Origin of the sequence: Curtobacterium sp. LFS079 (genome assembly GCF_047977865.1) — a bacterium.
Lineage (GTDB): Bacteria > Actinomycetota > Actinomycetes > Actinomycetales > Micrococcaceae > Arthrobacter.
On the sequence record NZ_JBFPFO010000007.1, the window covers coordinates 1 to 55,477 of the forward strand.

Genomic DNA, 55,477 nt, shown 5'->3' on the forward strand with positions numbered 1-55,477 from the left:
GCCACCGCCATGCGCAAAAAAGGCCGCGACATCCCCGAACACCTGGCCCACATCGCCGAAGGCATCCAGGACTCCGGCACCACCCGCCAGGAAGCCAGAACCCTCCTCGCCGCGGGTGCAACCAAGGCAACTGGAGCGTAGGGGGAATGGAGATGTTTCCCACCAGATTCGAAATCATCCCGTCCACCGGCATCGCGGAGAAGCTCGTGGCCGCTGTGCCGACGTCCACCACCCTGACCATCACCTGCCTGCCGCACCACGGCATCGCCCGCACCATGCGGTCGGCGCTCGAACTCCGGGACCTGGGTTACGACGTCGTTCCCCATCTCGCCGCGCGGGCACTGGAAAGCCGCGGGCAGCTGGCCGGGATCGTCCGCGACTGCGAAGCCGCGGGGATCACGGAAGTCTTCACGATCGGCGGCGATGCCCAGCAGCCGGCAGGACCCTACGCTTCGTCCCTCCCGCTGCTCGAAGACATCGCGGAACAATCCGGCGGAAGGATCGCGGCCGGCGTCGCGGGCTACCCGGAGGGGCACCCCGCCGTCGGGGGCGTGGACCTGCTCGACGACCTGCTGGCGAAGCAGCACCTCGCCGCCCGGATCGTCACCCAGATGTGCTTCTCGGCACCGGAGATCCACAACTACACGGCACTGCTGCGGCGCGAAGGCGTCCACCTGCCGGTGTGGGCCGGGGTGGCCGGAGCCGTGCCGCGGACCAAGCTGCTCTCCCTGGCAACGCAGATCGGCGTGGGCTCGTCCATGAAGTTCCTCGGCAAGCAGAAGACGCTGGCCCGCAAGCTGTTCCTCGGGGACCGCTACTCCCCCGAAAACCTCGTGGCGGACCTGGCCGGACCGGCCGGAAACATCGCCGGCATCCACCTCTACAGCTTCAACAACGTCCGGCTGCCGGGCTGGATGGCCGGGGCGGCGTAGGGCGCTAGCACTCGCGCGGAAACTCCTACGGCACCGAAACCGCAGCCACCGTCTTCCTGGCTTCGTCGCGCAGCTCCACCCCGGAGATACCGGCCAGCTGCACCGGTGTGGCGCCCGTGACCTTGATCCGCCCGGTGGGGGTCGCGGTCCAGCCGCAGGCGAGTTCCTCGCCGCCGTCGCGGTCCTTGACCCACAGGTACAAGGTGCCCTCGAGCGGCATGCTGCGGCCTTCGAGTTCGAGCTCGGTGCCCCAGGTCTTCTTCACCAGGCCCACCGTCAGCTGCATTCCGTTTTCGGCCTGCAGGGAGTAGCTGGCATCCGGTTTTGGCGGCGGGTTGAGCAGGCCGCCCACCGCCGGTCCTGCCAGGATGCCGCCGGCGAGGCAGGCCGCGGCGACCCCCGCCACGAGTGCGGTGCGCCACCGCCGGGACTTCCGACGTCGAGCGGCAAGTTCCAGCAGAACCGGCGCCCCGGCTTGCGGTTCGGCAGCCGGCCCCCTTCCGGCGGCGAGCGCGACGGCGTCAGCCACGGGAACGGCGTCGAGCAGCGCCGGCAGGCTCTCCAGTTCGGCGATTTCGCGGCGGCAGGCGGCGCAGCCGGCAAGATGCTCCTCAAAGGCGAGCAACTCGGCCGGCTCCAGTCCGCCCAGCAGGTAGGCACCCAGGAGCGCGTGATCGTTCATCGCTGCACCCCCATTTCATCCAGGATGGTGCGCAAGGCGCGCACGGCATAAAAGGCCCGGGATTTCACCGTTCCGCTGGGAATGTTGAGCCGCAGTGCGGCCTCGTTGACCGTGAAGCGCTGGTAATGCAGTGCCACCAGGACCTCGCGGTGTTCCTGGCTGAGCCGCAGCAATGCCTCCTCCATGAGGACCCGGTTGAGCAGTTCGTCCACCCGTTCGCTGCTCTCGGCCAGTTCGAGGGCCGCCGGGCCGGCTTCCGCCGGGCGGCGGCGGGCCTTGCGGTAGTTGTCGATGATGACGTTGCGGGCGGTGCGGAACAGGTAGCTGCGCAGGCTTCCGGTGATCTGCGGTGCGTGCTGCCAGACCCGCAGCACCGTTTCCTGCACGACGTCGTCCGCCAGGTTTTCGTCGCTGGTGCAGCTGAGCACGAAGCGGCGCAGCGCGGTGCCGTGGTCGCGGTAGATCGCGGCCACCACGTCCTCGTCGCTCATGTTGCCGTCCAACGGCACCGCTGCCTCCTGGTTTTGTGTTCCCTTTTCGGCTGATACGACGCCGGCTGCCCCGAAAAGGTTCAGTCCCTGTGAACCATTCTTCACCTGCGGGCGTCGTACCGGGTGAATGTCCGGCCGATCCAGGCCGGACCCGGCGAAGGAGCGAACCCATGAAACGCCTGCACCCGATCAGCGGATTTGGCGCACTGGCCCCCGCGGCCGCACTGATCCTCGCGGTTACACTGGCTGGCTGCGGCGGCAGCCCCGGCACCTCGCCAACTTCGGCCGGCCCGTCGTCGAGCGCGCCGGCGTCGAATGCGCCGTCCTCGAGCGCGCCGTCCTCGAGCGCGCCGGTTGCCGGACCGGAACTGAAAACAGCCAGCTCCAGCGCGGGCAAGATCGTAGTGGGCGCCAACGGCATGAGCGTCTACTTCTTCACCAAGGACGTGAAGGACTCGGGCAAGAGCGCCTGTGAAGGAGCCTGCGCAGCCCTCTGGCCGGCCGTGACCACTACTTCCGACAAGCCTGCTGTGGAGGGCGTGACCGGGACCATCGGCACCATCCCGGCGGCGGACGGCAAGAAGCAGGTGACCATCAACGGCCTGCCGGTCTACTTCTTCTCGCGGGACACGGCTGCCGGTGACGTGAAGGGCCAGGGCTACGGCAACGTCTGGTACCTGGCGAGTCCGTCCGGCGACATGATCAAGCAGGACTCGGGGATGGGGTACTGACCGGGCCTTGGCTACGAATTCCTGGCTACGATCGGAGCATACCCTCGAGACCCGATCTGAAGAACGCCGGAACCTGGCAGCTCATGGTGGACAGCAACCAGGAACTGCTGCTGCGCACGTCCGGGCACGACGTCCACTGGTGGGCTGAGCGGGCCCGGGCGGCCGGGTTGAAGAACGACGCCGAGCTCCGCAACTGGATGCGCGAGGAACACGGCATCACCGGCTATGCCCGGTACGCGGTGTCCTGGGAGATGTTCGGCTACCCGGAGTTCATGCTGCCCGGCGCCGACGAACTGATCGACGGCCAGTACGCCAAGCACCCGGAGCTGCGGCCCATCGCCGATGCCCTGCTCGCCTGGGCCGCAGCCACCGACGGCGTCGGGATCCAGCTGCGCAAGGGTTACGTCTCGCTGCGCAGCCCGAAGCGGAAGTTCGCCCAGGTGACGCGGGCGAACAACACGACCGTCGACGTTTTGTTGAGGGCCTCCCTTGAGCCGGGCGGCCGGGTGGAGGCGGTCAACCACCATGGTGCGCACCGCTCCGGCAAGCGCGGGCGCCAGTCAGCAGCCGGCTCGCGGTGCCGGCTATGTGACGTTCCCTCCCGGTTGCAAGACCCAGGTCAGGCAAGGAGTAGCCCCGTGCCCCGGATTTCCGGGGCTTGTCGACGGCCTGTTCAAAAGCAACTGGGAAGGAACGCCGCTTGGTCGGCTCAAGAAGCCGTCCAGCCGGGAAGCTACGCTTCCGCGCCCTCGAGCTCGTCGTCCTCTTCGAACTCCACGGCCGCGATGATCTCCTTGGTCTCCGGGTGGAGCATGAAGGCTTCGTCGTCCTCTTCGACCATGAGGTAGTCACCGTGGTCGGTGCTGAAATGCCAGGCGAGGGTCTTCTCGCCGTCGTGGACGTAGTTCGGATCGCCCATGGTGATCTTTTCCAGGGCGAACCCGGCCACGTCGCACAGTTCGCGGATGATGAGCTCGAACTCCGGCGCGTCCAGGAGCTCGGCCTCGGCGGCCTCGGCCCGGCGCTCGTCGAGGTCCGGAACCAGGGCGACGCGGGCCGCGATGTGGGATTCCAGCTGCTCTTCGTCCAGGTAGAGCACGCCGTCCTGCCCGCGCAGCCAGGCCGCGTTGAGCTCGATGATGTCCTCGGTTTCCAGCAGCGCTTCGAACTCGCCGTCCAGTTCCTCCAGTGCCGCGACCGCCTCGGACGGGTCCTCGGATTCGTCCAGCTCGCCGTCCATGTACGTTTCGGCTTCCTCTTCGGAGAGGGCGTCGAAGGCCGCGGCCGTGCGGTTGAACAGGTCCAGGTGGGCCGTTGCACCCATGCCTTCGAGGCCTTCGCGGACCAGGACGTCAACGTCCTCGCGCTCCGGAATCGTGAACACGTACTGGGCGAAACCACCGGACAGAGCCTGGGTCAGGTAGTAGTCCACGTAGTAGCTGCGCAGCGCGTTGGCGGCGATTTCGTCATGGTTGAGCAGTGCTTCGTACATCTCGTTGACCACGGTGACGTTCGCGTCCACGACGTCCGCGCTGCTCGCGTCGATGCTGTCCTTCGTCAGGACGACGGGGTATTCGTTGCTGGCCATGGGATTCCTCACTGCTTGAAGAAGGTGGTGCTCCGGACGCCTTTCACGCTACGCGCGGGCGGCACCCCACCGGCCGAGGGCAAGGTGAACGTCCGGCGAAGTTTCAGCGTCGGCCCGGGGAATCTCCTCGAAGTAGGATTCATAGATAGCCCCGAGCCGAAAGTAGTTTCCCCGAATGCCTTCCCACTCAGACGATTCCTGGGATCTGGCGATTCAAACTCCCGCCATCAACGACCGCTCCCTGGCGGCCGGCCTGGCGTACGCGATGGGCAGCCGGGTCAGCAACATCACCTTCGACGCCGGCACCGGCCTCATGCTCGGCAAGGTCCGGGGCAGCGGCGCCGCACCGTATTCGACCTCCGCCAAGCTGGTCCGCAAGCCGGCCGGCTGGAGCTGCACCGTGGGCGTATGCAGCTGCCCGGTCCGCAAGGACTGCAAGCACGTGGCCGCCCTGCTGTTCGCGGCCGAAGACCACCCCACCGTGCGCGCGCAGCTGCTGAGCGTGCCCGCCCCCGGCCAGACCTCCCGGAGCACGGTTCCGCTGCAGCGCCCGGCCTGGGAACGCGCCCTGGACCGGCTCATTTCCGGCGGCGGAAGCACCCCGCAGCCAGGCCGCGGGCTGCCGCTGGCCCTGCAGTTCGAGGTGGAGGAGCCCGCCCCGCACTTCGCCTACACCGGCCGCCGCGACCCGCACCGCAGCATCCGCCAGCTCAAGGCGCGGCCCGTGATGATGGGCGCCAAAGGCAAGTGGATCAAGGGCGACGCCTCCTGGTCCAACCTGAACTACCTGGGCTACAAGCGCGAATTCAACGAGGCCCACCTCCACTGGCTGCAGGAACTCCTGGCCGGCCACTCCAGCAGCGAGCACCGGAACTTCGGCTCCAACATGTGGCTGCTGCTCAACGACTACGCCGGCAAGAAGCTCTGGGACCTCTTCACCGAGGCGGAAAACATCGGCCTCGCACTGCTGCACTCCGGCGGCAGCGAGCCGGTCCGCATCGCCGCGGAGCCCGCCGTCGTCGGGCTGGACCTCAGCCGCCCGGCTCCCGGAACGGATAAGAACGACGGCGGACTGGAGCTCGCGCCGTCCGTCACCATCGGCGGGGACGCCGTTGATCCGGCGTCGCTGGGGCTGATCGGGCGCCCGGCGCACGGGCTGTTCTTCACCGGCGCGACTTCCATCGCAGCGCACGGGGAACTGCCCGGTGTGCCCTCGCCGCAGAACCTCATCACCCTGGCTCCCCTGGCCGGCGGCGAATCGCAGGAGCTCCTGGACTTCGTCTCCGAGGCGACCCGGCTGCAGATCCCGGCGCAGGACGAGGAACGCTTCCTCACGGCCTTCTACCCCAAGCTGCGGCAAAGCGCCCGGCTCACCGCGCAGGACGAGTCGGTCGAGCTGCCGGTGCTCGCGGTGCCCACGCTGTCCCTGCTGGCCAACTACGGCGCGGACCACCGGGTGCGGCTGCACTGGGAATGGCATTACACGGCCGGCAAGCTCGTCACCGCCCAGCCGCTGTGGCGGCACCCGGACGACCACGGCTACCGGGACGACGCCACCGAGGCACGCATCCTGGAAAGCCTCGGCCGGCCGTGGGAAGTGGTTGCGGCGCTCGGCGAATCGTCCAGCGGCGGCTGGGGCGCGCCCCGGCTGGCCGCCGCCGTCGAGCTGGACGGCCTGGACACCCTGGCCTTCACCGAAGAGGTGCTCCCGCGGCTGCGCGAACTGCCCGACATCGTGGTGGACACCAGCGGCGAGATCGCCGATTACCGCGAGGCCTCCGAAGCCCCGGTGGTGTCCATCTCCACCAAGGCCACGGACAGCCGCGACTGGTTCGACCTGGGCATCGTCATCACCCTCGAAGGCGAGCCGGTGTCCTTCGCCGCCGTGTTCTCCGCCCTGGCCGCCGGGCAGAGCCGCATGCTGCTGCCCAGCGGCGCCTACTTCTCCCTGGACCTGCCCGAGCTGCACCAGCTGCGCGCCCTGATCGACGAAGCCCGCGCCCTGCAGGAACACCCGCACAAGGACGGCACCCTGCAGATCAGCCGCTTCCAGGCGGGGCTGTGGGACGAGTTCGCGCAGCTGGGGATCGTGGACGAGCAGGCGGCCGCGTGGCGCGAGTCCGTGGGCGGATTGCTCGACGACGGCGTGACCGGGCTGCCGCTTCCGGCCTCGCTTAACGCTGAGCTGCGTCCGTACCAGCTGGAGGGCTTCAACTGGCTCAGTTTCCTGTACAAGCACAGCCTGGGCGGCGTGCTGGCCGACGACATGGGCCTGGGGAAGACGGTGCAGGCGATCGCACTGATGTGTGCTGCCAAAGAAGCCGCTGCCGGGCAGGCTGCCCCGTTCCTTGTCGTCGCCCCCACCTCGGTGGTGGGCAACTGGGCCGCTGAGGCACAGCGCTTCGCCCCCGGGCTGAGCGTGCGCACCATCACCGAAACCTTCGCGAAAACCGGGGCGGCGCCGTCGGACGCGATGGCGGGGGCCGACGTCGTGATCACCTCCTACGCGCTGTTCCGGATCGACCAGGAGGCGTATGCCTCCCGGGAGTGGGCCGGGCTGATGCTGGACGAGGCGCAGTTCGTGAAGAACCACCAGTCCAAGGCGTACCAGTGCGCGCGGAAGCTGCCGGCGGCGTTCAAGCTGGCCATCACCGGCACGCCGCTGGAGAACAACCTCATGGAGTTCTGGGCGCTGACTTCGATCGTGGCGCCCGGGCTCTTTTCGAGTCCCAAGCGTTTCGCGGAGAACTACCAGAAGCCGGTGGAGAAGAACGGTGACTCGGCGCAGCTGGACAAGCTGCGGCGCCGGGTGCGTCCGCTCATGATGCGCCGCACCAAGGAGCAGGTCATCAAGGACCTTCCGCCCAAGCAGGAACAGGTCCTGGAGGTGGTGCTGAATCCGCGGCACCACAAGGTGTACCAGACCCACCTGCAGCGGGAGCGGCAGAAGATCCTGGGCCTGATCGACGACGTCAACAAGAACCGCTTCACCATCTTCCAGTCGCTCACGCTGCTGCGGCAGCTTAGCCTGGACGTGTCGCTGGTGGACGAGTCCCTGTCCGCCGTGCGCTCCTCCAAGCTGGACGTCCTCTTCGAGCAGCTTGAGGACATCATCGCCGAAGGCCACCGGGCGCTCATCTTCAGCCAGTTCACCGGCTTCCTGGGCAAGGTCCGCGAACGGCTGGACGCCGAGGACGTGGAGTACTGCTACCTGGACGGCAGCACCCGCAACCGGGCCGACGTCGTGAGCGAGTTCAAGAACGGCGCCGCACCGGTGTTCCTGATTTCCCTGAAGGCGGGCGGCTTCGGGCTGAACCTCACCGAGGCGGACTACGTGTTCCTGCTGGACCCGTGGTGGAACCCTGCCTCCGAGGCGCAGGCCGTGGACCGCACGCACCGGATCGGCCAGAACCGCAACGTGATGGTGTACCGCCTCGTGGCCAAGGACACCATCGAGGAGAAGGTCATGGCGCTGAAGGCGAAGAAATCGCAGCTGTTCGCCGACGTCATGGAAGGCGACGCCCTGGCCGGCGGTGCACTCACGGCCGAGGACCTGGCGGGGCTTTTCGTCGAATAGGCCGGGCCGGCGGCTCCACCCCTGGCAGGAGTGAAGCCGCCGCCGGCTTCCCTTCGACGGTCAGACCAGCACTTCGCCGTCGCGGGCAACGACGCGGCCTCCCGAGAGCACGAGGCGCCGCTGCGGGCAGCGCACCAGCACGTCCGGCACGTTCTCGGCGTCGAGGAGCACGACGTCGGCGCGCGCACCGGCGACGAGGTCGTGCCGGTCCCGTCCGACGAACGGCGCGCCGTGCTTCGTCGCGTACTCGACCGCGGTGGTGAGCTTGTCGTCGTGGCGGAACCCGTGCAGGCGGGCGAAGGCGAATGCCACGCGCAGCAGGTCCCCGTCGCCGAACGGCGACCACAGGTCGCGGATGCCGTCGGTGCCGAGGCCCAGCGGAACACCGCGTTCCCGCATCCGCTGCCAGGGCAGCGGCGCGGTGCCGCTCATCGCGACGGTGGTCCACGAGATGCCCGCCTCGGCCAGGCCCTCGATGATCTCCTCCTGCACGCCCTGTTGCAGCGCGCCCATGGCAAAGCCGTGCGAGATGTTCACCTTGCCCTGCAGGCCGGCGTCGATCGTGCGGCGGATCACCTGGCGGTACTCGTACGCGCCGAGCGAGCCGAAGTCGTGCAGGTGCAGGTCGAGGCCGACGCCCCGGTCGACGGCAATCTGGAACAGCCCGTCGAGCTGGCCCTCGACGTCGCCGTCGATGGTTCCCGGGTCGAGTCCGCCGATGCTGCCGGCCCCGGCCTGGGCTGCCTCGTCGAGCAGCCGCATGACGCCCGGCCGACGCAGCACCCCGTCCTGCGGGAACGCCACCGTCTCGACCTGGATCGCGCCGTCGAGCTCGGCGACGGCGGCCTGCACCGACTCGAGGCCCTTCAGGCCGATGCCGAGGTCGACGTCGATGTGGGTGCGGGTCGCGGTGGTGCCGTGGCGGAGGAACTCGCGCAGCACCGCGGCGGCGGAGTTCACGTTCGGGATGTCGTAATTCCCGCGCTGGGCGCGCTCGTTCGCGATCCAGCCCTCGACGGTCGGATGGTCCGAATAGGTGTACGACACCCACGGCTTGCCCCACCAGCTCTTATCGACGTGGGCGTGTGTGTTGATGAACCCGGGAACGGCCAGCAGTCCGCCGCCGTCGAGGTCGCCCGGTTCGGACACGCCCGAGGCCGGTGCCACCTCGGCGATGACGCCACCGCTGATCGTGATGTCCGCGGCCTCCGCGCCCCACGGGCGCACATTCCTCAGGGTGAACTTCTTGTCAGTCATTTTTGTTCTTTCTCTTTTCCGGACTCAGTGCACGTGTGGACTCAGTGCACCCGGCGCAGGAATGCCGCCGTGCGCTCGTGCTGTGGGTTGTCGAGCACCTCGCGCGCCGGACCGTCCTCCAGCACACGGCCCTGGTCCATGAAGACCACCCGGTCAGCGACCTCGCGGGCGAAGCCGATCTCGTGCGTGACGACGATCATCGTCATGCCCTCCTCGGCGACCTGCCGCATGGTCTGCAGCACCTCGCCTACCAGCTCGGGGTCGAGGGCGCTCGTCGGCTCGTCGAACATCATGAGCCGCGGCTCCATTGCGAGCGCCCTGGCGATCGCCACGCGCTGCTGCTGGCCGCCCGAGAGCTGGCTCGGGTACGAGGCGTCTTTGTCGGCCAGGCCGACCTTGGCCAGGAGCTGCCGTGCGTGCGCGGCGGCCTCCTTGCGCGGGCGGCCCTTGACCCTGGTGGGTCCGTAGGTGACGTTGTCGAGCGCGGTCATGTGGCCGAACAGGTTGAAGTGTTGGAACACCATGCCGATGTGCTGGCGGGCCTGCGCCACGCGGCGCTCGCTCTGCTCGTAGAGCTGCCCGCCCTGCAGTTCGAGTCCGATACGCTCTCCGTTCACCTCGATCACGCCGCCGTCAACGGGGTCGAGGTGGTTGATGCAGCGGAGCAGGGTGCTCTTGCCCGAGCCCGACGGGCCGAGGATGCACACAATCTCGCCGGTGCGGACCTCGATGTCGACGCCCCGGAGCACATGGTTGTGCCCGAGCCACTTGTGCACGCCGTCGATGCGCAGCATCGTGTCGGTCGCAGGTCCTGCGGGGGCTACTTGCGCCACGGCGCACCTCCGGTCATGGTCGTGGTGGTCGCCGCCGGGCCGCCCGGCGTGCGCTTGCGGGGTTTGCGGGACCCGGGCTGCGAGGCGTTGAAGCGACGCTCGAGGAAGTGCTGGCCGATGCCCGCGACGGTCACGAGGACCAGGTACCAGAGCACCGCCACGATGAGGAGCGGCAGGATCTTGAAGTTCTGTCCGTAGATCAGCTGCACCCGCGTCAGCAGGTCGCTGCCGCCGATGACCGAGACGAGCGAGGTCGCCTTCAGCATGCCGATGAACTGGTTGCCGGTGGGCGGGATGATGACCCGGATCGACTGCGGCAGCACGATGCGCGCCAGCGCCTGGTTCCGGGTGAGGCCGATGCTGACGCCCGCGTCGGTCTGGCCGGCGGGCACCGAAATGATGCCGCCGCGGATGATCTCAGCCATGTAGCCCGACTCGGCGAGCGAGAGGGCAATGAGACCGGCGGTGAAGCCCGAGATGAGGGTGTTCGTGTCCTGCCCGAGGATGGTCGGGAAGAGCACCGCGAGGTTGAACCAGAGCAGCACCTGCACGAGCATCGGCACGCCGCGGAAGAACCAGACGTAGCCGCGGCCGATGGCGCTTGCGACCCTGTTGTTGCTCTGGATCATCAGGGCGATGACGAAGGCGAGCACGATCGAGATCAGCATGGCGAAGATCGCCAGCTGGATCGTGACGCCGACGCCCTGCAGGACCACCGGGTTGAACATGTAATCCCAGGTGACGCCCCATTCCATGTTGGGATTCTGCGCCTGGGACTGGATGAAGAGCGCGAGCAGGGCGATCGCGACGAGCCCCGCGACGATCTGGCCGTACTGGGGGCGCCGCTTCGCGTGGATCGGCGCCTCCTGCACGGGCGGCTCATCGCCGGGCCGGCGCACATAGTGCGCCGGCCCGGTAACAGCCGGGGAGGACGGCGGGTTCAGCTCCGACATGATCACTTCTGCGCCAGGTTGATGCCGGGGGTATCAAGGTTGATGACCTCGACGTCCCACTTCTTCAGGACCTCCTTGTACGTGCCGTCCTTGTGGATCGCGTTGAGGGCACTGAGGAAGGCGTCACGGAGCTTGGTCTGACCCTTGTTGAAGGTCATGCCGAGGTAAACCTTCTCCTCGAAGTCGACGGGGAGCGACGCGAGCTTGTCGCCGGTCTCGCGCTGGATCACCGAGACCGCCATGTCGGGCCAGAAGATGGCGTCGATGCGGCCCGAGGTGAGCGCGAGGTTCTTGTCGCTCGAGTTCGGGAAGGAGATGAGCTGGGTGGCGGGTTTGCCCTTGGCGACGCACGCCGCAGCCATCTGGTCAACGAGGCGGTTGGCGTCGGAGCCCTTCACATCGCCGATCTTGATGCCGCAGCCGCCGTCGACGGCACTCGTGACCCCCTTGGGGTTGCCCTTCTGCACCATGAAGACGGTGCCGGCCCACTGGTAGTCGATGAAGTCGACCTGTTCCTGCCTCTTCTTGCGGTCGGTCATGCCGGCGATCGCGGCGTCGAACTTGCCGCTCTGCATGCCGATCAGGATCTGGTCAAAGGGCACCTTCTCCCACTTGACCGGGATTCCGAGCTCCTTGGCCATCGCCTCCATGAGGTCGACGTTGTAGCCCTTGATGCCGGTCTCACCGGCGGGGGTGAAGTTGGCTGGCTCGAAGTCGGGCTGCGTGGCAACGGTGAGCACGCCCTTGTCCTTGACCTCCTGCGGCAGGAGGTTGAAGAGGGGCGCCTTCTCGTCCAGGACGGCGGGTTTCGCCGATCCCCCGGCGGCCGTGGCTGAGGAACCGGAAACGCCGCAGCCGGTGAAGGCGAGCACGGCAAGGCTTCCGGCCGCGAGGGTGGCCGCGGCGCGGCGTGCGAGGGTGGTGCGGTAGAACGACATTGTTCTTGCCTTTCGGGCGAGGTTCCGCGGGATGCGGAACCGGGTGGGGGAAGAAGCGAGCGGGGTACCGCTCGCCGGGGCCAGGGTCAACTTGCGCGCACGGGGCTCCCGTGGCGCGCGACGACCCTGCCACGTTTCAGCACGAGCCGCCGCGGCGGCCGGGCTGCGACCGCCTCGCCGATGCTCGCGGCATCGATGAGGAAGAGATCGGCGGGTGCACCGGGTTCGATCCGGGCGGGTTCGCGCCCGAGGGCAATCGCCCCGCCGCTGACGGCCACATCGAATGCCGCGGCGATCTGCTCGTCGGTGCGGAAGCCGTTGCGGTATGCGAGGTGGAAGGTGCGGTCGAGCATGTCGCCGTTTCCATACGGGCCCCAGAGGTCCCGCACGCCGTCGTTGCCTGCGCCGATGTTGACACCCCGCCCCCGCAGCTCCGCGATCGGCAGCACAGGGGTGTTGTAGACCGTCGCCGTCAGCAGGGAGATCCGCGCCTCGGCGAGGCCCTGCGAGATCCGCTCGGTCTGCGCACTGTCGACCTCGACGATGGCCACGCCGTGCGAGATCGCGACCCGGCCCTCGAGCCCGTGCCGCAGCACCCGCTCGATGATGAGTTCCATCGTGTGCGCACCGAGGGTGCCTCGCTCGTGCAGGTGGATGTCAAGCCTGGTGCCGTAGCTCTCGGCGAGCCCGAAAATCAGATCGAGGTGACGCACCGAGTCGCGCTCAAGCGCAGCGGGGTCGATGCCGCCGAGGCATCCCACCAGCCCCTGCTGGAGGGCCGACTCGAGCAGCTCGGCAGTGCCGGGCCGGGTCAGCAGGCCACCCTGCGGGAAGGCAACCTGTTCGACGTCGATCACATCGGCCAGCTCTTCGGCGACGCTCGCGACGAGCTCGAGACCGCGCAGCCCGATTTCGGGATCGACGTCGGTATGGGTACGGGCGAGGGTGGTCCCGGCGGCGGCCATCTGCCCGAGCAGCGCGTGCACGCCGTCGCGTGTCGGCAGGCCGAGCTCCGCGCGGCGCCGCTCGCCGTTCGCGATGCGGTCCTCGAGCACTGGCCCCGCAGAATGGGGCACCCAGCCGCGGCCCCAGAGCGTCTTGTCGACGTGGCAATGGGCATCGACCATTCCCGGCAGCGCGAGCGCGCCGGCGCCGTCCTCGCGCACCGCCGCGGCGGCGTCGATGACGCCGGCTGGCTGGATCTGTGCGATGCGCCCGTCCTGCACGAGCAGGTCGACCTGCGGCGCTTCATGTGCCAGCCGCACGCGCTCGATAAGTGTGTCCCGCATCCAAAGCTCCCGCTTCTGTGACGACCGTCAATCTTTCGATACACAGTAGGTGGCTTTGGTATCCCAGCGCAATACCCAAATCACCAAAATCGGAATAATGTCGCCGAAGTGAGGCAGGTTCAGCGCATCGGAAGTCGCCAAAGCATATTGCATGGCATACCAAATGCGGATTGTGACTTGGCGAAGGACTCGACGCAGCCGCGTTCGGCAAGGTGTCCCCGGCGGCTGAAAGGCTGGCAAAACCCCGACCCCGCTGTCGGGTTCAGCGCAAAGTTGGGCCCACCGCCGTCGGGCTCAATGGATCGCCCCGGACCGGGTCCGGGACCAGGCGCGCAGCCGCACCGGGATGCCTTCCGCTACTACATCCCCATGCGGACCCTGTGGCGCCGCTTCCCGCACCGTGATCCGGGATCCGAACCTTCCCCTGGAGTACCTGCCGGACGGTTGGCACGATCCCACCGTCCGGCAGGTACTCAAGGCGGTCCACCGGCTTGCCGCGGCGCACGCCCACGAAGTCATCAGCGGCAGCCTCGACACCGCAGGCAGTACTACCTCGGCCGGCGGAGAACCGTAGACTGTGTCTGTTTCAACGGGATGGACGGACATGAAGCCCAATCTTGCTGTAGCCGTGGGAGCCGGAGCAGCGTTGACCATCATGGGAGCGATTCTGGTCGGCTGCTCTCCCGCACAACAGACGCCTGCGGAAAGCGCGACCACGATTCCCGCGAATCCTCCCGGAACCCTGCCCGCTCAAGGACCACCGAGGGCCCCGAACGGTTCAGCAACCGTCGGCTGCGACCATGCCCGTGCATTGCCCCAAGGGTACAAACCAGGCCCAGAGGACCTGAGTCTTGGTGTGCTGGTCTATCCAGGCTTTGCACACGGGATTGCACAGCAGGCTCCCGAGATTGACGGGCTTCGCTTCTTCAAAGAGGGTGTCCACCTGCCCCGCGGGGCGGCAGCGACCGTGACCGTCGACGCTCCGGCGTCCGCACACATCGGCATCGCGACGGAAGCCGGTCCGAGACAGGGGTACCAGTCAGTCCGGTACCTCGCCTGTGCAAAACCACCCGCGGGTTGGCTTTGGTGGGTTGGAGGTTTCGTCGTCGCTGGCCATGAAAGCGCGTGCGTGCCTGTATCTGTTCGGGTGGACGGAGCCCATGAGGTCCGCCCGCCGTCATACCTCTTGGAACCACCAACTGCTAGATACCTAGTGGGCGTCTTCGAGAGCCACGCTTCTCCCGGCGCCTCCACCGTCGGTTTCTTCGACTATGCCGCCGGCAGGTTCCGGGGTCCGCCGTCGTCCCTTGTTCAGGGCGAAGTAGAGGGCCACGATGCCCAGCGCGAACGGAATCCCGAAAACGAGGGTCATCCGGAAGGCGTCGATGAACAGGGTGGTGACCATGACCGCGACCATCAGCCCGGCACCGGCCCAAGACGCCGCTGGGTACAGGCGCAGCCGGTAGGACAGAGCCTCGCCCCTGCGCTTCGTCACCCCACGGAAGGCCAGGTGCGTCACGAAGATCAGCAGCCATGTGGCCATGGCGCCGAACATCGACAACGCCATCATGAACGTGAAGCCGGATTCCGGATTCAGGGCGTACACGCATGCGGCGACCGCGATGCCTCCGGTGCACAGGATCAGCGCGTTGACCGGGGCGCCGTTCCTGGTGAGCCTGCCGAACGCCGCCGGGGCCTGCCCGGCCCGCGACAGGCTGAACATCATGCGGGTGGAAATGTACAGCTGCGAGTTCATGGCCGAAAGCGCGGCGATGATCACCACCACATTGATCAGGGAGTCGGCGAACGGGATCCCGATCACCTGCATGACGGTGACGAAGGGGCTGTCCCCGGCGAGGATCTGCTGCACGGGGGCGATCGCCAGGATCAGCGCCAGGGTGAGGATGTAGAACAGGAACAGCCGGAACACCGTCACCTTGAAGGCCTTCTTGACGGCGGTTGCCGGGTCCTTGGCCTCGCCCGCGGCAACGGCGATCATCTCCACCGAAAGGTAGCTGAAGATCGCGACGATGACGGCGAACCACATGCCGGAGATTCCGTTGGGGAAGAAGCCGCCGCCGGCGGTATAGTTCTGGATTCCGTAGCTGGGATTGCGGCTGCCGAACACCAGGTAGGCGGCCAGCAGGATGAAGGCCAGGATGGCGAAGACCTTGATGCTGGAGAAGGTGTACTCCAGGGCGCCGAAGGCCTTGACGTTGAACATGTTGACGCCGATCAGTACGGCGGAGAACAGCAGGACCCACAGCAGCGGCGGGACCCCGGGGAACCACAGTTTCATGTAGTCCCCGATGGCCAGCACCTCGGTTCCCACCGCCAGCACGATGCAGGACCAGTAGAGGTACTTCACGAGGAAGCCCGCCAGCGGGGAGATGTAGTGTTCTGCGAACGCTCCGAAGGAGCCGGTGGTGGAATGCGCCACGGTCATCTCGGCGAGCGCGCCCATCAGCATGACGGCGATCAGCCCGCCGATCGCATAGCTCAGCAGCACGCTGGGCCCGGCGAAGGAGATGGCGAACTTGCTTCCGAGGAAAAGCCCGGTTCCGATTGCACCGCCCAAGGCGATCATGGTCAGCTGCGGACTGCTGAGTTCACGCTTGAGTCCGCTTTCACGGATCTTGATCTGGTCGAAGCTGTTTGACACCGTTGTCTCCTTTGTTTGGCTTCGGAAGTTCCTGGACGTCCCCCGCGTCTATCACCCGGCAGGACAGCGATGCCTGGATTTCGGAACCCGCCAGTTACGTTGAGCATATGTGACGATCGTAAAATGATCGACATATGACATGGATCACCGCTACCCGGGACGGAAGCCAACGCGCCCGCCAAGCAGGCGCTTTTCACCCCTTAACGGACAATTCCCCGCCGCACGCGTGCGACGGGGAATTCTCTGTGGGCCGGCGGTTACCGGCTAATAGGCGGCAGGCGCTCAGGCGCCGCTGCAGAGCTGGCTGAACTTCGCGCCGGCCTTCTGGTACTCCTCGGTGAGACCACCGAGTTTCGCCTCGTCCGGGTTCTGCTTGGCGGATTCGTCGGCGTATTCCAGCAGCGCTTTCAGCGACGGCCGGAGTTCATCGGACGCCACGGCCTCGAGAGGGCGCAGGGCGTTGGCGATACGGTTCAGCGCCGCTTTACCCGTTCCGCCGGGGCTCGACACAACAAGGTTGAGGCGCTCGCAGGTTTCCTTCGTGGACAGCTTCGGCGCGGTGCAGGCGGAGGCCGAGACGAGAAGCCCGGCGGCGAGCAGAACAGTGGTGAGTTTTTTCATGGTCCCTCAGTTGTCGGTTTCACTCGATTGTACGCAGACCGGGCACGGGGACCCGAAGCGGAGACCCCGGGTCCGGGCCTCTGGTTCGGCTGCCATTTGCCAAATTCGGCCGGAAAAACCGGCCCAAACCGGCCGGAAGTGGCAGATGGCCGAACCATTCGCGGCGCGGGTCCGGGCCAACGCGCTCTGGCCTAGGCTGGTGCCCATGGCGATCCTGCACAAAGCGACACTGGTTCCTTCCAAGCTCGAACTCATCGCGCAGTACCTGCCGCAGCAGCCATGGTTCGTGCCCGGCGACTCTGCGCAGCCGGCTCTTCTAGGCGCTTACCGATTCGATGACCCAGACGGTGAAGTCGGGATGGAGACCCACCTCGTGTCCCACGGCGGAACCGTCTACCAGGTCCCGCTGAGCTACCGCGGTGCGGAATTGCCCGGGGCCGAAACCTGGCTGGTGGGCACCATGGAACACTCGGTCCTTGGCAAGCGCTGGGTTTACGATGCCTGCGCCGATCCCGTTTACGTCGCTGCCTTGGCAAGCGCAATACTCAGGGGCCAGCGCGAGGCCGAACAGTTCGTTGTGGCCGACGGAAAGCGGGAGCCACGCCCCAGCACGGCCCAGGTCCAAGGCAGCGGAACGCCCGGAACGGCCCTCCCGGCTTTGGAACCGCATGCTCCCGTCACGACGGACCGGGTCACGGTCATCGACGCCGGCGCCCTCCGCCTGGAGATTTTCCGGATGGTGGACCCAGCGCCGCAACCGGGCGAACTCACGCTCAACGGCACATGGACGGGCCAGGAAGTCCCGGTCCAGCTGGCTTCGGCGGAGTGGCGGCACTGATCGTGTCCGTCCTCGAAACTGCCCGGCTCCGCCTGCGGCCCATGACGGACGATGATCTGGATGCAATGTCGGCGATGCTCGGCGACCCCGAGGTGATGCGCTACTACCCCGCCCCGAAAACACGTGCCGAGGCACAGCGCTGGATCGATTGGAACAAGCGCAACTACGCAGGGTACGGTTTTGGGCTCTGGATCATGGAAGACCACGAAGGAAACTTCATCGGCGATTGCGGCCTGACCAAGCAGATCGTGGACGGCACCGAGGAGGTCGAAGTGGGCTACCACGTCATCACCGCCTGCCAGGGCAATGGCTACGCCACTGAAGCCGCCGGGGCGTCCCTCCGCTTCGCGGCCGCCCGGGGCATCAACCGGGTCATAGCCATCATCGATCCCGCGAACATTCCGTCACAGCGGGTGGCGCAAAAGGCCGGACTGCGCCTGGAAAAGGAAGCCATCAAGAATGACAGGGTCCAGCTGATCTTCGCGATCGCCCTGTGACGAACGTCAGTCGCGCGGACGCCAGACCACCACGGCCTGGGACCGCGGACGGGGACGCTGGCCGCGGGCCAGGCTGACGACGTCGCCGGCCGCTCCGGCAGCGAAAATCCGCGCATCCAGGGGATCCCGGCGTCGGGACAGTTCTTCGCTCAGTTCCACCACACGCTGCTGGAGCGCGGCCACCTGGTTCTCCAGCTGCATGATGCGCTTGATCCCCTCCAGCGAGACGCCTTCATGGGAGAGGCGCTGCACTTCGCGCAGGCGGTCGACGTCGCGCTGGGAGTAGCGGCGCGACTTGCCGGGGGCACGGCTGGGCGAGACGATGCCCAGCCGGTCGTACTGGCGCAGCGTTTGCGGGTGCATGTCAGCCAGCTCCGCCGCCACGGAAATGACGAAGATCGGCTGGTTGACGTCGATACCCATGGCGGGCTCCTACAGCCTGGCCTTGGCGGCCAGGTCCTGGCGCGGGTTGGCGTGCGCTGTCGCCTCGGCGAAGGCCTTCACGGCTTCTTCCGCCTCCTTAGGCAGCTTCTGCGGAACGACGACGTCGACCGTCACCAGGAGGTCGCCCTCACCCTTGGAGGTGTGGACGCCGCGGCCCTTGACCCGGAGGGTCCGGCCGGAATTGGTGCCGGCGGGGACGCGGAGCTTCACGTGGCTGCCGTCGAGCGTGGGGACCTCGATCTCGCCGCCGAGCGCGGCTTCGGGGAAGGTGACCGGGACGTGGACGCGGATGTTGTCGCCGTCGCGGATGAAGAAATCATGCGGTGTGACGTTGACCGTGATGATGAGGTCGCCGTTGCCGGCCGCGCCGGGGTTGCCCTTGCCGCGCTGGCGCACCTTCTGGCCGTCCTTGATGCCGGCGGGGATCTTGACGTCGATCACGTTGCCGTTGTTTTCGCGCAGGCTCACCGTGGTGCCCTGGATGGAGCCCTTGAAGGAAATACTGGTGGTGGCGGTGCGGTCCGAGCCCTTCTGCGGGGTGCGCTGGAAGCCTGTCGGGCCGCCGAAACCTCCGCCGAAAAGGTCAGCGAACTCCGGCGGGATGCCGCCGGCGCCGGCGGGCTGGCGGGCTCCGCCGCCGAACAGGCCGCCGAAGAGGTCCTCGAAGCCGCCGTTCGCGGGGCCACCGCGTCCGCCCGCGCCGGGAGCGAAGCGCGCGCCGCCCATGGCCCGGATGGCGTCGTACTGCTGCCGGTCCTCAGGGTTGGAGAGTACCGAGTAGGCCTCGGAAATGTCCTTGAACCGCTTCTCCGCAGCGGCATCCCCGGAGTTGGTGTCGGGGTGGTACTGGCGCGCAAGCTTGCGGTACGCCTTCTTGATATCGGCGTCGGACGCGTCCTTGGCGACACCAAGGATCGCGTAGAAATCCTTCTCAACCCAGTCCTGGCTTGCCAAGTGTGTGTCCTTTCTTAGTGTGGTCGCGGTTGCGCTACGCAGAGCATAGGCCCCCGCCCCTTCGCGTGGGCGGCTTGGTCCTGCGGACCCAAGCCACCCACGCTCCGGAAGGCCCGATGCCACTCCCGGGGCCTATGCTCTGCTTCGCGTTTGCGGTCAGCTCACCTTAGGCGGATCGCGGTTGGCGAGCCAAACGCTTGAGCCGCAGCGGATGAGGAGTCGAGTCGAACTATGCAGGCACCGACACGATGACCTGGGCCGCGCGGAGGACCCGCTCTTTGGAGCGGTATCCCGAGCGCAGCACCTGGCTGACCGTGTCCACCTCGATGTCCTGGCCTGGCTGCTGGATGAGGGCCTCGTGGATGGTGGGGTCGAACTCCACGCCGGTGGCGTCGATCCGTTCCAGTCCGTAGGTCTTCAGCGCGTTTTCCAGCTTGGCTGCGATGGCGGCGAAGGGGCCGTCCTCGAGGTCGCCGTGCTGGCGGGCGGCGTCGATGTCGTCCAGTACCGGAAGCAGGGAGTTCAGGACGCCGATGACGGCCATCTCCCCCGCGACCGCACGGTCGCGCTCGACGCGCTTGCGGTAGTTGACGTACTCGGCCTGGAGGCGGAGGAGGTCGTTGCGCAGTTCCGCGGCTTCGGCCTGGGCCGAGGCACCGGAGGCCACCGACTCTTCAGCCGGAACCTCGACGCCGTTGAGGATCTCCTCGGCCTGGGACAGCGCATCGCCCTCGGCAGCCGCGTCTTCCGCACCCGCGGGGGTGCCGGCGTCGGGGGCTGCCTCCTGGTGCGGGTGCCGGGTGGCCCCGGTCTCCGGGTCAACCTTGCGGTTGTCCCGGATGACCGGCTTGCCCTGCTCCTGCTCCGAACCCGAGTGCTCTGATTCGTTGCCGTGGTGGGGCATGGTTACTTCTTCTCGTCTTCGTCGATGATCTCAGCGTCGACGATGTCCTCGTCGGCGGCAGAACCGGCCTTGTCACCGGCGGGAGCTGCACCCTCGGCGCCTTCGGCACCGGCGGCTGAGGCCTGCGAGTAGATGGCTTCGCCCAGCTTGGACTGGGACTGCTGCAGCTTCTCGAACGCCGTCTTGACGGCGGCGTCGTCGGTGCCTTCGAGCGCCTTCTTGAGGGCGTCGACGTCGGCCTTGACCTCGGTCTTGACCTCTTCCGGCAGCTTGTCGTCGTTTTCCGACAGCAGCTTCTCGATCGAGTAGGCGAGCTGCTCGGCGGAGTTGCGGGTGTCCGTGGCTTCCCGGCGGGCCTTGTCCTCGGCAGCGTGTGCCTCGGCGTCGGCCACCATGCGGTCGATGTCTTCCTTGGACAGTGCGGTGCCACCGGTGATGGTCATCGACTGTTCCTTGCCGGTGCCCTTGTCCTTGGCGGAGACGTGCACAATGCCGTTGGCGTCGATGTCGAAGGTGACTTCGATCTGGGGAACGCCGCGCGGAGCAGGGGCGATGCCGGTCAGTTCGAAGGTGCCCAGCGGCTTGTTGTCGCGGGTGAACTCGCGCTCGCCCTGGAAGACCTGGATGGCCACGGACGGCTGGTTGTCATCTGCCGTGGTGAAGGTTTCCGAACGCTTGGTGGGGATGGCCGTGTTGCGCTCGATCAGGTGCGTCATGACGCCGCCCTTGGTTTCGATGCCGAGGGAAAGCGGGGTGACATCGATCAGCAGCACGTCCTTGCGCTCGCCCTTGAGGACACCTGCCTGGAGAGCTGCACCGACGGCGACGACCTCATCCGGGTTGACGCCCTTGTTGGGCTCCTTGCCACCGGCCAGTTCCTTGACGAGCTCGGAGACGGCGGGCATGCGGGTGGAGCCACCGACGAGCACGATGTGGTCGATGTCCGAAACCTTGATGCCGGCTTCGGCGATGACGTCGTGGAACGGCTTCTTGGTGCGGTCCAGCAGGTCCTTGGTGAGGTCCTGGAACTTGGCACGGGTCAGCTGCTCGTCCAGGTGGACCGGGCCGTCGGGGGTGACGGAGAGGTACTGGAGCGAGATGTTGGTGCTGGTGGAGGAAGAGAGTTCCTTCTTGGCCTGCTCTGCGGCTTCGCGGAGACGCTGCAGGGCGATCTTGTCCTTGGAGAGGTCGATGCCCTTGATCTTGAGCTGGCTGAGGAGCCACTCGACCACGCGGTTGTCCCAGTCGTCGCCGCCGAGGCGGTTGTCACCGGCAGTGGCGCGGACCTGGATGGTGGAGAAGCCGTCTTCGTCCTTGCCGACTTCCAGCAGGGAAACGTCGAAGGTGCCGCCGCCGAGGTCGAAGACGAGGATGAGTTCGTCTTCCTTGCCCTTGTCCAGGCCGTAGGCCAGCGCAGCCGCGGTGGGCTCGTTGACGATGCGCAGCACGTTCATGCCCGCGATCTCGCCGGCTTCCTTGGTGGCCTGGCGCTCGGCGTCGTTGAAGTAGGCCGGAACGGTGATCACGGCGTCGGTGACCTTTTCGCCGAGGTAGCTTTCGGCGTCGTTCTTCAGCTTCATGAGGATACGCGCGGAAATTTCCTGCGGCGTGTACTTCTTGTCATCGATGCTGATGGACCAGTCGGTGCCCATGTGGCGCTTCACCGAGGCGATGGTGCGGTCGATGTTGTTGACGGCCTGGCGCTTGGCGATTTCGCCGACCAGGACTTCGCCGGACTTGGAGAATGCAACGACGGACGGCGTGGTACGGCCGCCTTCGGCGTTGGCGATAACGGTGGGCTCGCCACCTTCGAGAACAGAGACGACGGAGTTAGTGGTTCCGAGGTCAATACCTACTGCACGTGACATATGTGTTGCTTCCTTTCACTGCTTTTCAATGCCGATGTTCGAGACTGCACCCGGGCAGGCGTCTTTGCGGACGAAAGCCAAGGACCACTCAACATTCGGCTAGTTGAGCGTTCTTCACTCAACTGTACTCAGGCGTGAATTTAAGTCAAGCCAAAGTTGAGTCGAGTTCGCTCAACTCTGGGTTTTGGATGGCCGGAGGCCTTGCAGTTGCGTGCCACTTGGGGGCGTTCGCCGTGGGAGAACTTTGCGATTCAGGCTCGAATTCGCGGGAACGCTGCCCGCTCGCCGGAGCGTTCCGGCGAGCCCGCACGGTTCCCGCGAACCCGGCTCGAGGGCGGCGTCCCGAATTCGGAGGGCTGATGCGGAGCGATAAACGGTGACACACTGTCGCCATGGAAATCACGGGGTTCATGCCGCCGGACGAATTCTGGGCAATGCAGCAGCAGCTGGAGGAGCGGATCCGGGCGGCCGCGGCCAGCCTGCCCCTCTTCCAACTTGCCGCTTGGGACGGCCCTGTGGCACTCGGGACCTGGCAGATGGACGCCAGCGAAGGCAGCGTGGTGCATCTGGCGGGTTTCGCCTCCGAACGGCCACGAATCGAGGTCACCACCACCACCCGCGACGCCGAGGATGTCTGTAGAAATCGGTTCATAGCGGCCAACGGCCCGGCCCTGAGCCGCGAAGACCTGCAGCGCTTGGAGGGAGCGTTCGATCAATTGCCCCGGCGCGCCGTCTCCATAGCCATCGACTCAACGGATGCCGATTTCACAGTGAGGCAAAGTAACGGCGCATGGTGGGCCGCCGGCAGCCACGGCGGCTTCGGGGTTGCCATCGAAGGCCTGGAAGCGGACGGCTCCGCAGAAGCCATTGCACTAGTGGCTGTCGCAGACATAGAGCCGTTGCTGGAGTCCCACCGCGCGATGCTGAGGCGGATGCGCGGCGAAGGCTAAACCCTGGCCCACTCCGGTGACTGAAGTGGACCACTTTTCAGCAAGCCGGGTGGGCGTTTTCGCAGCGGGCAGCCGCCTTTCAACCGGAGAACTGGGCCGGTTCAGGCCCAGCACGCTTTGCGGAGGCTGCCAAAGATGCGTCCGGCGCCACGGGCTTGTAGACCCAGGCCACCAGCACCACGGAGATGATCATCAGCAGGAACCAGGAGAGCAGCTTGTCCGGGGAGACAAGGTGCCAGCCGTTCACCTGGCTCGGATAGAGCCAGGCGTGGGACCAAGTGGCGATGTTCTCGGCAATCCAGATGAACAGTGCCACCAGCAGGAAAGACACCAGCAACGGCATCCGGAAGCTGCGCCGGAACACCCGGAAGTGCATCACGCAGCGGCCGAACACCAGCACGACGACGGCCAGCAGGACCCAGCGGAAATCGAACACAAAGTGGTGCGAGAAGAAGTTCACGTAGATGCCAAGAGCGACGATCGCCGTGATCCAGCGCCGGGGGTAGCGGGCGAAACGGAGGTCGAAGAGCCGGTAGACCCGCACCATGTAGGAACCCACCGAGGCATACATGAACCCGCTGAACAACGGCACCGCGCCGACCCGCAGGAAGCCCTCGGCCTCGTAACTCCAGGACCCGACGTCGGTCTTGAACAGTTCCATGACCGTGCCCACGAGGTGGAACAGCACGATCACCCTGAGCTCGCGCAGCGTCTCCAGTTTGGTGGCGACCATGACGATCTGGATCACGACGGCGGCAATGGTCAGGAAGTCGTTCCTGGCGAGGGCCGCGTCGGCCGGGTACCAGAGCCTCGCCCCGAAGATCACGGCCAGCAGCGAGGCACCGAAGATACAGGCCCACGCCTGCTTCATGCCGAACACCAGGAACTCGGCCAGCTTCCAGCGGAGTCCGCCGGCGGGTGCGCTCTCCAGCAAGCGGTGCGCGCGTTCGTCCAGGGACTGTTCGACGGCGGTCAGGCTACGCATCGATCCTGCTCCGGACGCCGGACACATCGATCCGGCCAAGGTAGTAGTCCCGTGGCCGGTGCCGGATGCCCCGGGGAAGCCTCGGATACACCGCGGCCAACATCCGCATCAAAGCTTCGAAGCGCCGTTGCCGCCGGAGACCCCAGGGCAGTCCGTACGCGGCACGGAGGGACTCCGTCAGCAGCCCGGCCGTGAGCAGCCGCGCCACGGGCATCACCATGCGCAGCCACACCGGCCCGACGGCGGGATGCAGCAGGTCCCGGGCCACCCGCACCGCGTCGGGGGCGGGAGCCAGCCGCGTCAGCCGTTCGTTCCAGTAGTCGGCAAAGGCCGCGCGGTCCGCGGGCCAGAGCTCCTCCGGAAGCTGCAGGGCCGTCCCGATCCGTGCATACTCGCGGTAGACACGGTCGGCCGCCCCGCCGTCGAGCGTTCCGTAAACCCGCTCGTAAACGGTCACGGCGGTGTTGTACAAGGTGGCCACCACCCACAGCTGGGATTCCGGATCGAAGGCGTTGTAGCCGTCCGAGGCGGCGTCGGCCTGCCGGCGGACGGGCGCGTGGGCCCGGTTGACGGCGCGCCGTACGGAGGCCAGCTGCTCCTCGGAGCCATAGACCACGGCGTAGACGTAGCCCATGGTGGCCGCGAGCCGCTCGAGCGGACTTTCGGCGAAATCGCTGTGTTCGGCCACGCCGCGTCCTACCGCCGGATCGGCGATCTGCAGCAGGACAGCGCGGCCGGCTCCGGCGAGCAGCACGGCTTCCGCCCCGATGTCTGCCAGCCCGCGAACCATGCAGCCACCCTACTCCTCAGACAAGGCCGATGATCCCGGCGAGCAGTCCGAGCTGGTGCGCGAACAGTTCCTCCCGGGCCGCGAAGGTGTCCGCGCCGTACTGCCCGAACACCTCAAAGCTGACGGCCCCGAACAGGGATGTCCAGATCAGCACGCCGCGCGTCACCAGATCCTCCGGCACTTCGAGGCCGAGTTCGGAGCGGATGGCGGCGAGGTCGCGGGAAAGCGTTTCGGGAACGACGACGGCGGGTCCCGCCGGGGCGGCCAGGGCACCTGCCCGGTGGGCGGCGTCGAAATTGCGGACCAGGCGGTACACCACCCGGGTGCCGGGCACGATGGTCCGCTCCCCCGGCGCTTGGTATCCGGGGACCGGGCTGCCGAAAAGCAGGGCGTAGCAGGCGGGTTCGCGCAGCGCCCAGTTTCTGACGGCGTGCCCCAGGGCATGGAAGCGGCCGGCGAAATCGCCCTCCGGGAGGCCGTCGACGGCGGCATCCACGGCGTCGCCGAGCTCGTTGTAGGCATCCACCAGCAGAAGGGTGAGGAGTTCGTCGCGGTTCTCGACGTAGCGGTACACCGCCGAAGACACCACTCCGAGATCCCGCGCCACCGCGCGCAGGGACAGGGCCGCGGCGCCGTGGTGGGCAAGGTGCTCCCGGCCGATCCGGACGATGTCGGCGATGGTCTGCGCACGGGCACGCTCCCGCGGCGTGGGGGCTTTGGCCTGCGGCTTCGTGGTGGACGACATGCCTCCAGCTTGCCACAAAGGAGAGCGCCGTCAACAAAAGAGAGCAGTGCTCTTGACTCTGGCGGGAAACGGGTCCATTCTGGTTCAGAGAGCACCGCTCACAGAATCCACCGAGACCAGGAGCCAGCCATGACCACCACCTACGCAGTCACCGGAGCCGGCCCCGTCGGCTCCACCGTTGCCAGCCTGCTCGCAGACCAGGGCCACCAGGTCCGGCTCCTCACCCGCTCCGGTTCGGGCCCGGAGCATCCCCTGATCGAGCGGCGGAAGGCGGACGTCTCGGACCCGGCCCAGCTGGCGGACGCGTTCGACGGCGTCTCGGCCGTGTTCCATTGCATTCACGGCTCCGCCTACTCCGCGAAGGCCTGGCAGGCCGAACTCCCCCGCGCCGAGCGGACGGTGCTGGACGCCGCCGCGGAGGCGGGCGCCGTCGTCGTCTTCCCGGAGAGCCTGTATTCCTACAGCGAGCCGGACAGGACGATAAGCGAATCAAGCCCGCGCGAAGCAAGCGGCGGAAAGCGTGGGGTGCGCACCGCGCTGCTCAAGGCCCGGCAGGCGCACAAGGCGAACACCGTGAGCGTGGTGGCCGGGGACTTCTTCGGCCCGCGGGTCCGCGGTGCCCATGCCGGCGAGCGCATGGTGCCGGTGCTGCTGAAGGGGAAGTCGCTGCAGGTGATCGGGCGCGCGGACCAGCCGCATTCCTTCACCTACGTGCCGGACCTGGCCGCCGCGATGGTCAAGGCGGCACAAACTCCGGAACTGTGGAACTCGGTGCTGCACGCCCCCACCGTGCCGGCGCTCAGCCAGCAGGAACTCGCGACGGCGTTCACCACCGCCGCGGGGCTGCCCGCGGTGAAGCTGGGGACTATTCCGGGCTGGCTGCTGAAGGTCCTGGGCCTGGCGTCCACCGACATGCGTGAACTCGGCGAGACCCTCTACCAGTTCGAGCGGCCGTTCGTGATGGACTCCGCGGCAAGCCAGGCGCGGCTGGGCCTGGCGCCGACCCCGCTGCCCGAAGCCGCCGCGGCGACCGTGGCGTGGTGGCGCAGGGAAGGCGCGTCCGCCCGGGGCTAGGCCCCGCGGCTGGACTCCGCGGCTGGACTCCGCGGCTAGACTCCGCGGCTAGACTCGGGCGCATGACCGTCCCCGACCGGAAGGCCCGCAAGGCCCTCGCCAGGAAGCACCTCGACCGGAAAATCCGCTTCCGGCTGCGCCTGTATGCGTTGATCTTCGTGGTGCTGCTCGTGGTTGTCGCGGTGGAGCTGGTGCTTGAAGGCGCCTGGGCCGTCCTGCCGGCGCTGGCCTGCCTGGCCGCCGGCGTGATTGCCGGACGTATCGCCAGCCGGATGTTCCGCCTGGAATGGGATTCCGCGGCGAAGAACGTGGTGGGCAAGGTGGACGTGGTGGGCGGCGTGATCCTGCTTGCCTACATCGCGTTCACGATATTCCGGGGCCGGCTCGTGGGCATGTGGGTGCCGGCAAGCATCGCCGGCACCTGCAGCCTGGCCATGCTGGCGGGCGCGATGTTCGGCCAGGTGATCGGCACGGTAGGCGGCATCAAGGATCTGGGCGAGCGGCTGCGCGCCAGCGCGGACTGAGGCCGCAGGACGGCCGATCGGCGGCAATCTTCAAACGAATGGAATTACTCCGCAAACCCCGTGACTGACGGGCAGTCACGGGAGTAACCTATGCACAACCGCTGTACTGGACCACCTTGTCGACTGGGGTGCCACCGTGGGTGTTGTGCAAGCTTCGTTGACCGAACTGCTCGGGCTGCTCTCGGACGCCGTCTCGCCTGTGGAGGTCCACTTCGAGGACGACGGCGAGCCCTCCTCTCCGGACGCTCCTGAGGCAGCTCCCGAAGCAACGGTGACAGTCCGCGCCATCGCCCTAAACCGGGTGGGCCGCTCCCGCAGGAACGGTCCGCTGCTGGACCTGGAACTCAAAGTCGCCGTCGAGGCCCGCGGCCCGGAACGGCTGGCCACCATGGAGAAACTGCTCCTCGCGGTGGAGCGCCACAGCCAGTACTCCGTGGTTTCGGCCGACGAGTTCGAACCCGGCGAATACCGTGCCAGCATCCGCGAAGGCCTGGGCTTCCTGGTCCGGGTACCGGTGTCCCTGGACTTCGAAGAACCCTCCGGCCCCCTGGTCCTGGAACCGCTCATCGCCGAAACCAAGCTCGCGCGCCGGATCCAAGGCCGGCTCGTGGACATCCACAACAAAGGCATCCCCAACGCCTACATCCGCGCGCATTCGTCCGCCTCCGCCGTCGTCAGCGATGCCACCGGCCACTTCGAGGTCCTGGCCTCGGCAGACGAACTCCAGCACTTTGCCGTGGCCGTCCGCGGCACGGAACGTGAAATGTCAGCCAGCACAAGCAGCCTGCCGGTAACCATCCGGTGGGAGTAAAGGGAGCGCACCATGGCGAACTATCAGGCGCCTGGAGTGTACGTGCAGGAAGTGCCCAGCGGTGCCCGCTCCATCGGGCAGGTGAGCACCAGCATCGCCGGATTCGTGGGGGTCGCCCCGGATCCCTTGGCGCACCTGGATGAGGCACGCGTCCTGGACAACTGGACCCAGTTCGTGGACCAGTATGTTGGGAAGGCTACGCAGGGAACGCCGCTGTCCAACGCGGTGTTCGGCTTCTTCGCCAACGGCGGTGGCCGCTGTTATGTGGTCAACGTCGGCACCGGCGGCAGCCTCACCGGCACAGCCAGGAAGCCCACGGGCCTCACCCTCTTCGAAGCGATCGACGACATCTCCATGGTGGCCGCCCCAGGCTACGCCGACGCCGATGCCTACGCGGCCCTGCAGGCGCACGTGGAGCACCCGCTGCGGCAGGACCGGATGGCGATCCTGGACACCGTGGAGAAAGTGGACGACGTCGGAGCGCTCACCCGGGCGGCGACCTCCGGCCTGCCGGGCGACCCTGGGCCGGACAAGCCTGAGCCGGACAAGCCCGACAAGCCGGAGAAACCCGAGCCGGGGGCGGGCAGCGCGGACACCCCCGCCAGCCGCGCCACCGGAGAGGACGCGCTGGGCGCGCCCCAGTCCCCCGGCGGCTACACCGCCTTGTATTTCCCGTGGATCGTGATGACGGACCCGGTGTCCGGCAAGAAGGTGACCCAGCCGCCGTCGGGCCACATGGCAGGGATCTGGGCGCGGGTGGACGGCAGCCGCGGCGTCCACAAGGCGCCGGCCAACGAGCCCATCCAGGGCGCGCTGGACCTGGTGCGGCGGGTGAGCCGCGGCGAGCAGGAAGTCCTCAACCCGGCCGGAGTGAACTGCATCCGCTACTTCCCGGGCGAGGGCATCCGTGTGTGGGGCGCGCGGACCAAGGCACCCGAGGCCAGCGAGTACCGCTACATCAACGTGCGCCGGCTGACGAACATGATCAAGGAATCGGTGGCGGACGGAACACGCTGGGTGGTGTTCGAACCCAACGACCACACCCTGTGGAAATCGATCCGGCGCGACATCGGCGCGTTCCTGACCAACGTCTGGCGGGACGGCGCCCTGCTGGGCACTACGCCGCAACAGGCCTTCTTCGTGAAGTGCGACGAGGAAACCAATCCGCCGGAGGTCCGCGACGCCGGCCAGGTGGTCACCCTGATCGGGATCGCGCCGGTGAAACCAGCGGAGTTTGTGATTTTCAAGCTCATGCAGTCGGCCGAAGCCACCAGCGAGTCAGAAAGCGCAGGAGCCTGAGATGAGCATGCAGCCAAGCACCCCGGCCCCGGCCGCGCAGCCCGGCAACGTGGTGGATCCGTACCGCGCGTACAACTTCAAGCTGGTCATCCAGGGCGTGGTGCAGGGCCACTTCACCAAGGTGGAAGGCCTGGGCATGAAGATCGACCGCATCCTGTACCGCTCCGGCGGGGAGAACAGCACGGTGCGGGTCATTCCGGGGCAGGTGGAGTACACACCCGTGACCCTCAAATACGGGCTCACCGATTCCACGGAGATGCTGCAGTGGCTCTTCAAGGCGGCCAACGGCCAGGTGGAGCGGCGGAACGTGTCCATCGCCATGCTCAACGACGCGGGCTCGGCAGAAGTCCGCCGCTGGAACCTGCTGGGCGCGTGGCTGTGCGAATGGTTCGGCGCACCCCTGGATGCCTTGGGCAAGGACCTGGCCATCGAATCCGTGACCATCGCCTACGACCGCCTGGAACTGGACGATGCCCGCGCGCCCGTGGCCTGACGGTCCGGCTGGCTGGCGGCGGGGGCTGGCGGGGAGGCTGCGCGCGCTCGCCGGACGGATCGGCCCGGCTGGGCAGGGGCCTCCGGACGGCATTGGCGGCCCGGCGACCCCGTCGGGACCAGTCAGTCCGACGCCGGCCCGCGGCTTTGATCTCTCCGGCGCACCCGAGCATTGGGTGCGCCTGTTGCGCGACGCCGGTTTGGCGCCTGCGGAGGGTGGTCCTGCTGCGGCGGGTGGTCCGGTGCCGGCCGTCGATGGGGCGACCGTCCCGGGGCACTTTGGACTGTCCCGGCTGCGGAAAATCAGGCTGTGGCCAACAACGGCGCGGATGCGGTCCGCGGTCATTGAGCCAAAGAGCCCCACGACGGCGCCCGGGCAGGACACGCCAAGCGAAGGCACACTGGAGCAGGACGTGGGGAGCCGGGACTCAGGAATCCAGGACATGGGAACCCTTGCCGCAAACTTCGACGCCCCCGATGCCGTGGCGCCCACACTTGCGGGGCCCGCTCTACGTCCTTTGGCACCGTCAAAGGACGTAGAGAAGGCCCCACAACGCATCGCCGATCGTGTGCCGGTGCTGCGCCTCCGCCCGGACCGCACGGTGCTTTCCAGACCAATGCAGCCCACCCCGGCGCCTTCTTATACCGCGCAGCCCACTCCAACGGTGTCAACCCCGGCACAACGCGTCCCTGCACGGCCCGCCCCGGCGCTGCCCACTCCAGTACCCTCCACCGCCACCGGCCCAACGACAGACCCAAGGGAAGCCCGCCGACTTGTGAGGCCTGCTCTACGTCTTTTGCCGCGCCCAAAGGACGTAGAGCAGGCCTCACAACGGGCAAGCCAAGCCCCCGCCAAGACGAGCCCCGCCGCGGAGCACCCAACCCGGCCCGCCGCCGTCGTGCTCCCCAAATCCCCGGAACCGCCGCCCCGGAAACCACAGCCCACGGAACCGAACGCTCCGGAATCCCAACTCGCGGACCCAAAGCCCGCAGAAGAACCCAAAGCACCGCACCCCAGCTCCGCAGCCGAGCACACCCCGAAATCCCCGCTCACCGGCACCTGGCCCGAACTCGCCCCGAAACCAAACCCGCAAACAACAACCAGCCAAAGCAGCGAACACCTCGAACACGCGCTGGCCCGGGCGGCGCGGCTGAGTGTCGAGCGGTCGGCGGTGTGAGATGGAGAGGGTCGCGTTCCTGATCGAAGACACCGGCGAGCACCTGGGCTGCCTGCTCAACCCGGAGACGGTGGTGATGCAGCGCAGCGCGGGAGTGGAGCCGCGGAGGAGTGCGGGCGGGAAGCTCACCGGCAGCGGGCTGGCGGACGATCCCCTGCTCTTCACCGGCGGCGGGCACACCGAGCTCCGCCTGGATTTGCTGTTCGACGTCGATCTCGCACCGGCGTCGCTTAATGTCCAGGACGTCCGGCAGATGACCCGGCCCATCTGGGCGCTCGCGGAGAACTCGGCTGAGGTGGAGCGGCAGCGCCGGCCGCCGTCGGTCCGCTTCGTCTGGGGCCGGGCGTGGAACGTGCCGGGGATCGTCACCGAGGTCGCGGAGCGCTTCGACCGCTTCGCCCCGGACGGTTCGCCGCTGCGGTCCTGGATGCGCCTGGTGTTCGTGCGGGTCGGCCAGAGCGCTGACGAGGAAGGCGGCGAGAATTACGAGCTCGCCCAGCGCCTGCCTCCCGTGGACCTGACGGCCCCGCCCGTGGACACCCTGACAGTGACCGGCGACGGCGGCACAGACCGGGACGCTTTGGCCCCCGACGGCGGGGAGCCGCTTCCGGAGGTGCCGCCGGGCGAACTGGGGCGCCTGAGCCTGCAGGCCTTCGGCACCCCGCTGCTGTGGAAGCTGCTGCTGGAGTACAACAACGTGGACGACCCTGCCCACTTCACGGGCCCGCTGGCCGTGCCGCCGATGGGCGAAACACCATGAACCGGGAATCGCCATGAGGCAACTGCAGGGATTGCCCGAGCTGATCGTCACCCTCGGGCGGCGCCGGCTCTCCGCGGCTGACACCGCTGCGATCGTCTCCGTGCAGGTCCTCAGCTCGCTGGCCCGCCCGGCCCAGTGCCTCATCACCTGGCGGCCTGCACCCGGCCAACGGAGCCTCGGCCAGGGCACCCGGGGCGTGGACCCTGCGCCCGGGGACGCGCTGAGGGTGGAACTGGGCGGACGGCGCACTGCCCTGTTTGTCGGCGAGGTGACCGTGGTGGAGCACAGCTACGGCGCCGACCTCTCCCAGGAAATCCGGGTGCGCGCGTACGACGCCCTGCACCGCCTCCGCAAGCGCCAGTTCACCCGGCTGCACCAGGACGTGGACCTGGCCGGCCTCGCCCGGACGCTCTGTGAGGGCACGGGCCTGCAGGTGACCGGCGGGGGGATGCGGCTGGGGCAGGTGTACCAGTGCGCGCGTTCGGACCTGGGCCTGCTGGTGGAGCAAAGCGCCCGGGTGGGCGTCTACCCGGTGGTCGACGGCGACGCCCTGCGCCTCACCACCCTGGCCGGCGAGGGCGAACCCGTCGAGCTGGAACTGGGCAGCAGCCTGCACTCGGCCGAGGTGGAGCTCAGCCAGGAACCGGCTTACCTGGGTGCCCGGACGGCGGGCTGGCACTCGGGCGACGCCGAGGCATTGGAGGGATCGGCGTCGGGCAGTGACGCGAAGGCCGGGGTGTCGGCGGACCCGGCGCTGGCCAGCGTCGGCGCGGGCGGCGATCTGCTGCGCGGCAACGAGGCCTTCGCCTCGGATGCCGCGGCGCACGAACTGGCGCAGGCGGAACTGGATGTGCGGATGGCCGGGCAGGTCAGCGCGGTGTTCGTGGCCGACGGCGATCCGCTCCTGCGGGCCGGCGGCCGGGTCCGGGTACGCGGCCTGGCTTCGTCGCTGGAGGGCACGTACACGGTCGCCTCGGCCGCGCACCGGCTGGACAGCAACGGCTACGAAACCACCATCACCACGCGGCCGCCCGAAACCCCGCCGCCCCGGCAGCCGGATGTGTTCACCCTGGGCGTGGTGGCCGACGTCGACGATCCCGAAGAGCGCGGCCGCGTCCGGGTGCGGCTGCCCGCATATCCGCCACTGGAGAGCGGTTGGGCACCGGTGCTGTCCGGTGCCGCCGGGCCTGGCAAGGGGCTGGTGCTGCCGCCCGCGCCCGGGGACACGGTGCTGGTGCTGCTGCCGGCCACGGACCCGGCGCAGGCAATCGTTCTCGGCGGGCTCTACGGCCGCGAGCGCACCCCGGACGCCGGGGTGAACACCGCCCGGGAGAGCCGTTACACGTTCCGTTCCTCGGATGGCCAGCAGCTGGTGCTCGACGGCGGTGCCCGCACCCTCAGCTTCACGGACGGCCACGGCTCCACGGTGGAACTCGGGCCGGAAAAGCTGCGCATCACGGCGGCCACGGACCTGCTGCTCGAGGCCCCGGGCAAGGCTATGCGGATCCGCGCCAAGACCGTCGATTTCGAGGAGGCCTGATGCTGGGGAGTTCGCGATGAAAATCCTGGTTAAGGAGGCCATCCTGCGCTGCGGGCACGACGGCAAAGTGGAGAACGTCCCTTCGCAGGAATGGGTGCGGGTGGCCGGCTCGCCCGTGCTGGTGGAGCCGGATCCCGTGGGCCGGGACATCTCCATGTGCCCCAACATCGGCCTGAACATCAAGCCGTGCAACAAGACCCTCCCGGTCATCAAGGGGTATTCGCTGTTCATCCGGATCGACGGGAAGCGGATGTGCCTGGATACCGTGGAGGGCTTCACGGACGGTACCCCGCCCGGCGCCGTGAAGTACACCGTGCGGCGGCCCGGCCAGGAATTCGTGGCGGCGGGATCATGAAGGGCGCAGGTATGAAAAGCACAGGCATGAAGGGCGGCCGGCCATGAGCGCCCCAAGGTACAAGTCGGTGGCCTTCGTCCACCCTGACTTCGATGCCGCCGTCGGGATTTCCGGCCTGAACCTGACGCCGGACGGCAGGCTGGCCACCGTCACGGACGCCGCCTCCGTCCGCCAGGCCCTGCTGCTGCTTCTGAGCACCCGGCCCGGCGAGCGCATCAACCGCCCCAGCTACGGCTGCCACCTCTTCCGGCTCGCCTTCGCACCTGCGGACGACACCACGGCAGGTCTGGCCATCCACTACGTGGCCCGGGCCGTGGAACAGTGGGAGCCGCGGATCACGGTGCTGTCCCTGGATGCCTCGCGCTCGCAGGAGAGCCCGGAACTGCTGGAGGTGCGGCTGCGCTACCGGGTCCGCGCCACCCAACACCAGGACGAACTGGCCATCACCCTGCCCGTTGACTCCGGAGGTGCAGCATGAGCATTCCCGTCCCGAACCTGGATGACCGCAGCTTCGCGGAGCTGGTGGCCGGCGCCCGCGAGCGCATCCGGCAGGTCGCCCCGGACTGGACGGACCTGTCCGTGCACGACCCCGGAATCACCATCATGGAGGCCTTCGCTTACCTCACGGACACCCTCATGTACCGGCTCAACCGGGTCCCGGACAAGCTGTACGCCGTGTACCTGAACCTGCTGGGCACCAGCCTCTACCCGCCCGGCAGCGCCGAAACCATGCTGGAATTCACCCGCCTGGCAAGCGGCGGTGACGCGCCCGAGATCAGGATCCCGCGCGGCACGCAGGTCAGCTGCCCGCCCGGAGTGCCCGGGGCACCGCAGCCGGTCTTTACGACGACGGCGGCCGCGGTGCTGCCCGCCGGCCAGGCCAGCGTGCTGGTCCCGGCAGCCGATGTCACCTTGTACGACGCCGTCCCGATCGGCACCGGGACGGGGCGGCCCGGGCAGAGCTTCGTGGTTCCGAACGCGCCGATCGTGTCCGGGGCCGGGCTGTCGGTCGCGATCGAGGTGCCCGCCGGGACCCGGCTCAGCAGTGGCGAGGCCGTGCTGGTGGATGGCAAGCCGTTCCGGTACTGCCGCGAAGTGGAGGCGTTCGCGGACGCCAGGCCCGGGGAGGTGCCGGTGCGGATCGACCGGAGCGCCGGCGTCGTGATGTTCGCCTGGTGGGATGAAGCCTTCGGCGGGCAGGCTTCCGCGGGGGAACAAGACCACCCGCCCGTCCCGGGTCCGGGCGCCGAGGTGCGCGCCTGGTACCGCGGCGGCGGGGGGCAGCCCGGGAATGTCGGGGCCGGGCAGCTCACGGTGCTGCGCACGCCCGTGCCCGGGGTGCGGGTCAGCAACCCGGAACCCGCCACGGGCGGGCGCGACGGCGAGGCCCTGGAGAACGCGCTCCGCCGGGCCCCGCAGGATTTCCAGGCCCGGGACCGGGCCGTCACCGTGCGCGACTACGAGGTGCTGGCCATGCGGCACGGCGGCGTGGACCGGGCACGGGCGTTCACCCGGAAGGAGCTGTGGGCCTTCGCCCGGCCGGGCGAAGTGGAGGTGGTGCTGGTGCCGTTCGTGCCGCGCGCCGGCGGTGAAGGCACAGGCGAAACACCCGTCACGGCCGCCGAACTGGCCGCACAGGCCCGCCCCGAAGTGCGGGACGAGGTCGAACAGTACCTGCGCCGCCGCTCCACGGTGGGTGCCGAACCCGTGGTCCGCTGGGGCCTGTACAAGCAGGTGCTGGTGGACGCGCGGATCGTGGTGCGCCCGGATGAGGACGCCGACGCCGTCAGGTCACGAATCACCGCCCGGCTCGCCGAAGGCATCAGCCCGCTGCGCCCGGATACTGGCCGCCAGGATTCCGGTGGCTACGGTTCCGGCTTCGGCAAACCGCTTCGCGTCTCCAACCTCTACCGGGCCATGGAGGAAGCCGAGCCCGGGGTGCAGTACGTGGACCGGGTGCGGCTGGAGGTGGACAAGGTCCCGGACAGCGGCGCGATGGGGCTGGTGCAGGCCGAGGGGCAGGACAACACGTGGTTCGTGGCCCAGGACGGGCTGCTGTTCCGCACCACCAACGCCGGGGACGGCTGGGAGGCCTGCGCCGAGTTCGGCGGCACCGATGCAAACGGCGCCGGTTCAAGCGGCACGGATTCAAACGGCACCCCGGCCACGGAGACGGTGCGGTCCATCGCGCCGTTCCGTTCCCCCGCTCCGGGACGGTCCGCCGTTGGGCAGCACCCCGGAATGGTGGCGGTCAGCACGGTGACCGGCACGTCCTCGCGCATCTACATCAGCGAGGACCTCGGCGAATCCTGGCGTCGCGCCGCCGAACTGGGCTTTGTGGTTGCGGACCTGTGCTGGGTGGACCGGCAGGGCGCGCCGGTGCTGCTGCTCGCCGGCGAACGCGGCCTCTACGAACTTCCCGTGGGGGAAGGGGCCATCCCCGTCCAGAACGTGGTGGACGCCGGCCAGCCGGACCGCGGTTTCTACGCGGTGGACGCGCTCGTGGACGTGCGCGGCCGAACCGGGGTGGCCGTGGCCGCGGAGGCCTCGGCCGGAGTGTGGCTTTCCCCCGACGCCGGCATGGCCGGCAGCTTCAAGCTGGTCAAGGCGGCCGGGGAGGACATCCGCTGCATGACCGTGCAGTATGACGGCGGCGCGAGTTACCTGTGGCTCGGGCGTTCCGTCCCGGAGGGCAGCGGGACAGGCTGCCTGCGGCTGAAGATCGACGAGCTCGCCCGCACCGACCTCGACACCCTGCAGTCCGCCTGGGAACAGTTCGGCGCAGGCTGGACCGGCGGCAGCTGCTGGGCCGTGCACGTCATGGGCAACGCCGCGTTCGCCGCCACCCAGAGCGGCGGGGTGCTGCGCCTGCAGCTCGGCCAGGCCTCCCCGCAATGGAGCACCCCGGATGTGAATTGCGGGCTGCCGTTGCGGGACCGCACCCGATTCGAACCCGTCCGGGGGGTTTCCGGTTCCGTGCGCGACGACGGCACGCAGCTGCTGCTCGCCGCCGGGCCCAAGGGGATCTACCGCAGCACGGACAACACCACCTCCTGGGCGAGCTGCACGCGGCGGGTGGTGGACGACGTCGTGACCCTCCCGGAAACCTGGCTGTTCTGCTCTGGCGAGCACCGCATCGAGGTGGTCCACGGCCATGGCTGACGACTTCCGGCTCGGCGACTCCCGGCTGCTGCGCGTGCTGCCGGAGGTGTACCAGGTGGCGGCCGAAAGCAGCCTGCCGCTGCAGGCCCTGCTCGCCGTGGCCGAGGACCTGCACCGGCCCGTCCGGGACGTCCTGGACCGCATCCACACCGTCCCGGATCCCGGGCGCTCGCCGTCCTCGCTCATTCCCTTCCTGTCCCGCTGGGTGGACCTGGACTGGCTCACCCTGCCCGGCCCCGAAGCCACCGGAACCGCATCCGCAGGGATCCCTGTGGCCCGCCAGCGGGACCTGATCGCCTGCGCCGCCGGGTTGTCCGCGCGCCGCGGCACGGTGGACGGGCTCACCCGCTTCCTGCACCTGGCCACGGGCGTTCCGGGCTTCCAAGTGATGTCGGAGCCCGGGGCCTTCCACATCACCGTGCGGGTGCCGGCCGCGGCCGCGGGGCAGGCCGAGCTCATCCGGCGGATCGTCAAGGGCCTCAAACCGGCGCACGTCACGGACCAGATCGAGGTGATGGAGGCGTGAACGGCGGGAACCGGAAGCCGATCATCGTCGTGATCCTTTGTGCGGTCGTCGCTGTGCTGGTACTGGTCCTCGGAGTCAGCTGCAGCGGCAGCAACAACGCCGGGGCGCCGGGCTGGCAGTCCGGTTTCGCCGGGGTCGCCGGGGGCGGGAAGCTCACGACGGCGGACCTGGCTCCGGCGGGCGGTGCCTGTTCGGCGTCGGGCGGCCAGCTCGCGGTCGCCGGGAGCTGCACGTTCGAGGTGCGCAAGTTCGGCGGGCTGTTCGACTTCGGTCCGCCCACCAAGCGGGCCCGGCTGCTGCCCCAGCAGGCCGTCGTCGTGACACTCTCCGTCGAGGGCACCCGTACCGAGCAATCGGCCGATCCGGGGGATACCGTGGAGCTGACATTCGGGACATCGGGCGGGAGCCTCGGCATCCGCTGCCTGGTGCCGGGAAACTGTGTGCTTCAACTAGTGGAGGCGGGCTGACATGACCGGAATCACCCTGACACTCAGTTCCCCCACCGTGGAGCTCAAGGACGGCAAGGGCTCGCTGACGGCCTCGGTGACCAACAGTTCCGCAGCGGCGGAACGGGTGGTGCTCGGAGCCTTCCCGGGCCAGGCCGGCGCACCGACGTACACCACCGTGGCCGAGCCGCTGCGCACGCTTGGCGCGGGTGCGACCGAGCAATACCTCGTGGCCTTCGACACCACCGGCGCGGCGCCCGGCAGCTACCCGGTGAAGCTCATCGCCTACTCCGCGGACGACGCCCCGGAAGACTACGCGGACCAGGCCCACGTCGTGACCCTGACGGTGAGCCAGGCGCCCCCGCCCGCCAAGCCGCCGTCGAAGTTTCCCTGGCTCTGGGTGATCATCGGCGCCGTCGTGCTGCTTCTGGCGGTCGGCGGGGTGCTGTGGTTCCTGCTGCGCGGCGGGGGCAACGTCCCTGACGTGCGCGGCAAGCAGCAGAGCGAAGCCGCCCAGATCCTCATCGGCGCCGGTTTCTCGATGGGCTCCACCCAGGTGGTCAGCACGGAAACGCCCGGAACTGTCATCGGCCAGGATCCGGCGGCCGGCAGCCGGGCCAGCGCCGGGACCACGGTGAGCGTGCAGATTGCCCGGCCGGCCGACAAATGCCAGCCCGGCTACGTCTACCGGCTGGTCACTCCTGACGACAAGATCTGCGTTTTGCCTTCATCGGCCGCCCAGGTGCTCGAGGACAACGCCCCAAGCACGCAGGCGGCGCGCAAACCCAATCCTCCCGGCGGCCCCTACGGCGTCAACACCTGCCTCCAAGGCTTCGTGTGGAGGGATGCGTACGACGGCGACCAGATCTGCGTGACCGGCGAGACCTGGACGAGGACGAAACAAGAAAACAGCGAAGCGGCGCTGCACAGCGCTCCGTGACAGCCGGAGGATGAAATGGGCACCATCACCATGACCCTGAGTTCCCCCACTGTGATGCTGAAGGACGGCAAGGGCTCGTTGACCGCGTCCGTCACCAACGGCACCGGTGCCTCCGCGCGGGTGGTGCTCGGCGCGTTTGCCGGGGGCACTGCCTCGGAAACCTACACGGTCATCCCGGATCCCCTGCGGACCCTCGCGGCCGGCGCCACGGAGCAGTACCTGGTCACGTTCGACACAAGCGGCGCCAAGCCCGGCAGCTACCCGGTGAAGCTCATCGCCTATTCGGCGGACGACGCCCCGGAGGACTACGCGGACCAGGCCCACGTGGTGACGCTTCAGGTGCCGGCACCCCCGACGCCGCCCCCTCCTCCCCCGTTCCCGTGGCTCTGGGTGATCATCGGCGCGGTGGCGCTGCTCGCCGTCGTCGGGGGTGTGCTGTGGTTCCTGTTCAAGGACGCCAGCGTGCCGCCCGTCGTGGGCAAGCCGCAGGCGGAGGCGGTGCAGATCCTGAAGGACGCGGGCTTCGGCACCTCGGTCGTGGAGAAGGAGAGCGCGGAGGCGGCCGGCACGGTGGTGGGCCAGGAACCGGAGGGCGGAAGGACCGTGGGACGCGGCTCAATGGTGGTCCTGGACGTGGCAGTGCCGTTGAGGACCGCCGTGCCCGCGGTGCTGGGCACCACGGTCGAATCGGCCAAGGCCCAGTTCGCCGCCGCCAAGATCCAGCTGGATTTCACCGCGGGCTCCACCTGCACCAAGACCCCTTCGCTGCCGAGCCTTCAACGCTGCGTGGTACTCGGCGTCAATCCGGATGTGGGCACCCGCGTAAGCCTGAACGCCCTGGTGCTGGTCCGGACGGAACTGCGGTCCAAGATCTTCATCGACAACAACACCTTCCCGAACCTGTGCAAGAACAGCCAGTGCGTGAAGGTGGGCGGTTGACGCTTGGCCTCGGGTCCGCGCGTAACTCTCGGCAGAGCAGGCACCGCCGTGAAAGGATCAACCATGCGTCCGATGCAGCACTCCAGCAAACTCCAGAACGTCCGCTATGAACTCCGTGGCCCGCTCCTCCAGGCGGCCAAGGCCATGGAAGCCGAGGGGCACCGCATCCTGAAGATGAACCTCGGGGACACGGCGCCGTTCGGCCTGGAGGCGCCGGAGTCGGTGGTGGTGGACATGATCCACCACCTGCGCGGCGCCCAGGGCTACAGCGACTCCAAGGGCATCTTCTCGGCCCGCACGGCGATCTCGCAGTACTACCAGACGCAGAACCTGATGACGATCGGCGTCGAGGACGTCTTCATCGGCAACGGCGTCAGTGAGCTCATCTCGATGACCCTGCAGGCCTTCATGGAGAACGGCGACGAGGTCCTGGTGCCCGCTCCGGACTACCCGCTCTGGACCGCCGCGGTCACGCTCACCGGCGGCAAGCCCGTTCACTACCTTTGCGACGAGGAGCAGAACTGGTGGCCGGACATGGCCGACGTCGAAGCCAAGATCACCTCCCGCACCCGCGCCATCGTGATCATCAATCCGAACAACCCCACCGGCGCCGTCTACCCGCGCCACGTCCTGGAACAGTTCGCGGACCTGGCCCGCAAGCACGACCTGGTGCTGTTCTCCGACGAGATCTACGAGAAGATCCGCTACGAAAAGGCCAGGCACATCCACACAGCCTCCGTGGCGGACGACGTCTGCGTGCTGACCTTCAGCGGCCTTTCCAAGGCGTACCGCATGCCCGGCTACCGCGCCGGCTGGGTGGCCGTCACCGGACCACACGCCGCCACCGCCGAATACCGCGAGGCCCTGGAACTGCTGGCATCGCTGCGGCTGTGCGCCAACGTCCCGGCGCAGCACGCCATCCAGACCTGCCTGGGCGGGTACCAGAGCATCGAGGAGCTCATCAGGCCCGGCGGACGGTTGCGTGAACAGCGGGACCTGGCCTGGAAGCTCCTGACGGCGATCCCCGGCGTTTCGTGCGTCCCCGCGGCCGGTGCCATGTACCTGTTCCCGAAGCTGGACCCCGAGATCTACCCGATCGAGAACGACGAGAAGTTCGTGCTGGAACTCTTGCAGGACCAGAAGATCCTGGTCTCGCACGGCACCGCATTCAACTGGCCGACGCCGGACCACTTCCGTTTCGTGATCCTGCCGGCCGAGCGGGACATCGAGGAAGCCGTGCGCCGGATTTCGACGTTCCTCGCCGCGTACCGCAGCCGGGCCTAGGGTTCCCGTTCCGGCTTTCCTTAGTCCCCCGCCGAGCCGCTGACCCGCAGGGCGTTGATGATCGCCGGGATCGACACGATCAGCATCACCAACGCCCAGACCAGCGCGACGATCACCGTGACCAGCGCCCAGAACTGGTCGCCGATGGACACCAGCGGGCCGGGCAGGAAGCCATGGATCAGGCCGAGCACCAACTGCAGCAGCACCGACACCACCACCAGCACCACGAGCCCGGTGACCTTGAGGAACTTGGGCTGGCTCAGGATCAGCAGCACCACGAACACGGCCTTCAGCAGGAGCAGCAGCCCCAGGATCGCGGCGGCCTGCCCCGTGGGGAAACTCCCCCATAAAGCCAGATAGGCGAGGGTTCCGAACGGCGCGGCCACGAACAGCCCGAACATCAGGAACAGCTTCGCCATGGCCAGCATCGCGGCAAAGAACGCCGCCACCACCCACAGGAACGTGACAACCAGGGTCACGATTCCCTGGATCCGCCCGTAAAGCCGCAGCTCCATCATCAAGCTGAGGCCGAGCATCACCACGGTGAACAGCAGCAGCCCGTCCAGGAACGCGAGGAAACCGATGCCGGCGCCGGGCGGATCGGCGTCGGCCTTTTGCGTGTTGAGGAAGACGTCGAGCGGGATGCCCAGCTTGGCGGCCTCCCCCGGGGAGACGGGCTCGACGGCGGTCCCGCCCAGCAGGAGCGACATGCCGATTTCGGCCAGGACCGCAACAGCGAAAACCACGACGGCGGCGATGAAGAAGGGTTTGCGGATCGCCTCGGGCGACGGGCCGTCACGAAGCGTGCCGGCACCAGTGATACCCGCCAAATAGCCCGGACTCCGCCTCCCTGCGGCCATGGATCAATTGTGGCAGAGGCGGGGTGCTTTCGGGGCCGTCCGGGTAAACCCAACTGACTTGCAGTTGTCGCCGTTTTGGGGACTCAAACGGCCACCACTGCTGGTTAGTTGGGCGGGAGGAGGAGGTTACGGCTCTTCCTCGCGGAGCCAGGCGGCACCAGGCATGACATTCTGCTGGATCACCCCGGCTGCAAGCCGGCATGAGCCGCGCCAGCACAGGGAACTCTGCCGTGGCCCCGCGGGTGATCCAGCAAAATGCACCGCTTATGTCGAAGGCCAACCTGCGGGCCGAGCGGCGGTAACTACGATTGCCCGGTGCGGAGCCAGGCGCGGCCGTGGCGATAGCGGACCGCCGTGCCAGTCAGGCCGGCAGGTGCGAGATCGATGGTGTCGAGGATGCCTCGTTCGGCGGGTGGGAGGAACTTGGGTTCGAGCCATCCAGGCACGTCGCGGTCGCTTTGTTTGAGTTCGTCCGCCGTGGTCACGTTCGAGTTCGCAGCATCCATGCCATGCGCGTCCCCCTTCACGGGGATCCCAGTGAACACGTATCCGACAAACCCCAGCAGACCGATGGAGGATGCGATCATGTCGTCTTTCGTTTGCGGAACCCGCGAGCTCTCGTCCCACAGCCAGGCTGAGCGGGCGATGGCCCGGAAGGCATCATGGTCCAGGGCGTTGACAGTGTCTATGCCATGGACCACGCAGTAGGCGTCCAGGAGTACGTACTCTTCGGGAGACTCCTCGTATTCAGGGTCACGGCGTTCGGTCTCCTCATCACAGGTGCAACCATGAGCCATGGATTCTTTGGGTTCCAGCTTGCCTCCGTACGAGGGGTCCAGGCCCTGTGCCCAGACGGGACCACCGGAACCGGGAACGATCCACACGAATTGCTTTGCATAGCGGTGCACCCACCACCTGCGCGCGGCCTTCCCGCAGAAGACTGCGAGCAGAAGGGTGGCGGCGACGGCGAAAACTGCCTCGTACGGTTCAAAGGGCCCTCCGTCGGCCGGTGGGGTCTTGCCTCGGGCTATTGTCCAATCCGCAGCGAACCACGCCCACAGCCCGGCCGAAACGCATGCGAGGCCGAAAGCGACCCACCAGCCTGCCGAGAGTTCCCTCCGTTCAGCGGAGATTGCGTTTTCCCCCAGGGTTGTAGTCGCGCCATCCCTACGCCTTTCCGAGAGCTTCCGGATTTCCCTGAGCTGACGGGGCGACGACATGAGTTCCGCGGCGGCGAGGACGGCCGAAAGTACTGCACCCGCTGCCCAGGCCATCGCTGATGCTGCGCCCACACTGGTATAGGCAACGGCGCACACCCCCAGCAAAGCAGCCGAGGAGACGGGCAAGTACCTTCCCAGCGCCCAACCAGCCAACACCATCAGAAAAGCAGAGTGCGTGACCACGGAACCAAACACGTTGATCGGCAGCAGCGATTCTTCCCAGGACGAAGGCGCATCGTCCCACCCCGTGTCGGCCACGAATGCCCCGCCGACGGTGAGCAGCACCAGCAACCAAGCGATCAGCGTCGTGCGCACCCCGGACCGACGCCTGGGCAGGGAGGCCCACTCCTCTTTGCTGGGCCGAATCAGCTCGCGAACATTCTGCATTGCACAATCCTCATGGATACCCGCCGCCCCGCGTAATCCTGGCCTTAACGAGGGTGTCCCGCCCGGCAAAGAGCCGGATGGGACAGCGTGGCATGACATTCTGCTTGATCACACCCGCTGCAAGCCGGCACGGATCGCGCCCTCGCAGGGATCTCCGCGACCGTCAGCGAGGTGATCCAGCAGAATGTGCTGCCCCGAGGCAATGGGAACGCGAGGAGGAGCTACCCGAACGTCAGCTTCGGCGGGGCCTGGCGGAAGCCCTTGGTGCGGAAGGCCAGGAAGGCAATGCCGACCGCCATCCAGCACAGGCCCACGATGAACGAGGTCGGCGCCAGGGAGGTCCACAGCCAGATCGTCAGTCCGAAGCCCACCAGAGGCAACAGCAGGTACTTCACTACGCCCGCGGCATCGCGGAGCTTGCGGTCCCAGAAGAAGAGCTTGATGACCGAGAGATTCACCATGGAGAACGCGAACAGGGCGCCGAAGCTGATCATGGTGGCGGCAATCTCGAGGCTGAGCACGAGCGCCAGCAGCGACACGGCGGAAACCGTGACGGCGGCCAGCACCGGAGTGCCGAAGCGCGGGTGGAGCCTGCCGAAGGGCCGGGGCAGCAGGCCGTCGCGGCCCATGGCGTAGATGATGCGGCTGACACTGACCTGGCTGGTCATGGCGGAGCCGATGCAGCCGGCCACGAACATCGCGATGAAGAAGGCGCTCAGCACGGGCCTGCCCACCTTCTCCACGAGCTCGATGCCGGCGGTGTCCAAGGCGGTGAATTCGTGCCAGTCCGGGATCACCAGGCCGCCCACCCAAGCGACCACAATGAAGATCAGGCCGCCCAGGAGCGTGGTGATGACGATGGCCCGCGGGATGTCCCGCTGCGCGTTCCGGGCGTCCTCGGACAGGGTGGAGACGGCGTCGAAGCCCAGGAAGGACAGGGCCAACACGGCCGCGCCGGCAAAGATGGGGCTGGCGCCGGCCGAGCCGAAGCCGAACGGCGCGGTGACGGAGGGCGCCGGGTTGCCGGAGAGGTACGACATGGACAATGCCACGAACACGATGATGATCACCACGGACACGGCCACGATCACGCCGCTGAACTTCCCCACGAACTTCACGCCCAGGGCGATGAACGCCAGCACCAGCAGGATGCTCACCAGCGCGAAGACCCAGGCCGGGATGGCCGGGAACGCGGCGTTCATGTACAGGCCGATCAGCAGGAAGTTGATCATCGGCAGGAACAGGTAGTCCAGCATCAGTGTCCAGCCGGTTACGAAGCCGAGGTGGCCGCCGAAGGTCTGCTGAGTGTAGGAATAGGCGCTGCCGGCAGCCGGGATGGCACGCGAGAGCTTGGCGTAGCTGAGGGCGGTGAAGAGCATTGTCGCAAGGGCCACCACATAGGCGGCGGCGAGGTGCCCGTCGGTGATCTGGGTGACCGTGCCGAAGGTGGTGAACACCGTGGGCGGGGCCATGTAGCTCAGGCCGAACATGACCAGGGCGGCCAGGCCCAGGACGCGGCGCAAATGGGGCTGATTGCTCGCCGGGGCGCCGGGGGAAGCGGCGACCGGGGCGGCGTGGCTTTCGGAGTTCACGGACATCGTTGTCTTTCAGGTGGGGAGGGCTTGCGCCCCGCGTTGGGGAGGGCTTGCGCCCCGCGTTGGGGAGGGGCTGGTTGGGAGATGTGCGGCTAGCGCACGGACTGGGGCAGCTTCTGGAAGGTGGGGCGCCCGGCGAGCCACGTCCCCAGGACCTCGACGCCGGCAATCCGCTCAGCGGGCAGCGTCGCCGGGTCGTCGGCGAGCAGCACCAGGTCGGCGCTTATGCCGGGACGGAGGGTCCCCCAGGAATCTTCGGCGAAGGCCTGGTGGGCGACACCGGCGGTGTACGCCGCGAGGGCGGTCTCGACGTCGACCCTTTCGTTGGGCAGCCAGCCGCCCTCGGGGAGGTGGTCGGGCGTCTGGCGGGTGACCGCCGTCGCGAGTCCCGGCACGGGGTGGTGTCCGGTGACGGGCCAGTCGCTGCCGAAGGAGATGGTGACGCCGGCGGCGGCGAGGGAGGCGATGGGGTATTGCAGCGCGGCGCGGGGTTCGCCGAGCCGCGGGATGGTGAGCAGCTGCATGACGTCGTCGGAGCAGGCCCAGAGAGGCTCGAAGTTCGCCACCACGCCGAGGTCGGCGAAGCGGGGAATGTCGGCCGGGTCGATCACCTGCAGGTGGGCGATCACCGGGCGGCGGTCGCGCGGGCCGTTGCGGCGCTGGACTTCTTCGAGCCCGTCCAGGGCCATGCGCACGGCGCCATCGCCGATCGCGTGCAGGTGCAGCTGGAAGCCGAGCGCGTCGAAGGCGGTCATGGCGTTGTGCAGGTCCGCGGCGTCCCAGTTCGGCAGGCCGCTCTCGCCCGGGGCGTCGGCATACGGCGCCAGCATGCACGCCGTGTGGCTTTCGATGATGCCGTCGATGAAGAACTTGACCGTGTTGGCGGTGAGCAGCGGATTGTCGAGCACCCGGACCCTCCCGCGGGCGGCGTCGAAGGCCTCGGGCTGGTGCTGCCAGCCGGCCGGGTCGGCGCGGAAGGCGAGGTTGAGCCGGGTGGCCAGGCGTCCGCCGGCGGCTGCGGCTTCGTATGCGGGCAAGTCGTCCAGTTCCACCCAGGCGTCCTGCACCCAGGTGACTCCGGCGGCGGCGTAGCGTTCGGAAGCGGCGGCCAACGCGTCCACCCGCTGCTGCAGGGAGAATCCGGGGGCCACGCGGGCCACGAGGTCGATCGCCCCGGGCTCCAGGAGTGTCCCGAGCGGCGTGCCGTCCGGGCGGCGGGCGATGCGTCCGAGCGCCGGCTCCGGGGTATCGCGGTCGATGCCCGCAGCCTTCAAGGCCGCGCTGTTGACCCACACCGTGTGGTAGTCCCAGGCGCGCAGCAGCACCGGGCGGTCGGCGACGGCGGCGTCCAGCCATTCGGCGTCGAACATCCCGCCGGGGGCGATGGTCGCGTCGTAGCTGGCACCGATGATCCATTCGGCCTCCGGGTGGGCGTCCGCCCATTCCCGCACGGACGCGGCGATCTCCTCGACGGAACCGCAGCTTCGGATCTGCGGGCCGAGGTCTTCAAGCCCGCCGTAGAGCGGGTGCGCGTGCCCGTCAGCGAACGACGGCGACAGGTAGCCGCCTGCCAGGTCCACCGTTTCGTCGGCCTCGCCGAGCAGCGCGAGGGCGTCCTCGCCCACGGCGGTAATGACGCCGTCGCGCACGGCGAGCGCGGTGGCGCGGCCGCCGCTTGGCTTAGCTGCCGGGAAGGACGCTGCGACGGTGCCGCCGTGGAAGATGGTCAAGCTCATTGCCGCTCCAAATAAATTTAACGGGATTAAATTTCCTGAATCGAGGATAGAGTGTGATTGAGGCAACAAGCAAGGGTGAAGGGAAAAATGTCTGAAACGCTGGAACGCCGGGCGGGCAGGCCGGCCAAGAACGTCCTGAACCGGGAGCTCATCCTGGCCACGGCCATCACCGTCCTCAACCGCACCGGGCCGGAGGACTTCACCATGGCGGCCCTCGCCAAGGAACTCGGCGTCAAGACCCCCGCGCTTTACCACCACGTAGGCGGCAAGAACGACATCCTGGCCGGCATGCGCCAGTTCGTCACGGCCGGCATCGACTACGAAGTGTTCAAGACCCTGCCCTGGGAAGAGGCCACCATCATCTGGGCGCGTTCGTACCGCGCCGCCTTCGCCGCACACCCCTACGCGATCTCGCTCCTGGCCACGGTCCCCGTCACCGGCGCACACCCCACCCTGGTGATGTACGAGGAGGTGTCCAAGGGGTTCCGCGCCGCAGGATGGCCCGAAGCGAAGATCGTCAGCGCCATGGTGGCCCTGGAGAACTTCATCCTCGGCTCGGCCCTGGACGCCGTGGCGCCGCCGGACATGATGGAACCCGGGGATTTCGCCGCCGACGTCCCCGTCTACACGAACGCGCTGCGGGCCGGGGAAAGCAAGGATTCTTCGCTATCCCGCGCAGACCAGGCCTTCGAACTGGGCCTCGCCGCGCTCGTGGCCGGCCTGGCCTCGTTCAAGGCATCGGGCCTGCAGGACCGCGAAACGCCCTGATTCCGCCCGCTGCGGAGGCCTTGCGGGAGTAGCGTTTCCCTATGAGTGAGCAGAAGCCGGACGACGTCTACACACACGGCCACCACGAGTCCGTTGTACGGGCCCACGCCTCGCGCACCGCGGAGAACTCCGCGGCCTTCGTCATACCCCACCTCAGCTCCGGAACGTCGGTGCTCGACGTCGGCTGCGGGCCAGGCAGCATCACCTGCGACTTCGCGGAGCTGGTGGCTCCGGCACGCGTCGTCGGGCTGGACCGTTCGGCCGATGTGGTGGCGCACGCGGCGTCGCTGGCGGCCGACCGCGGCGTGGAGAACGTCGAATTCCGCACCGGCAACATCTACGACCTCGATTTCGGGGACGAAACCTTCGACTTCGTGCACGCCCACCAGGTGCTGCAGCACTTGACCGATCCCGTGGCGGCGCTGCGGGAGATGCGCCGTGTGGCGAAGCCGGGAGCCATCGTGGCCGTGCGCGACGCCGACTTCCACGGCATGAGCTGGTACCCCGAGGTCCCCGAGCTGGACGACTGGATGGAGCTGTACCAGAAGATCGCCCGCCGCAACGGAGCAGAGCCCGACGCCGGCCGCCGCCTGGTCTCGTGGGCCCAGCAGGCGGGATTCACCGAAGTCGCGCCCAGCAGCAGCAACTGGCTCTACGCCACGGCGCAGCAGCGCCGCTGGCAGGCGCGGGTGTGGAGCGAACGCGTGCTGCACTCGGCGTTCGCCGAGCAGGCCCTCGAATACGGCTTTGCCCAGGAGGCCGAGCTGGCCAGGATCGCTGCGGGCTGGCACCGCTGGGGCTCCACCGACGACGGCTGGTTCCTGATCCCGAACGGCGAGGTGATCGCCCGGGCGTAGGGGCTGGGCTTCCGGGCTCCGGGCTCCGGCTTCCGGGCTCCGGCTCGGGGACTCCGGCGCTTGTACCCGCAGAAATGTTGTTTACCCGTTCAAATTTGAGGGGGTCAACAACATTTGGACGGGTCGTTTCCGCCCGGTTGTCGTCCATCGCAGGAGTCTGCCATGGCCCGCGTCGCACGAAAGTTTTCCACATAGCCCGGCGTCCCCGTTCCCCGCCGCGGACCGCCTGAATAGCCTCGAAGCATGAGCTACCACTACGGCGAAGAGCCGCCTCCCTACTTCACTGCCGAGCCTTACTCCGCCGAGGTTGACCAACTAGACTTGGTCAACATGGGACAGTACAACGTCCAGGACGCCAAGACGCGTCTTTCCGAGCTTCTGAACATGGTCGAACACGGCGAAGACGTGGTGATCGCCAAGGCCGGGAAGCCCGTTGCCCGGCTGGTCAGGATCATTCCGCCTACCAAGCGCCGCCTGGGCTTCGTCAAAGGGCAGCTGCCGGATGGTTTCCTCGAGCCGACGGGTGAGGAGGAACTGGTCCAATGGGAAGCACCAATTATCTCCTCGACACCCATGCCCTGATCTGGGCCCTGACCGAGCCCCGGAAGCTCTCAGCCAAGGCACGGCGGACCATCCAGTCACTCGACCACCACCTTGTGGCCTCGGCGGCCACCGCGTACGAACTCGCCTACAAGCACAAACTCGGCAGGCTCCCCGGACTGGACGGACTCCTCCTCGGCTACCCCCGGCACATCGCCGAGCTTTGCGACGAGGAGCTCTCCGTCCGCAGCAACCACGCCCTCACGGCCGGGCAGTTGGAATGGGATCACAATGACCCCTTCGATCGGCTGATAGCGGCACAGGCGATCGTCGAATCCATGGTCATAATCACAGCCGACCAGGCATTCCATGACTTCGGGCTGGTGGAAACCCTCTGGTAGCTGCGGGCTAAGCTGGATCAGTGCAGCTTTCCCTTTGGCTGGCCCTTGTCGGCGCCGGTACCCTGATCAGTTTCACTCCCGGCGCGGGCGCCATTTTCACCATGAGCAACTCGCTCAACTCGGGCTTCCGACGCTCCATCTGGGGCATCCTCGGCCAGCAGTTGGCACTCGTCATCCACATCCTGATCGTGGCGCTTGGCGTCGGCGTGCTGGTCTCGAACTCTCCGCTGATCTTCAACGTGATCCGCTATGCCGGTGCCGCCTACCTGGTTTACCTGGGCATCCGGCAGTTCCTGCACAAGCCGGACCTGGAGAAGGAGCAGGTGGACAGCCGCCGCAATGAGCCTGCGCTCTCGATGTTCCAGCGCGGCGTCTGGGTGAACCTGCTCAACCCCAAGGCGATCGTGTTTTTCCTGGCCTTCATGCCGCAGTTCATCCGCCCGGAGCAGCCGCTGTTTCAGCAGTATGCGGTGCTCACTGCCACGGTCCTGGCCATCGACATCATGGTGATGTGGTTCTTCTTCGCCCTCGCCGCCCGCTCCTTCCAGCGCTTCACCCACAACGAGCACGGCCAGAAGGTCCTCAACCGGATCTTCGGCACTCTCTTCGTCGCGGTGGGCATCCTGCTGGCCGTCATCCACTGAGAGCCCGGACCACCAAGCGCGCCCGACGCCGGCAAGGAGCCCTGTGAACGCCAAGCCATCCGCGAACCCCGCCGCGACCGGCACCCGGGCAACGTCCGCACCGCTCTACGCCGCAGGCTTCGTGACGGCGTTCGGCGCCCACAGCATCGCCGCCGGCATGGGTGCCCAGAGCGAAAACATCGGCCTCACCCTACTGGGCCTGGGCATCCTGCTCGCGGCCTACGACATCTCGGAGGTCTTCCTCAAACCCGTCTTCGGCGCCCTGAGCGACAGGATCGGCACCAAGCCCGTGATCGTGGCCGGACTGCTGGCCTTCGCAGTGCTCTCCCTGCCCGGGCTCGGGGGCGGCGGGCCTGGGGGCAGCGATCCGCTCATGCTCGGCATCGCGCGCCTGGGGCAAGGCGCGGCGGCATCGGCGTTTTCCCCGGCCGCCTCGGCGATGGTCGCCCGGCTGAGTGCCGGCAAGAACGCCGGCAGCCGCTTCGGAAAATACGGTTCCTGGAAGAGCCTGGGCTACGTAACCGGCCCGCTGCTGGGCGCCGGCCTGATCTTCGCCGGCGGCTTCGCCCTGCTTTTCGGGGTCCTGTCCGCACTGGCAATCGCGGCCGCCCTCTGGGTCCTCCTCGGCGTGCCGCACCTTGAGCCGCTCCCCCGCCAGCGCTACACCGTCGTCGACCTCTTCCGCCAGGTCACCGAGCGGCGCTTCCTGGTACCCACGCTGGTCCTCGCGGCGTCGATGGCGGCCATGGGCACGGCGATCGGTTTCCTCCCCGCGCTGGCCACCCGGCACGGCCTCGGACCGGTGGCGGGTACGGCAACGGTCAGTGTCCTGGCCATCGCATCGCTGCTGACCCAGCCGCAGGTGGGCCGCATGCGGGACCAGGGACGGATCAGCGACGGCCGGGGCATGGCCGTGGGCCTCCTCCTCACCGCCGCCGGGGTGGCGGTCATCGCCGTCGCGCCCGGTCCGGTGACGCTGTTCATTTCGGCCGCGGCCATCGGCACCGGCGTCGGCATGGCGACGCCGCTGGGCTTCGCCCACCTGGCAGACACCACTCCGCCCGAACGCATGGGCCGCACCATGGGATCGGCGGAACTGGGCAGGGAACTGGGCGACGCCGGCGGGCCGCTCCTGGTGGGCGGCGTGGCCGCTGTCAGCGCACTGCCGTTCGGGCTCGGCGCCCTCGCGGTCCTCGTCGCCGCAGCCAGCCTCCCCCGGCTAAGCGCCAGCCGAAAGCCCCCAGGCTAAAGCCCCTGTTTGCGCGCCGGTCCCAGGAGTAATCTCGGTCCATGGCCGCCGTAGTGAGCATCACGGGCCTGACGAAGAGCTTCGGGCATTCCATGGCCTTGGACGGGCTGGACCTTGACGTCAGCGAAGGCGAAGTCCATGGTTTCCTGGGCCCAAACGGCGCAGGAAAGTCCACGACGCTCCGCATCCTTCTCGGGCTGCTCCGAAGCGATGCGGGCACCGTCCGCGTGCTCGACGGCGATCCGTGGCGCGACGTCGTCACCCTCCACCGGCGCATCGCCTACGTTCCCGGCGACGTCAGCCTCTGGCCCGGACTGACCGGCGGCGAGGCGATCGACCTGCTGGGCAGGCTGCGCGGCGGACTGGACGACAGGCGGCGGGCGGAGCTGCTGGAAACCTTCGAACTGGACCCCACTGTCCGGGGCCACGCCTATTCGAAGGGCAACCGGCAGAAGGTGGCGATCGTCGCTGCGTTTTCCTCGAACGCGGAGCTGCTCATCCTCGATGAACCGACGTCGGGCCTGGACCCGCTCATGGAGGCCACGTTCCGCGAGGAGATCCGTCGGGAAAAGGCCTTGGGCCGCAGCGTGCTGCTCTCCAGCCACATCCTCGCCGAGGTGGAGTCCCTCGCCGACCGGATCAGCATCATCCGCAAGGGCAAGGTGGTGGAAACCGGAAGCCTGGAACAAATGCGCACCCATGCCCGCACCAACGTGGCCGCCACCCTCAGTGACGGCGCCGCGCGGCTCACCGCAACACCCCGCCTCGCGGCGGTGCCCGGCGTCGACGGCCTGCGGATTGACGGCAGCCGGGTCCAGTTCAACGTCGACGCCGCCGGGCTCGCGGCGGCGATGAACGTGCTGTCCGGCCTTGGCGTGACTGCCCTGACGGTCACTCCACCGAGCCTCGAGGACCTCTTCCTCCGGCACTACGGCGAGCGCGGCGGGCAGGGACGGCCGCAATGACCGGCCGTCACGCGGCGATTCGCGCCGCCGCGGCCCCGCTCACCGGAACCCCGCTGACCCGAACCCCGCTCGCCGGAACCCCGCTCACGGGAACCCTGGCACTGCTGCGGCACGCGGTCCGGCTGGACCGGTGGAAGCTGCTGCCGTGGCTCCTGGTGATCGGGATCTTTCCCACCGTGAGCTATTCGGTGTACGGGTCCTTGTTCTCCACGCCGCTGGAGGCCAAGGCCCTGCAACTCAGCCTGGGCACCAACCCGGCCTTCTCGCTCCTATTCGGCCCGGCCATGGACCTCGGAACGGCTGCGGGCTTCACCGCGTGGCGCGTCCAGATGTTCGGGATGTTCTTCGCGGCCCTGATGGCGGTATTCACCGTCACCCGGCGCACCCGGGCCGCAGAGGAATCCGGCCGGGCCGAGCTCCTGGATTCCGGGGTGGTGGGCCGCCACGCCCGGCTGGCGTCCGCCGTCGTGCTGGCCTGGCTGGCGTCCGCCGCTGTGACGGTGCTGGTGGGGCTCGCACTGATGGTGGCCGGTTCGCCGCCGGCTCCGGCGTTTGCGCTCGGAAGCGCCTTCGGCGGGACGGGGCTGGCGTTCGCCGGGGTCGCCGCCGTCACCGCGCAGCTCGGCTCGACCGGCCGGACGGCGAACACCCTCGCCGCCACCGTGCTGGGCGTCAGCTACCTGCTCCGCGGCCTGGGCGACACCCTCGACGATTCAGAGTGGCTGCTGTGGACCAATCCGATGGGCTGGGCGGAGCATATCCGGCCGGCGTCGGAGAACGACCTCCGGCCGCTGCTGCTCCAGCTCGCGGCGGCCGTTGCCCTGGCCCTGCTGGCGGCCGGGCTGGAATCGCGGCGGGACTTCGGGATGGGCTTGATTGCGCCCCGGGGCGGGCCCGCCCGGGGACGGCTGGGCACCTGGGGGCTGACGACGCGGCTCAACCGGGGAGCCTTCCTGACCTGGGGCGTCGTGTTCGTGGCGCTCGGCTCGGTGTACGGGCTGGTGGCCACCACCATGTCCGGGGTTTTCAGCGGCAATCCCTTCGTGAAACAGATGATCGCCTTCCGCTTGGCCACCGAGGAACAATTGTTGTTCGCCTTCGTTCAGGTGCTCCTGCTGGTGCTGGCCTTCATCGGCGGAGTGTTCGGCATCCAGGTCATCCTGCGCTTCCACACCGAGGAGGACGAGGGGCGGGCCGAATGGATGCTCTCGGCACCGTTGTCCCGCCTGTCCTACGTGGTCCCGACCATCGTGCTCGCCGCCGTCGGCCCCGCCATCGGCATGGCCGCCGGTTCGTCAGCACTTGCCACCTCGGCCCGGCTGGCGGGATCGGAGCTGGACACGGCGAAGGTGGTGTTCCAAGGCCTGGCGGAGGTTCCCGCGCTGTGGCTCGCGGCCGCCGTCGCGCTTTTCCTGGTGGGGCTGGCTCCGCGCGCACGGGCGGGGGCCTGGCTGGTGCTGGTGTACTGGCTGCTGCTCACCATGTTCGGTCCGGTGTTGAAGGCGCCGGACTGGCTGCTTGGCACCAGCCCGTTCCACGTGGTGCCCAACGTCATGGAGTCCAGTCCGGATTGGCTGCCGGTGGTCTGGACGCTGCTGCTGGCCCTAGGCCTGCTGCTCGTCGGGCTGGCCGGATACCGGCGCCGGGACCTGCTCAGCCGCTGAGCGGGCCCCGGCGTCCTCAGCCTCAGAACTCCGTGCGGGCGGCGAGGGACTTCTGCGAGCGGATCTGCCGGGCGAGCATCAACTGGCTTTCATCGCGGATCACTGTCGGATCGGACGACGGCGGCGTGAGGCCTGCCGCGGCGATCTGGCCGCGGGCGTCGTCGTCGACGGCGAAGCCCCACTTCAGGAAGAAGTCGCCAAGGTCCGCATTCGCCGCCTTGCTGGCCCAGACTACGAAGTTACGCAGCCGGTGCACCTCGTCCCAGTAGTCACCCTTGGGCGGGCGCTGTTCGCGGATGATCTTGTGCAGGGTAGGCCAGAAGTTCTTGAAGCCCAGGCGGAGCTGTTCGAACATCACCAGCTTCTCCATCGAATCGAAGGTGCTGCCGTACACCGCGCCTTCGCTGCCGATCTTGGGCACCGCGCTTTCCCACGGGCTGAGGCCGGTATTGGGGTCCGGCACGTGCAGCCGCGGCTGCTGGCCGTATTTCTTCGCGAAACTGGCGTTCACTGCAAGCGAGTAGATGTTCACCGTGACCTCGGTGAGGGAGGTGGGTTTGTAATTCACCTGCTGATGCTGGTGTCCGAGTTCGTGGTAGATGCCCCAGCCGCGCATCCGCAGGCCCTCGACGGTGAGCAGCCGGTCCTGGATGGGCGGCGGGAAGGAGGTGTGGCCGTGTGTGGCATAGGCGCCGACGCCGGAAATCGCCGCCGGGTATCCCACCAGGTGGTAGGGGTGCGCCTGGCGGGCGTGCAGCGGCGTTGAGCCATCGTAGCCGCTGGTGGCGTCTTCCACCGCGATCAGGTCCTCGAAGGTCTGCATCAGCTCGGAGTGGTTCTCGTTGCGGTAACGCAGCGCCGAGGCGCGCTCCACGGTAACGGTGGCGTGCGAGCTGACCAGTTCCACAAAAGGCGTGGGCCGCTCGTCCAGCTGGCGCTGGTAAGCGAGTTCACTGGTGCGGCCGTAGACGAAGTAGGGCATGGGCTGGGCGGCGGCGTCCAGGACGGCGTTCACGTAGCCGGAATCGCCGATGACCTTGTAGTAGACTACCCCGCCGCCGGCGTCGGTGATGGTGTTCTTTCCGCGCTTCAGGACGTACTCACGCGGCTTCTTGAACTCGGCCCGGCCGTCGGCGTCGGGGGCGCCGACCACGAGCACCGCCTGCGGGGCCGTGAGCGCCTTGACCGTCACCATCATGGCGGTGTTGGCCGGAAGGTAGAAGCCGGTGGACTGCAGGTTTGTGGCGCACAGGGCGATCTGCAGCCGGTCTTCCTCGGAGGTGTGGGAGTCGGGCAGCGCCGTGACCAGCTGGCTGCGGGACTGTTCGGCCCGGGTATCGGCCGCGGCGCCGGTGGCGGACCATGGGACCAGGAGTCCGCCGGCTACTGCCGCCATGGCTCCCAGGGCAGTGCGGCGGCTGAAGGAGGTGCCCGGCGACGGTGCGGCCGCGGGGACGCCTGGGAGGAAATCGGTAATGGTGCTCTGGCTTTCACGCATGAATCATCCTTCGCTTCGGTTTATTCACTGTGACTGGCATCACGCGGTTAAAATGAAAGCGCTTTCTATTTGATATGGCAAGAGAAACCCTGAATTGATTGGAAAGTGTTCAGTTCGTGGTGACTTGAACAGAAAGCGGTTACCGTCCGGCGTGACACGCAGGCCGGAAACGTGACAGGAACGGAAAGCCACAACTAGCCAAAGAGCGGCGGCAGCGGCAATGCTTGCAGCATG

54 protein-coding genes (1 of these 54 cut by a window edge) are annotated in these 55,477 nt (G+C 67.9%); 32 read left to right on the forward strand and 22 right to left on the reverse strand.

From position 1 onward, the window contains the following. Window positions 1-152: 152 nt before the first annotated feature. Window positions 153-932, forward strand: coding sequence for a methylenetetrahydrofolate reductase (locus ACNQPB_RS12800; RefSeq protein ID WP_498752226.1), 780 nt, complete (start codon window positions 153-155; stop codon window positions 930-932). A gap of 25 nt (window positions 933-957) precedes the next feature. On the opposite strand, the gene ACNQPB_RS12805 is transcribed toward ACNQPB_RS12800, so the two are convergent. Both ACNQPB_RS12805 and ACNQPB_RS12810 read right to left on the reverse strand, forming a co-directional pair. Then, window positions 958-1,614 (reverse strand): anti-sigma factor family protein, encoded by a 657-nt coding sequence (locus ACNQPB_RS12805; protein WP_498752228.1) that lies wholly within the window; start codon window positions 1,612-1,614, stop codon window positions 958-960. Then, on the reverse strand, window positions 1,611-2,105 hold the full coding sequence (locus ACNQPB_RS12810; RefSeq protein WP_498752229.1) for a sigma-70 family RNA polymerase sigma factor: 495 nt from the start codon (window positions 2,103-2,105) through the stop codon (window positions 1,611-1,613). The genes ACNQPB_RS12805 and ACNQPB_RS12810 overlap by 4 nt, the downstream gene beginning before the upstream one ends. 170 nt (window positions 2,106-2,275) lie before the next feature. Between ACNQPB_RS12810 and ACNQPB_RS12815 the strand changes: the two genes are divergently transcribed. After that, on the forward strand, window positions 2,276-2,836 hold the full coding sequence (locus tag ACNQPB_RS12815; RefSeq protein ID WP_498752231.1) for a COG4315 family predicted lipoprotein: 561 nt from the start codon (window positions 2,276-2,278) through the stop codon (window positions 2,834-2,836). A gap of 83 nt (window positions 2,837-2,919) precedes the next feature. Continuing rightward, on the forward strand, window positions 2,920-3,684 hold the full coding sequence (locus ACNQPB_RS12820) for a hypothetical protein (protein WP_498752233.1): 765 nt from the start codon (window positions 2,920-2,922) through the stop codon (window positions 3,682-3,684). Here the strand turns inward: ACNQPB_RS12820 and ACNQPB_RS12825 are convergent. Beyond that, window positions 3,570-4,424 (reverse strand): DMP19 family protein, encoded by an 855-nt coding sequence (locus ACNQPB_RS12825; RefSeq protein ID WP_498752235.1) that lies wholly within the window; start codon window positions 4,422-4,424, stop codon window positions 3,570-3,572. The two genes, ACNQPB_RS12820 and ACNQPB_RS12825, sit on opposite strands and share 115 nt — an antisense overlap. A gap of 175 nt (window positions 4,425-4,599) precedes the next feature. Here ACNQPB_RS12825 and ACNQPB_RS12830 point away from each other — a divergent pair, with 175 nt between their 5' ends. Then, the gene (locus ACNQPB_RS12830) at window positions 4,600-8,001 is read left to right on the forward strand and encodes a DEAD/DEAH box helicase (protein ID WP_498752237.1); all 3,402 of its coding nucleotides are present in this window, start codon (window positions 4,600-4,602) and stop codon (window positions 7,999-8,001) included. Window positions 8,002-8,061: 60 nt separating this feature from the next. Here the strand turns inward: ACNQPB_RS12830 and ACNQPB_RS12835 are convergent, their stop codons facing one another. From ACNQPB_RS12835 to ACNQPB_RS12855, 5 genes are all read right to left on the reverse strand, one after another. Next, the gene (locus ACNQPB_RS12835; RefSeq protein WP_498752239.1) at window positions 8,062-9,258 is read right to left on the reverse strand and encodes an amidohydrolase family protein; all 1,197 of its coding nucleotides are present in this window, start codon (window positions 9,256-9,258) and stop codon (window positions 8,062-8,064) included. Window positions 9,259-9,299: 41 nt separating this feature from the next. Then, window positions 9,300-10,052 carry an amino acid ABC transporter ATP-binding protein gene (locus ACNQPB_RS12840; protein ID WP_498752546.1) on the reverse strand — a complete coding sequence of 251 codons (753 nt, stop codon included), beginning with the start codon at window positions 10,050-10,052 and terminating at the stop codon, window positions 9,300-9,302. 26 nt (window positions 10,053-10,078) lie between these two features. Continuing rightward, on the reverse strand, window positions 10,079-11,044 hold the full coding sequence (locus ACNQPB_RS12845; protein ID WP_498752241.1) for an amino acid ABC transporter permease: 966 nt from the start codon (window positions 11,042-11,044) through the stop codon (window positions 10,079-10,081). Window positions 11,045-11,046: 2 nt separating this feature from the next. Beyond that, window positions 11,047-11,982, reverse strand: a complete 936-nt coding sequence (locus ACNQPB_RS12850) for an ABC transporter substrate-binding protein (protein WP_498752243.1) — start codon at window positions 11,980-11,982, stop codon at window positions 11,047-11,049. 86 nt (window positions 11,983-12,068) lie between these two features. After that, window positions 12,069-13,271 carry an amidohydrolase gene (locus ACNQPB_RS12855; RefSeq protein ID WP_498752245.1) on the reverse strand — a complete coding sequence of 401 codons (1,203 nt, stop codon included), beginning with the start codon at window positions 13,269-13,271 and terminating at the stop codon, window positions 12,069-12,071. Between the two features lie 400 nt (window positions 13,272-13,671). On the opposite strand from ACNQPB_RS12855, the gene ACNQPB_RS12860 reads away from it, so the two are divergent. Beyond that, entirely contained in the window at window positions 13,672-13,845 is a 174-nt protein-coding gene (locus ACNQPB_RS12860; RefSeq protein ID WP_498752247.1) for a PaaX family transcriptional regulator C-terminal domain-containing protein, read from the forward strand. A gap of 636 nt (window positions 13,846-14,481) precedes the next feature. Here ACNQPB_RS12860 and ACNQPB_RS12865 read toward each other — a convergent pair. Together ACNQPB_RS12865 and ACNQPB_RS12870 are read right to left on the reverse strand one after the other, a co-directional pair. After that, complete coding sequence (locus tag ACNQPB_RS12865) at window positions 14,482-15,933, reverse strand: amino acid permease (RefSeq protein WP_498752249.1); 1,452 nt, start codon at window positions 15,931-15,933, stop codon at window positions 14,482-14,484. 282 nt (window positions 15,934-16,215) lie between these two features. After that, window positions 16,216-16,554: a hypothetical protein gene (locus ACNQPB_RS12870; RefSeq protein ID WP_498752251.1), complete on the reverse strand. Its 339-nt coding sequence runs from the start codon at window positions 16,552-16,554 to the stop codon at window positions 16,216-16,218. 205 nt (window positions 16,555-16,759) lie between these two features. Between ACNQPB_RS12870 and ACNQPB_RS12875 the strand changes: the two genes are divergently transcribed. Both ACNQPB_RS12875 and ACNQPB_RS12880 read left to right on the forward strand, forming a co-directional pair. Then, window positions 16,760-17,392, forward strand: a complete 633-nt coding sequence (locus ACNQPB_RS12875; RefSeq protein ID WP_498752253.1) for a CG0192-related protein — start codon at window positions 16,760-16,762, stop codon at window positions 17,390-17,392. Continuing rightward, window positions 17,380-17,889, forward strand: coding sequence for a GNAT family N-acetyltransferase (locus ACNQPB_RS12880; protein ID WP_498752255.1), 510 nt, complete (start codon window positions 17,380-17,382; stop codon window positions 17,887-17,889). The genes ACNQPB_RS12875 and ACNQPB_RS12880 overlap by 13 nt, the downstream gene beginning before the upstream one ends. Window positions 17,890-17,895: 6 nt before the next feature. Here ACNQPB_RS12880 and ACNQPB_RS12885 read toward each other — a convergent pair whose 3' ends face one another. The 4 genes from ACNQPB_RS12885 to dnaK form a co-directional block, all read right to left on the reverse strand. After that, a complete protein-coding gene (locus tag ACNQPB_RS12885) occupies window positions 17,896-18,312 on the reverse strand; it encodes a heat shock protein transcriptional repressor HspR (protein ID WP_498752257.1) in 417 nt (138 codons plus the stop codon). Between the two features lie 9 nt (window positions 18,313-18,321). After that, entirely contained in the window at window positions 18,322-19,287 is a 966-nt protein-coding gene (locus tag ACNQPB_RS12890) for a DnaJ C-terminal domain-containing protein (RefSeq protein ID WP_498752258.1), read from the reverse strand. 229 nt (window positions 19,288-19,516) lie between these two features. Further along, window positions 19,517-20,191 (reverse strand): nucleotide exchange factor GrpE, encoded by a 675-nt coding sequence (locus tag ACNQPB_RS12895; protein ID WP_498752260.1) that lies wholly within the window; start codon window positions 20,189-20,191, stop codon window positions 19,517-19,519. A 2-nt stretch (window positions 20,192-20,193) separates the two neighbouring features. Beyond that, on the reverse strand, window positions 20,194-22,059 hold the full coding sequence (gene dnaK, locus ACNQPB_RS12900) for a molecular chaperone DnaK (RefSeq protein ID WP_498752262.1): 1,866 nt from the start codon (window positions 22,057-22,059) through the stop codon (window positions 20,194-20,196). A 392-nt stretch (window positions 22,060-22,451) separates the two neighbouring features. Here dnaK and ACNQPB_RS12905 point away from each other — a divergent pair, with 392 nt between their 5' ends. Further along, window positions 22,452-23,009, forward strand: coding sequence for a hypothetical protein (locus tag ACNQPB_RS12905; RefSeq protein ID WP_498752264.1), 558 nt, complete (start codon window positions 22,452-22,454; stop codon window positions 23,007-23,009). Window positions 23,010-23,088: 79 nt separating this feature from the next. Here ACNQPB_RS12905 and ACNQPB_RS12910 read toward each other — a convergent pair whose 3' ends face one another. The 3 genes from ACNQPB_RS12910 to ACNQPB_RS12920 are packed head-to-tail and all read right to left on the reverse strand — an operon-like array spanning window position 23,089 to window position 25,529. Further along, entirely contained in the window at window positions 23,089-23,994 is a 906-nt protein-coding gene (locus ACNQPB_RS12910; RefSeq protein WP_498752266.1) for a DUF817 domain-containing protein, read from the reverse strand. Continuing rightward, entirely contained in the window at window positions 23,987-24,784 is a 798-nt protein-coding gene (locus tag ACNQPB_RS12915) for an oxygenase MpaB family protein (RefSeq protein WP_498752268.1), read from the reverse strand. Before ACNQPB_RS12915 ends, ACNQPB_RS12910 begins: the two co-directional genes overlap by 8 nt. Window positions 24,785-24,800: 16 nt before the next feature. Beyond that, window positions 24,801-25,529: a TetR/AcrR family transcriptional regulator gene (locus ACNQPB_RS12920; RefSeq protein ID WP_498752270.1), complete on the reverse strand. Its 729-nt coding sequence runs from the start codon at window positions 25,527-25,529 to the stop codon at window positions 24,801-24,803. A 129-nt stretch (window positions 25,530-25,658) separates the two neighbouring features. On the opposite strand from ACNQPB_RS12920, the gene ACNQPB_RS12925 reads away from it, so the two are divergent. The 15 genes from ACNQPB_RS12925 to ACNQPB_RS12995 all read left to right on the forward strand — a co-directional run bounded on the left by ACNQPB_RS12925 (window position 25,659) and on the right by ACNQPB_RS12995 (window position 40,859). Beyond that, window positions 25,659-26,603 carry an NAD-dependent epimerase/dehydratase family protein gene (locus ACNQPB_RS12925; protein ID WP_498752272.1) on the forward strand — a complete coding sequence of 315 codons (945 nt, stop codon included), beginning with the start codon at window positions 25,659-25,661 and terminating at the stop codon, window positions 26,601-26,603. 62 nt (window positions 26,604-26,665) lie between these two features. Beyond that, window positions 26,666-27,127, forward strand: a complete 462-nt coding sequence (locus tag ACNQPB_RS12930) for a hypothetical protein (RefSeq protein WP_498752274.1) — start codon at window positions 26,666-26,668, stop codon at window positions 27,125-27,127. A 136-nt stretch (window positions 27,128-27,263) separates the two neighbouring features. Beyond that, a complete protein-coding gene (locus tag ACNQPB_RS12935; RefSeq protein WP_498752276.1) occupies window positions 27,264-27,938 on the forward strand; it encodes a hypothetical protein in 675 nt (224 codons plus the stop codon). Window positions 27,939-27,950: 12 nt separating this feature from the next. Continuing rightward, on the forward strand, window positions 27,951-29,237 hold the full coding sequence (locus tag ACNQPB_RS12940; protein ID WP_498752278.1) for a phage tail sheath family protein: 1,287 nt from the start codon (window positions 27,951-27,953) through the stop codon (window positions 29,235-29,237). A 1-nt stretch (window position 29,238) separates the two neighbouring features. After that, entirely contained in the window at window positions 29,239-29,730 is a 492-nt protein-coding gene (locus tag ACNQPB_RS12945) for a phage tail protein (protein WP_498752279.1), read from the forward strand. Between the two features lie 1,178 nt (window positions 29,731-30,908). Continuing rightward, on the forward strand, window positions 30,909-31,667 hold the full coding sequence (locus ACNQPB_RS12950) for a CIS tube protein (RefSeq protein ID WP_498752281.1): 759 nt from the start codon (window positions 30,909-30,911) through the stop codon (window positions 31,665-31,667). A gap of 13 nt (window positions 31,668-31,680) precedes the next feature. After that, window positions 31,681-33,207: a phage baseplate assembly protein V gene (locus tag ACNQPB_RS12955; RefSeq protein WP_498752283.1), complete on the forward strand. Its 1,527-nt coding sequence runs from the start codon at window positions 31,681-31,683 to the stop codon at window positions 33,205-33,207. A 16-nt stretch (window positions 33,208-33,223) separates the two neighbouring features. Continuing rightward, window positions 33,224-33,562 (forward strand): hypothetical protein, encoded by a 339-nt coding sequence (locus tag ACNQPB_RS12960; RefSeq protein WP_498752285.1) that lies wholly within the window; start codon window positions 33,224-33,226, stop codon window positions 33,560-33,562. Window positions 33,563-33,605: 43 nt separating this feature from the next. Beyond that, on the forward strand, window positions 33,606-34,040 hold the full coding sequence (locus ACNQPB_RS12965; RefSeq protein ID WP_498752287.1) for a GPW/gp25 family protein: 435 nt from the start codon (window positions 33,606-33,608) through the stop codon (window positions 34,038-34,040). Continuing rightward, the gene (locus tag ACNQPB_RS12970) at window positions 34,037-36,724 is read left to right on the forward strand and encodes a baseplate J/gp47 family protein (protein WP_498752289.1); all 2,688 of its coding nucleotides are present in this window, start codon (window positions 34,037-34,039) and stop codon (window positions 36,722-36,724) included. The genes ACNQPB_RS12965 and ACNQPB_RS12970 overlap by 4 nt, the downstream gene beginning before the upstream one ends. Beyond that, window positions 36,717-37,250, forward strand: a complete 534-nt coding sequence (locus ACNQPB_RS12975; protein ID WP_498752291.1) for a phage tail protein — start codon at window positions 36,717-36,719, stop codon at window positions 37,248-37,250. The genes ACNQPB_RS12970 and ACNQPB_RS12975 overlap by 8 nt, the downstream gene beginning before the upstream one ends. Beyond that, window positions 37,247-37,717: a hypothetical protein gene (locus ACNQPB_RS12980; protein WP_498752293.1), complete on the forward strand. Its 471-nt coding sequence runs from the start codon at window positions 37,247-37,249 to the stop codon at window positions 37,715-37,717. The genes ACNQPB_RS12975 and ACNQPB_RS12980 overlap by 4 nt, the downstream gene beginning before the upstream one ends. A 1-nt stretch (window position 37,718) precedes the next feature. Further along, window positions 37,719-38,636, forward strand: a complete 918-nt coding sequence (locus tag ACNQPB_RS12985) for a PASTA domain-containing protein (protein ID WP_498752295.1) — start codon at window positions 37,719-37,721, stop codon at window positions 38,634-38,636. A 15-nt stretch (window positions 38,637-38,651) separates the two neighbouring features. Beyond that, window positions 38,652-39,575: a PASTA domain-containing protein gene (locus tag ACNQPB_RS12990; RefSeq protein WP_498752297.1), complete on the forward strand. Its 924-nt coding sequence runs from the start codon at window positions 38,652-38,654 to the stop codon at window positions 39,573-39,575. Window positions 39,576-39,638: 63 nt separating this feature from the next. After that, window positions 39,639-40,859 carry a pyridoxal phosphate-dependent aminotransferase gene (locus ACNQPB_RS12995; RefSeq protein WP_498752299.1) on the forward strand — a complete coding sequence of 407 codons (1,221 nt, stop codon included), beginning with the start codon at window positions 39,639-39,641 and terminating at the stop codon, window positions 40,857-40,859. Window positions 40,860-40,879: 20 nt separating this feature from the next. Here ACNQPB_RS12995 and ACNQPB_RS13000 read toward each other — a convergent pair whose 3' ends face one another. From ACNQPB_RS13000 to ACNQPB_RS13015, 4 genes are all read right to left on the reverse strand, one after another. Continuing rightward, window positions 40,880-41,719 carry a hypothetical protein gene (locus ACNQPB_RS13000; protein WP_498752301.1) on the reverse strand — a complete coding sequence of 280 codons (840 nt, stop codon included), beginning with the start codon at window positions 41,717-41,719 and terminating at the stop codon, window positions 40,880-40,882. Between the two features lie 302 nt (window positions 41,720-42,021). Beyond that, entirely contained in the window at window positions 42,022-43,326 is a 1,305-nt protein-coding gene (locus ACNQPB_RS13005) for a hypothetical protein (protein WP_498752302.1), read from the reverse strand. A gap of 221 nt (window positions 43,327-43,547) precedes the next feature. Then, on the reverse strand, window positions 43,548-44,918 hold the full coding sequence (locus ACNQPB_RS13010) for an APC family permease (protein ID WP_498752303.1): 1,371 nt from the start codon (window positions 44,916-44,918) through the stop codon (window positions 43,548-43,550). A 95-nt stretch (window positions 44,919-45,013) separates the two neighbouring features. After that, entirely contained in the window at window positions 45,014-46,657 is a 1,644-nt protein-coding gene (locus tag ACNQPB_RS13015; protein WP_498752305.1) for an amidohydrolase, read from the reverse strand. Window positions 46,658-46,744: 87 nt separating this feature from the next. Between ACNQPB_RS13015 and ACNQPB_RS13020 the strand changes: the two genes are divergently transcribed. The 8 genes from ACNQPB_RS13020 (at window position 46,745) to ACNQPB_RS13055 (ending at window position 53,745) form a co-directional block, all read left to right on the forward strand. Next, complete coding sequence (locus ACNQPB_RS13020; protein ID WP_498752306.1) at window positions 46,745-47,425, forward strand: TetR/AcrR family transcriptional regulator; 681 nt, start codon at window positions 46,745-46,747, stop codon at window positions 47,423-47,425. Window positions 47,426-47,466: 41 nt separating this feature from the next. Further along, on the forward strand, window positions 47,467-48,282 hold the full coding sequence (locus ACNQPB_RS13025; protein WP_498752308.1) for a methyltransferase domain-containing protein: 816 nt from the start codon (window positions 47,467-47,469) through the stop codon (window positions 48,280-48,282). A gap of 243 nt (window positions 48,283-48,525) precedes the next feature. Beyond that, window positions 48,526-48,864, forward strand: a complete 339-nt coding sequence (locus ACNQPB_RS13030) for a type II toxin-antitoxin system Phd/YefM family antitoxin (RefSeq protein ID WP_498752310.1) — start codon at window positions 48,526-48,528, stop codon at window positions 48,862-48,864. Further along, on the forward strand, window positions 48,825-49,223 hold the full coding sequence (locus ACNQPB_RS13035; RefSeq protein WP_498752312.1) for a type II toxin-antitoxin system VapC family toxin: 399 nt from the start codon (window positions 48,825-48,827) through the stop codon (window positions 49,221-49,223). The genes ACNQPB_RS13030 and ACNQPB_RS13035 overlap by 40 nt, the downstream gene beginning before the upstream one ends. A 20-nt stretch (window positions 49,224-49,243) precedes the next feature. Then, window positions 49,244-49,867 (forward strand): LysE family transporter, encoded by a 624-nt coding sequence (locus ACNQPB_RS13040; protein WP_498752314.1) that lies wholly within the window; start codon window positions 49,244-49,246, stop codon window positions 49,865-49,867. A 43-nt stretch (window positions 49,868-49,910) separates the two neighbouring features. Beyond that, entirely contained in the window at window positions 49,911-51,116 is a 1,206-nt protein-coding gene (locus tag ACNQPB_RS13045; RefSeq protein WP_498752316.1) for an MFS transporter, read from the forward strand. 41 nt (window positions 51,117-51,157) lie between these two features. Next, entirely contained in the window at window positions 51,158-52,081 is a 924-nt protein-coding gene (locus tag ACNQPB_RS13050; protein WP_498752318.1) for an ABC transporter ATP-binding protein, read from the forward strand. Further along, window positions 52,078-53,745 (forward strand): ABC transporter permease, encoded by a 1,668-nt coding sequence (locus ACNQPB_RS13055; RefSeq protein ID WP_498752320.1) that lies wholly within the window; start codon window positions 52,078-52,080, stop codon window positions 53,743-53,745. Before ACNQPB_RS13050 ends, ACNQPB_RS13055 begins: the two co-directional genes overlap by 4 nt. Before the next feature lie 22 nt (window positions 53,746-53,767). On the opposite strand, the gene ACNQPB_RS13060 is transcribed toward ACNQPB_RS13055, so the two are convergent. Next, window positions 53,768-55,243, reverse strand: a complete 1,476-nt coding sequence (locus tag ACNQPB_RS13060) for a M60 family metallopeptidase (RefSeq protein ID WP_498752322.1) — start codon at window positions 55,241-55,243, stop codon at window positions 53,768-53,770. Window positions 55,244-55,474: 231 nt separating this feature from the next. On the opposite strand from ACNQPB_RS13060, the gene ACNQPB_RS13065 reads away from it, so the two are divergent. Continuing rightward, window positions 55,475-55,477, forward strand: partial view of a low molecular weight protein-tyrosine-phosphatase gene (locus ACNQPB_RS13065; protein ID WP_498752323.1) — the 5' portion only. 546 nt of this gene lie beyond the right edge of the window; the window shows 3 of its 549 coding nt (coding positions 1-3); the start codon lies at window positions 55,475-55,477; its stop codon lies off the right edge, out of view.

What these genes read in the sequence shown, in the direction of transcription:
- ACNQPB_RS12825 (WP_498752235.1), bottom strand. Translation starts at nt 4,424, where the DNA reads ATGGCCAGCAACGAATACCCCGTCGTCCTGACGAAGGACAGCATCGAC.
- ACNQPB_RS13005 (WP_498752302.1), bottom strand. Translation starts at nt 43,326, where the DNA reads ATGCAGAATGTTCGCGAGCTGATTCGGCCCAGCAAAGAGGAGTGGGCC.
- ACNQPB_RS13060 (WP_498752322.1), bottom strand. Translation starts at nt 55,243, where the DNA reads ATGCGTGAAAGCCAGAGCACCATTACCGATTTCCTCCCAGGCGTCCCC.
- ACNQPB_RS12955 (WP_498752283.1), top strand. Translation starts at nt 31,681, where the DNA reads ATGAGGCAACTGCAGGGATTGCCCGAGCTGATCGTCACCCTCGGGCGG.
- ACNQPB_RS13055 (WP_498752320.1), top strand. Translation starts at nt 52,078, where the DNA reads ATGACCGGCCGTCACGCGGCGATTCGCGCCGCCGCGGCCCCGCTCACC.
- ACNQPB_RS12925 (WP_498752272.1), top strand. Translation starts at nt 25,659, where the DNA reads ATGACCACCACCTACGCAGTCACCGGAGCCGGCCCCGTCGGCTCCACC.
- ACNQPB_RS12850 (WP_498752243.1), bottom strand. Translation starts at nt 11,982, where the DNA reads ATGTCGTTCTACCGCACCACCCTCGCACGCCGCGCCGCGGCCACCCTC.
- ACNQPB_RS12930 (WP_498752274.1), top strand. Translation starts at nt 26,666, where the DNA reads ATGACCGTCCCCGACCGGAAGGCCCGCAAGGCCCTCGCCAGGAAGCAC.
- ACNQPB_RS12970 (WP_498752289.1), top strand. Translation starts at nt 34,037, where the DNA reads ATGAGCATTCCCGTCCCGAACCTGGATGACCGCAGCTTCGCGGAGCTG.
- ACNQPB_RS12965 (WP_498752287.1), top strand. Translation starts at nt 33,606, where the DNA reads ATGAGCGCCCCAAGGTACAAGTCGGTGGCCTTCGTCCACCCTGACTTC.
- ACNQPB_RS12875 (WP_498752253.1), top strand. Translation starts at nt 16,760, where the DNA reads ATGGCGATCCTGCACAAAGCGACACTGGTTCCTTCCAAGCTCGAACTC.
- ACNQPB_RS12800 (WP_498752226.1), top strand. Translation starts at nt 153, where the DNA reads ATGTTTCCCACCAGATTCGAAATCATCCCGTCCACCGGCATCGCGGAG.
- ACNQPB_RS13000 (WP_498752301.1), bottom strand. Translation starts at nt 41,719, where the DNA reads ATGGCCGCAGGGAGGCGGAGTCCGGGCTATTTGGCGGGTATCACTGGT.
- ACNQPB_RS12905 (WP_498752264.1), top strand. Translation starts at nt 22,452, where the DNA reads ATGGAAATCACGGGGTTCATGCCGCCGGACGAATTCTGGGCAATGCAG.
- ACNQPB_RS12830 (WP_498752237.1), top strand. Translation starts at nt 4,600, where the DNA reads ATGCCTTCCCACTCAGACGATTCCTGGGATCTGGCGATTCAAACTCCC.
- ACNQPB_RS13050 (WP_498752318.1), top strand. Translation starts at nt 51,158, where the DNA reads ATGGCCGCCGTAGTGAGCATCACGGGCCTGACGAAGAGCTTCGGGCAT.
- ACNQPB_RS12840 (WP_498752546.1), bottom strand. Translation starts at nt 10,052, where the DNA reads ATGCTGCGCATCGACGGCGTGCACAAGTGGCTCGGGCACAACCATGTG.
- ACNQPB_RS12810 (WP_498752229.1), bottom strand. Translation starts at nt 2,105, where the DNA reads ATGAGCGACGAGGACGTGGTGGCCGCGATCTACCGCGACCACGGCACC.
- ACNQPB_RS12940 (WP_498752278.1), top strand. Translation starts at nt 27,951, where the DNA reads ATGGCGAACTATCAGGCGCCTGGAGTGTACGTGCAGGAAGTGCCCAGC.
- ACNQPB_RS12945 (WP_498752279.1), top strand. Translation starts at nt 29,239, where the DNA reads ATGAGCATGCAGCCAAGCACCCCGGCCCCGGCCGCGCAGCCCGGCAAC.
- ACNQPB_RS13025 (WP_498752308.1), top strand. Translation starts at nt 47,467, where the DNA reads ATGAGTGAGCAGAAGCCGGACGACGTCTACACACACGGCCACCACGAG.
- ACNQPB_RS13030 (WP_498752310.1), top strand. Translation starts at nt 48,526, where the DNA reads ATGAGCTACCACTACGGCGAAGAGCCGCCTCCCTACTTCACTGCCGAG.
- ACNQPB_RS12975 (WP_498752291.1), top strand. Translation starts at nt 36,717, where the DNA reads ATGGCTGACGACTTCCGGCTCGGCGACTCCCGGCTGCTGCGCGTGCTG.
- ACNQPB_RS13035 (WP_498752312.1), top strand. Translation starts at nt 48,825, where the DNA reads ATGGGAAGCACCAATTATCTCCTCGACACCCATGCCCTGATCTGGGCC.
- ACNQPB_RS13015 (WP_498752305.1), bottom strand. Translation starts at nt 46,657, where the DNA reads ATGAGCTTGACCATCTTCCACGGCGGCACCGTCGCAGCGTCCTTCCCG.
- dnaK (WP_498752262.1), bottom strand. Translation starts at nt 22,059, where the DNA reads ATGTCACGTGCAGTAGGTATTGACCTCGGAACCACTAACTCCGTCGTC.
- ACNQPB_RS12990 (WP_498752297.1), top strand. Translation starts at nt 38,652, where the DNA reads ATGGGCACCATCACCATGACCCTGAGTTCCCCCACTGTGATGCTGAAG.
- ACNQPB_RS12960 (WP_498752285.1), top strand. Translation starts at nt 33,224, where the DNA reads ATGAAAATCCTGGTTAAGGAGGCCATCCTGCGCTGCGGGCACGACGGC.
- ACNQPB_RS12885 (WP_498752257.1), bottom strand. Translation starts at nt 18,312, where the DNA reads ATGGGTATCGACGTCAACCAGCCGATCTTCGTCATTTCCGTGGCGGCG.
- ACNQPB_RS12950 (WP_498752281.1), top strand. Translation starts at nt 30,909, where the DNA reads ATGGAGAGGGTCGCGTTCCTGATCGAAGACACCGGCGAGCACCTGGGC.
- ACNQPB_RS12845 (WP_498752241.1), bottom strand. Translation starts at nt 11,044, where the DNA reads ATGTCGGAGCTGAACCCGCCGTCCTCCCCGGCTGTTACCGGGCCGGCG.
- ACNQPB_RS12985 (WP_498752295.1), top strand. Translation starts at nt 37,719, where the DNA reads ATGACCGGAATCACCCTGACACTCAGTTCCCCCACCGTGGAGCTCAAG.
- ACNQPB_RS13020 (WP_498752306.1), top strand. Translation starts at nt 46,745, where the DNA reads ATGTCTGAAACGCTGGAACGCCGGGCGGGCAGGCCGGCCAAGAACGTC.
- ACNQPB_RS12815 (WP_498752231.1), top strand. Translation starts at nt 2,276, where the DNA reads ATGAAACGCCTGCACCCGATCAGCGGATTTGGCGCACTGGCCCCCGCG.
- ACNQPB_RS12895 (WP_498752260.1), bottom strand. Translation starts at nt 20,191, where the DNA reads ATGCCCCACCACGGCAACGAATCAGAGCACTCGGGTTCGGAGCAGGAG.
- ACNQPB_RS12995 (WP_498752299.1), top strand. Translation starts at nt 39,639, where the DNA reads ATGCGTCCGATGCAGCACTCCAGCAAACTCCAGAACGTCCGCTATGAA.
- ACNQPB_RS12910 (WP_498752266.1), bottom strand. Translation starts at nt 23,994, where the DNA reads ATGCGTAGCCTGACCGCCGTCGAACAGTCCCTGGACGAACGCGCGCAC.
- ACNQPB_RS12805 (WP_498752228.1), bottom strand. Translation starts at nt 1,614, where the DNA reads ATGAACGATCACGCGCTCCTGGGTGCCTACCTGCTGGGCGGACTGGAG.
- ACNQPB_RS12915 (WP_498752268.1), bottom strand. Translation starts at nt 24,784, where the DNA reads ATGGTTCGCGGGCTGGCAGACATCGGGGCGGAAGCCGTGCTGCTCGCC.
- ACNQPB_RS12835 (WP_498752239.1), bottom strand. Translation starts at nt 9,258, where the DNA reads ATGACTGACAAGAAGTTCACCCTGAGGAATGTGCGCCCGTGGGGCGCG.
- ACNQPB_RS12820 (WP_498752233.1), top strand. Translation starts at nt 2,920, where the DNA reads ATGGTGGACAGCAACCAGGAACTGCTGCTGCGCACGTCCGGGCACGAC.
- ACNQPB_RS12920 (WP_498752270.1), bottom strand. Translation starts at nt 25,529, where the DNA reads ATGTCGTCCACCACGAAGCCGCAGGCCAAAGCCCCCACGCCGCGGGAG.
- ACNQPB_RS12870 (WP_498752251.1), bottom strand. Translation starts at nt 16,554, where the DNA reads ATGAAAAAACTCACCACTGTTCTGCTCGCCGCCGGGCTTCTCGTCTCG.
- ACNQPB_RS12855 (WP_498752245.1), bottom strand. Translation starts at nt 13,271, where the DNA reads ATGCGGGACACACTTATCGAGCGCGTGCGGCTGGCACATGAAGCGCCG.